Annotated in this window: 53 protein-coding genes and 2 pseudogenes (1 of these 55 running past the window's edge); 20 read left to right on the top strand and 35 right to left on the bottom strand. The window is 63.6% G+C overall.

Annotation, left to right across the window (positions count from 1 at the left end; genetic code table 11):
• Positions 1-16: 16 nt before the first annotated feature.
• The 4 genes from aztA (at position 17) to ACVILI_RS16465 (ending at position 3,189) form a co-directional block, all read left to right on the top strand.
• Complete coding sequence (aztA, locus tag ACVILI_RS16480) at positions 17-829, top strand: zinc ABC transporter ATP-binding protein AztA (RefSeq protein WP_019857528.1); 813 nt, start codon at positions 17-19, stop codon at positions 827-829.
• On the top strand, positions 829-1,704 hold the full coding sequence (gene aztB, locus ACVILI_RS16475; protein ID WP_019857527.1) for a zinc ABC transporter permease AztB: 876 nt from the start codon (positions 829-831) through the stop codon (positions 1,702-1,704). The genes aztA and aztB overlap by 1 nt, the downstream gene beginning before the upstream one ends.
• 30 nt (positions 1,705-1,734) lie before the next feature.
• Positions 1,735-2,676 (top strand): zinc ABC transporter substrate-binding protein AztC, encoded by a 942-nt coding sequence (aztC, locus tag ACVILI_RS16470; protein ID WP_038646167.1) that lies wholly within the window; start codon positions 1,735-1,737, stop codon positions 2,674-2,676.
• A gap of 174 nt (positions 2,677-2,850) precedes the next feature.
• The gene (locus ACVILI_RS16465; RefSeq protein WP_019857525.1) at positions 2,851-3,189 is read left to right on the top strand and encodes a TIGR01244 family sulfur transferase; all 339 of its coding nucleotides are present in this window, start codon (positions 2,851-2,853) and stop codon (positions 3,187-3,189) included.
• On the opposite strand, the gene ACVILI_RS16460 is transcribed toward ACVILI_RS16465, so the two are convergent.
• Positions 3,186-3,653 carry an Lrp/AsnC family transcriptional regulator gene (locus tag ACVILI_RS16460; RefSeq protein WP_027046722.1) on the bottom strand — a complete coding sequence of 156 codons (468 nt, stop codon included), beginning with the start codon at positions 3,651-3,653 and terminating at the stop codon, positions 3,186-3,188. The genes ACVILI_RS16465 and ACVILI_RS16460 overlap by 4 nt on opposite strands.
• Before the next feature lie 137 nt (positions 3,654-3,790).
• Here ACVILI_RS16460 and hppD point away from each other — a divergent pair.
• Positions 3,791-4,907, top strand: a pseudogene (gene hppD, locus ACVILI_RS16455) (4-hydroxyphenylpyruvate dioxygenase).
• A gap of 294 nt (positions 4,908-5,201) precedes the next feature.
• On the opposite strand, the gene ACVILI_RS16450 reads toward hppD, so the two are convergent.
• The 5 genes from ACVILI_RS16450 to hmgA are packed head-to-tail and all read right to left on the bottom strand — an operon-like array spanning position 5,202 to position 9,270.
• The gene (locus ACVILI_RS16450) at positions 5,202-5,738 is read right to left on the bottom strand and encodes a DinB family protein (RefSeq protein WP_038646160.1); all 537 of its coding nucleotides are present in this window, start codon (positions 5,736-5,738) and stop codon (positions 5,202-5,204) included.
• A gap of 4 nt (positions 5,739-5,742) precedes the next feature.
• On the bottom strand, positions 5,743-6,036 hold the full coding sequence (locus tag ACVILI_RS16445) for a hypothetical protein (RefSeq protein WP_019857520.1): 294 nt from the start codon (positions 6,034-6,036) through the stop codon (positions 5,743-5,745).
• Between the two features lie 11 nt (positions 6,037-6,047).
• Positions 6,048-7,061: a fumarylacetoacetate hydrolase family protein gene (locus ACVILI_RS16440; RefSeq protein WP_038646158.1), complete on the bottom strand. Its 1,014-nt coding sequence runs from the start codon at positions 7,059-7,061 to the stop codon at positions 6,048-6,050.
• On the bottom strand, positions 7,058-7,945 hold the full coding sequence (locus ACVILI_RS16435; protein ID WP_020628838.1) for an MBL fold metallo-hydrolase: 888 nt from the start codon (positions 7,943-7,945) through the stop codon (positions 7,058-7,060). The genes ACVILI_RS16440 and ACVILI_RS16435 overlap by 4 nt, the downstream gene beginning before the upstream one ends.
• A gap of 11 nt (positions 7,946-7,956) precedes the next feature.
• Positions 7,957-9,270 carry a homogentisate 1,2-dioxygenase gene (gene hmgA / locus ACVILI_RS16430; protein WP_038652518.1) on the bottom strand — a complete coding sequence of 438 codons (1,314 nt, stop codon included), beginning with the start codon at positions 9,268-9,270 and terminating at the stop codon, positions 7,957-7,959.
• Between the two features lie 119 nt (positions 9,271-9,389).
• On the opposite strand from hmgA, the gene ACVILI_RS16425 reads away from it, so the two are divergent.
• Positions 9,390-9,833 (top strand): MarR family winged helix-turn-helix transcriptional regulator, encoded by a 444-nt coding sequence (locus ACVILI_RS16425; protein WP_038646156.1) that lies wholly within the window; start codon positions 9,390-9,392, stop codon positions 9,831-9,833.
• A gap of 41 nt (positions 9,834-9,874) precedes the next feature.
• On the opposite strand, the gene tdh is transcribed toward ACVILI_RS16425, so the two are convergent.
• Both tdh and ACVILI_RS16415 read right to left on the bottom strand, forming a co-directional pair.
• Positions 9,875-10,909, bottom strand: coding sequence for an L-threonine 3-dehydrogenase (tdh, locus tag ACVILI_RS16420; protein ID WP_457102547.1), 1,035 nt, complete (start codon positions 10,907-10,909; stop codon positions 9,875-9,877).
• A 52-nt stretch (positions 10,910-10,961) separates the two neighbouring features.
• Complete coding sequence (locus tag ACVILI_RS16415) at positions 10,962-12,149, bottom strand: glycine C-acetyltransferase (RefSeq protein WP_019857514.1); 1,188 nt, start codon at positions 12,147-12,149, stop codon at positions 10,962-10,964.
• A gap of 309 nt (positions 12,150-12,458) precedes the next feature.
• On the opposite strand from ACVILI_RS16415, the gene ACVILI_RS16410 reads away from it, so the two are divergent.
• Together ACVILI_RS16410 and ACVILI_RS16405 are read left to right on the top strand one after the other, a co-directional pair.
• Entirely contained in the window at positions 12,459-14,528 is a 2,070-nt protein-coding gene (locus tag ACVILI_RS16410) for a putative bifunctional diguanylate cyclase/phosphodiesterase (protein WP_027046720.1), read from the top strand.
• Positions 14,529-14,632: 104 nt separating this feature from the next.
• Positions 14,633-15,337 carry a polysaccharide deacetylase family protein gene (locus ACVILI_RS16405; RefSeq protein WP_240564722.1) on the top strand — a complete coding sequence of 235 codons (705 nt, stop codon included), beginning with the start codon at positions 14,633-14,635 and terminating at the stop codon, positions 15,335-15,337.
• An 18-nt stretch (positions 15,338-15,355) separates the two neighbouring features.
• Here the strand turns inward: ACVILI_RS16405 and ACVILI_RS16400 are convergent, their stop codons facing one another.
• Positions 15,356-15,784 (bottom strand): MarR family winged helix-turn-helix transcriptional regulator, encoded by a 429-nt coding sequence (locus ACVILI_RS16400; protein ID WP_019857512.1) that lies wholly within the window; start codon positions 15,782-15,784, stop codon positions 15,356-15,358.
• Between the two features lie 115 nt (positions 15,785-15,899).
• Here ACVILI_RS16400 and ACVILI_RS16395 point away from each other — a divergent pair, with 115 nt between their 5' ends.
• Positions 15,900-16,307: a hypothetical protein gene (locus ACVILI_RS16395; protein ID WP_038646151.1), complete on the top strand. Its 408-nt coding sequence runs from the start codon at positions 15,900-15,902 to the stop codon at positions 16,305-16,307.
• Between the two features lie 158 nt (positions 16,308-16,465).
• On the opposite strand, the gene ACVILI_RS16390 is transcribed toward ACVILI_RS16395, so the two are convergent.
• Positions 16,466-18,511: an oxidoreductase gene (locus ACVILI_RS16390; RefSeq protein WP_038646149.1), complete on the bottom strand. Its 2,046-nt coding sequence runs from the start codon at positions 18,509-18,511 to the stop codon at positions 16,466-16,468.
• Positions 18,512-18,650: 139 nt separating this feature from the next.
• Between ACVILI_RS16390 and queF the strand changes: the two genes are divergently transcribed.
• A complete protein-coding gene (gene queF, locus ACVILI_RS16385; RefSeq protein ID WP_010915503.1) occupies positions 18,651-19,112 on the top strand; it encodes a preQ(1) synthase in 462 nt (153 codons plus the stop codon).
• Positions 19,113-19,118: 6 nt separating this feature from the next.
• On the opposite strand, the gene ACVILI_RS16380 is transcribed toward queF, so the two are convergent.
• Positions 19,119-19,703 (bottom strand): hypothetical protein, encoded by a 585-nt coding sequence (locus ACVILI_RS16380; protein ID WP_038646147.1) that lies wholly within the window; start codon positions 19,701-19,703, stop codon positions 19,119-19,121.
• 305 nt (positions 19,704-20,008) lie between these two features.
• Here ACVILI_RS16380 and ACVILI_RS16375 point away from each other — a divergent pair, with 305 nt between their 5' ends.
• Positions 20,009-21,601 (top strand): class I SAM-dependent methyltransferase, encoded by a 1,593-nt coding sequence (locus ACVILI_RS16375; RefSeq protein WP_240564723.1) that lies wholly within the window; start codon positions 20,009-20,011, stop codon positions 21,599-21,601.
• 343 nt (positions 21,602-21,944) lie between these two features.
• On the opposite strand, the gene ACVILI_RS16370 is transcribed toward ACVILI_RS16375, so the two are convergent.
• The 5 genes from ACVILI_RS16370 to ACVILI_RS16350 all read right to left on the bottom strand — a co-directional run bounded on the left by ACVILI_RS16370 (position 21,945) and on the right by ACVILI_RS16350 (position 27,035).
• Positions 21,945-22,292 (bottom strand): hypothetical protein, encoded by a 348-nt coding sequence (locus ACVILI_RS16370; protein ID WP_457102546.1) that lies wholly within the window; start codon positions 22,290-22,292, stop codon positions 21,945-21,947.
• The gene (locus ACVILI_RS16365; protein WP_457102545.1) at positions 22,283-22,921 is read right to left on the bottom strand and encodes a hypothetical protein; all 639 of its coding nucleotides are present in this window, start codon (positions 22,919-22,921) and stop codon (positions 22,283-22,285) included. Before ACVILI_RS16365 ends, ACVILI_RS16370 begins: the two co-directional genes overlap by 10 nt.
• Positions 22,922-23,215: 294 nt before the next feature.
• Positions 23,216-23,695 carry a DUF3828 domain-containing protein gene (locus ACVILI_RS16360; RefSeq protein WP_019857504.1) on the bottom strand — a complete coding sequence of 160 codons (480 nt, stop codon included), beginning with the start codon at positions 23,693-23,695 and terminating at the stop codon, positions 23,216-23,218.
• Positions 23,696-23,791: 96 nt separating this feature from the next.
• Positions 23,792-25,441 carry an ABC transporter substrate-binding protein gene (locus ACVILI_RS16355; RefSeq protein WP_038646142.1) on the bottom strand — a complete coding sequence of 550 codons (1,650 nt, stop codon included), beginning with the start codon at positions 25,439-25,441 and terminating at the stop codon, positions 23,792-23,794.
• A gap of 43 nt (positions 25,442-25,484) precedes the next feature.
• The gene (locus ACVILI_RS16350; protein WP_019857501.1) at positions 25,485-27,035 is read right to left on the bottom strand and encodes a trimethylamine methyltransferase family protein; all 1,551 of its coding nucleotides are present in this window, start codon (positions 27,033-27,035) and stop codon (positions 25,485-25,487) included.
• A gap of 88 nt (positions 27,036-27,123) precedes the next feature.
• Between ACVILI_RS16350 and ACVILI_RS16345 the strand changes: the two genes are divergently transcribed.
• From ACVILI_RS16345 to ACVILI_RS16335, 3 genes are all read left to right on the top strand, one after another.
• A complete protein-coding gene (locus ACVILI_RS16345) occupies positions 27,124-28,026 on the top strand; it encodes a LysR substrate-binding domain-containing protein (RefSeq protein WP_019857500.1) in 903 nt (300 codons plus the stop codon).
• Between the two features lie 66 nt (positions 28,027-28,092).
• Positions 28,093-29,982, top strand: coding sequence for a DNA mismatch repair endonuclease MutL (gene mutL / locus ACVILI_RS16340; RefSeq protein ID WP_038646140.1), 1,890 nt, complete (start codon positions 28,093-28,095; stop codon positions 29,980-29,982).
• Positions 29,983-29,986: 4 nt separating this feature from the next.
• Entirely contained in the window at positions 29,987-30,301 is a 315-nt protein-coding gene (locus ACVILI_RS16335) for a DUF1905 domain-containing protein (RefSeq protein WP_019857498.1), read from the top strand.
• 81 nt (positions 30,302-30,382) lie between these two features.
• On the opposite strand, the pseudogene ACVILI_RS16330 reads toward ACVILI_RS16335, so the two are convergent.
• Positions 30,383-31,272, bottom strand: a pseudogene (locus tag ACVILI_RS16330) (DMT family transporter).
• Positions 31,273-31,364: 92 nt separating this feature from the next.
• Here ACVILI_RS16330 and ACVILI_RS16325 point away from each other — a divergent pair.
• Positions 31,365-32,291: a LysR substrate-binding domain-containing protein gene (locus tag ACVILI_RS16325; RefSeq protein ID WP_038646136.1), complete on the top strand. Its 927-nt coding sequence runs from the start codon at positions 31,365-31,367 to the stop codon at positions 32,289-32,291.
• Between the two features lie 25 nt (positions 32,292-32,316).
• Here the strand turns inward: ACVILI_RS16325 and ACVILI_RS16320 are convergent, their stop codons facing one another.
• Entirely contained in the window at positions 32,317-32,874 is a 558-nt protein-coding gene (locus ACVILI_RS16320) for a hypothetical protein (RefSeq protein WP_457102544.1), read from the bottom strand.
• 156 nt (positions 32,875-33,030) lie between these two features.
• Here ACVILI_RS16320 and ACVILI_RS16315 point away from each other — a divergent pair, with 156 nt between their 5' ends.
• Positions 33,031-33,264 (top strand): DUF2093 domain-containing protein, encoded by a 234-nt coding sequence (locus ACVILI_RS16315; protein WP_010915490.1) that lies wholly within the window; start codon positions 33,031-33,033, stop codon positions 33,262-33,264.
• Here ACVILI_RS16315 and lpxK read toward each other — a convergent pair.
• The 6 genes from lpxK to ACVILI_RS16285 form a co-directional block, all read right to left on the bottom strand.
• Entirely contained in the window at positions 33,261-34,286 is a 1,026-nt protein-coding gene (gene lpxK, locus ACVILI_RS16310) for a tetraacyldisaccharide 4'-kinase (RefSeq protein WP_038646134.1), read from the bottom strand. The two genes, ACVILI_RS16315 and lpxK, sit on opposite strands and share 4 nt — an antisense overlap.
• A 1-nt stretch (position 34,287) precedes the next feature.
• Positions 34,288-35,604: a lipid IV(A) 3-deoxy-D-manno-octulosonic acid transferase gene (gene waaA / locus ACVILI_RS16305; protein ID WP_019857494.1), complete on the bottom strand. Its 1,317-nt coding sequence runs from the start codon at positions 35,602-35,604 to the stop codon at positions 34,288-34,290.
• The gene (locus ACVILI_RS16300; protein WP_019857493.1) at positions 35,601-36,392 is read right to left on the bottom strand and encodes a lysophospholipid acyltransferase family protein; all 792 of its coding nucleotides are present in this window, start codon (positions 36,390-36,392) and stop codon (positions 35,601-35,603) included. Before ACVILI_RS16300 ends, waaA begins: the two co-directional genes overlap by 4 nt.
• Positions 36,393-36,397: 5 nt before the next feature.
• Positions 36,398-36,643 carry a DUF4170 domain-containing protein gene (locus ACVILI_RS16295; protein ID WP_019857491.1) on the bottom strand — a complete coding sequence of 82 codons (246 nt, stop codon included), beginning with the start codon at positions 36,641-36,643 and terminating at the stop codon, positions 36,398-36,400.
• 76 nt (positions 36,644-36,719) lie between these two features.
• The gene (locus ACVILI_RS16290; protein WP_019857490.1) at positions 36,720-37,529 is read right to left on the bottom strand and encodes a 3'(2'),5'-bisphosphate nucleotidase CysQ; all 810 of its coding nucleotides are present in this window, start codon (positions 37,527-37,529) and stop codon (positions 36,720-36,722) included.
• A complete protein-coding gene (locus ACVILI_RS16285; protein WP_027046716.1) occupies positions 37,516-38,859 on the bottom strand; it encodes a TldD/PmbA family protein in 1,344 nt (447 codons plus the stop codon). Before ACVILI_RS16285 ends, ACVILI_RS16290 begins: the two co-directional genes overlap by 14 nt.
• A gap of 168 nt (positions 38,860-39,027) precedes the next feature.
• On the opposite strand from ACVILI_RS16285, the gene ACVILI_RS16280 reads away from it, so the two are divergent.
• Positions 39,028-39,444 (top strand): VOC family protein, encoded by a 417-nt coding sequence (locus ACVILI_RS16280; RefSeq protein WP_038646130.1) that lies wholly within the window; start codon positions 39,028-39,030, stop codon positions 39,442-39,444.
• A gap of 9 nt (positions 39,445-39,453) precedes the next feature.
• Here ACVILI_RS16280 and epmA read toward each other — a convergent pair whose 3' ends face one another.
• Complete coding sequence (gene epmA / locus ACVILI_RS16275) at positions 39,454-40,515, bottom strand: EF-P lysine aminoacylase EpmA (RefSeq protein ID WP_038646128.1); 1,062 nt, start codon at positions 40,513-40,515, stop codon at positions 39,454-39,456.
• A gap of 129 nt (positions 40,516-40,644) precedes the next feature.
• Here epmA and efp point away from each other — a divergent pair, with 129 nt between their 5' ends.
• Together efp and ACVILI_RS16265 are read left to right on the top strand one after the other, a co-directional pair.
• A complete protein-coding gene (efp, locus tag ACVILI_RS16270) occupies positions 40,645-41,214 on the top strand; it encodes an elongation factor P (protein ID WP_010915481.1) in 570 nt (189 codons plus the stop codon).
• A gap of 208 nt (positions 41,215-41,422) precedes the next feature.
• Positions 41,423-41,959 carry a dihydrofolate reductase family protein gene (locus ACVILI_RS16265; RefSeq protein ID WP_038652505.1) on the top strand — a complete coding sequence of 179 codons (537 nt, stop codon included), beginning with the start codon at positions 41,423-41,425 and terminating at the stop codon, positions 41,957-41,959.
• A 13-nt stretch (positions 41,960-41,972) separates the two neighbouring features.
• On the opposite strand, the gene ACVILI_RS16260 is transcribed toward ACVILI_RS16265, so the two are convergent.
• The 5 genes from ACVILI_RS16260 to ACVILI_RS16240 all read right to left on the bottom strand — a co-directional run bounded on the left by ACVILI_RS16260 (position 41,973) and on the right by ACVILI_RS16240 (position 48,524).
• A complete protein-coding gene (locus tag ACVILI_RS16260; RefSeq protein WP_038646126.1) occupies positions 41,973-42,845 on the bottom strand; it encodes a patatin-like phospholipase family protein in 873 nt (290 codons plus the stop codon).
• Complete coding sequence (locus tag ACVILI_RS16255) at positions 42,842-44,164, bottom strand: M16 family metallopeptidase (RefSeq protein WP_027046715.1); 1,323 nt, start codon at positions 44,162-44,164, stop codon at positions 42,842-42,844. Before ACVILI_RS16255 ends, ACVILI_RS16260 begins: the two co-directional genes overlap by 4 nt.
• Positions 44,165-44,364: 200 nt before the next feature.
• Positions 44,365-45,753 (bottom strand): M16 family metallopeptidase, encoded by a 1,389-nt coding sequence (locus ACVILI_RS16250; protein WP_038646121.1) that lies wholly within the window; start codon positions 45,751-45,753, stop codon positions 44,365-44,367.
• A 114-nt stretch (positions 45,754-45,867) separates the two neighbouring features.
• Positions 45,868-46,422 (bottom strand): 16S rRNA (guanine(966)-N(2))-methyltransferase RsmD, encoded by a 555-nt coding sequence (rsmD, locus tag ACVILI_RS16245; RefSeq protein ID WP_038646119.1) that lies wholly within the window; start codon positions 46,420-46,422, stop codon positions 45,868-45,870.
• The gene (locus tag ACVILI_RS16240) at positions 46,419-48,524 is read right to left on the bottom strand and encodes a pseudouridine synthase (RefSeq protein ID WP_064985075.1); all 2,106 of its coding nucleotides are present in this window, start codon (positions 48,522-48,524) and stop codon (positions 46,419-46,421) included. The genes rsmD and ACVILI_RS16240 overlap by 4 nt, the downstream gene beginning before the upstream one ends.
• A gap of 241 nt (positions 48,525-48,765) precedes the next feature.
• Here ACVILI_RS16240 and ACVILI_RS16235 point away from each other — a divergent pair, with 241 nt between their 5' ends.
• Positions 48,766-49,215, top strand: a complete 450-nt coding sequence (locus tag ACVILI_RS16235) for a nucleoside deaminase (RefSeq protein WP_019857481.1) — start codon at positions 48,766-48,768, stop codon at positions 49,213-49,215.
• A gap of 127 nt (positions 49,216-49,342) precedes the next feature.
• On the opposite strand, the gene ACVILI_RS16230 is transcribed toward ACVILI_RS16235, so the two are convergent.
• The 5 genes from ACVILI_RS16230 to ACVILI_RS16210 form a co-directional block, all read right to left on the bottom strand.
• Positions 49,343-50,020: a metal ABC transporter substrate-binding protein gene (locus ACVILI_RS16230; RefSeq protein WP_027046714.1), complete on the bottom strand. Its 678-nt coding sequence runs from the start codon at positions 50,018-50,020 to the stop codon at positions 49,343-49,345.
• Between the two features lie 223 nt (positions 50,021-50,243).
• A complete protein-coding gene (gene ileS / locus ACVILI_RS16225; protein ID WP_084791490.1) occupies positions 50,244-53,225 on the bottom strand; it encodes an isoleucine--tRNA ligase in 2,982 nt (993 codons plus the stop codon).
• A gap of 283 nt (positions 53,226-53,508) precedes the next feature.
• Positions 53,509-54,312: a MipA/OmpV family protein gene (locus ACVILI_RS16220; protein ID WP_027046712.1), complete on the bottom strand. Its 804-nt coding sequence runs from the start codon at positions 54,310-54,312 to the stop codon at positions 53,509-53,511.
• A gap of 130 nt (positions 54,313-54,442) precedes the next feature.
• Positions 54,443-54,655, bottom strand: a complete 213-nt coding sequence (locus tag ACVILI_RS16215; protein ID WP_038646115.1) for a hypothetical protein — start codon at positions 54,653-54,655, stop codon at positions 54,443-54,445.
• A 23-nt stretch (positions 54,656-54,678) separates the two neighbouring features.
• Positions 54,679-55,884: the 3' portion of an acid phosphatase gene (locus ACVILI_RS16210; protein ID WP_240564727.1), read on the bottom strand. 351 nt of this gene lie beyond the right edge of the window; 1,206 of the gene's 1,557 nt are visible here — the last part of the coding sequence; its start codon lies beyond the right edge, outside the window; its stop codon occupies positions 54,679-54,681.

Here is a 55,884-nt window from a genome sequence, read left to right as displayed (position 1 = left end):
TGCTCCACGGAACGACATGACCCAGACCTGCCTGACATTCCGTGACCTCACGCTGGGCTACAACAGCCACCCGGCGATCCACCATCTCGACGGCACGATCCGCAAGGGCTCGCTGACCGCCGTTGTCGGCGCCAACGGCTCCGGCAAGTCGACGCTGATGAAGGGCATTGTCGGCGTGCTGAAGCCTATGGCCGGTGAGGTTGCTCGCGCACCCGGCGTGCGCGCCGCCTACCTGCCGCAGCAATCGGAGCTCGATCGCTCCTTTCCCGCCCGCGTCGTCGACCTGGTCTCGCTCGGTCTCTGGCCGAAGCGCGGCATGCTCGGCCGCTACACATCAGAGGATCGCGCGGCGGTCAGCCAGGCGCTGATGGCGGTCGGCCTCGGCGGCTTCGAGAAGCGGCCGATCGACACGCTGTCGGGTGGCCAGCTGCAGCGCACGCTGTTTGCCCGCGTGCTGCTGCAGGACGCCGACCTGATCCTGCTCGACGAGCCATTCAACGCCGTCGATGCCAAGACGGTCGGCGATCTGATCGCCCTGATCAAGCGTTGGCACGGCGAGGAACGGACCATCATGGTCGTCGTCCATGATCTCGATCTGGTGCGGCAGAATTTTCCGGAGACGCTGCTTTTGGCCCGCCAGCCGATCGCCTGGGGCGAAACGCGCGAGACGCTGAAGCCGGAAAACCTTCTGCGCGCCCGTCGCTTCCATGAAGCCTGGGAGGAGAACGCGCCCTGGTGCGAGCCGGACGGGCACGGTCATGATCATGCCCATGGCCACGATCATCATGGCCACGATCACGACCATGACGCCGGGCCGAGGGCTGCCTGATGGACGCGCTCTACGGTCTGTTCATCGCACCGTTCGCCGATTTCGGCTTCATGCAGCGGGCGCTGTTCGGCTCGCTGATGCTGTCGTTGGGCGCCTGCCCGATCGGCGTCTTCCTGATGCTGCGGCGCATGAGCCTGTCGGGCGACGCCATGGCGCATGCCATCCTGCCGGGCGCGGCCGCCGGCTTCCTGTTCTATGGTTTGGAAATCCTGCCGATGACCATTGGCGGGCTGATCGCCGGTATTATCGTGGCGCTCGGCGCCGGTGCTGTCTCGCGTTTCACCATCCAGCGCGAGGACGCCTCGATGGCGGCCTTCTATCTGATTTCGCTGGCCATCGGCGTGCTGATGGTGTCGATCCGCGGCTCAAGCGTCGATCTCATGCATGTGCTGTTCGGCACGGTGCTGGCGCTCAACAATGAGGCGCTGACGCTGATCGGCGGCATCGTCGCGGTGACGCTGGTCAGCCTCGCCATCTTCTGGCGGGCTCTGGTCGCCGAATGCCTCGATCCGCTGTTCCTGCGTTCGGTCAGCCGCATGGGCAGCCCGGTGCACTTCATCTTCCTTGGTCTCGTCGTGCTCAACCTCGTCGGCGGATTTCAGGCGCTCGGCACGCTTCTGTCGGTCGGACTGATGATGCTGCCGGCGGCAGCCGCCCGCTTCTGGACGGTGCGCGTCGAGCCGATGTGCGTGCTGGCCGTGCTGATCGGCTTTGCCTCCTGCATCGCCGGGCTGCTGTTGTCCTATCACGCCTCGCTGCCGTCCGGACCTGCCATCATCCTGTCGGCCGGTGTCGTCTACTTCGCCTCGATCCTGTTCGGCACGCGCGGCATTCTGCGCGCCCGCATCATCCATCACCGTCACAGAACGGCCTGATCCCTCGCCCCTCGAAAGGAGACCCCGCCTATGCTGAGATCCATCCGTGCCGCTCTGGCGATGAGCGTTATAACATTAACTGCCTTTGGCGCATCGTCGACGTTCGCGGCGCCGCTGAAAGTCGTCGCCAGCTTCACCGTCATTGCCGATTTTGCCAAAAATGTCGGCGGCGATCGTGTCGACATCACCACCATCGTCGGCCCGGATGGCGATGCCCATGTCTATGAGCCGAGCCCGGCCGACGCGGTCGCCATGGCCAAGGCCGATATCGTGCTGGTCAATGGCCTGCATTTCGAAGGCTTTTTGCAGCGGCTGGTCGATGCCAGCGCCACCAAGGCCTCGATCGTCACCTTGACCAAAGGCGTGACGCCGATCGACTTCAAACCTGAATTCGCCGACGCCGACGCGGCCGAAGGTGCCGGCACCGGTGGCGGCAAGACCGTTACCGATCCGCACGCCTTCCAGTCGATCGCCAACGCCAAGATCTATGTGAAGAACATCGCCGAGGCTTTCTGCGCGGCCGACAGCGACGGCTGCGTCGGCTACCAGACCAATGCCGCCGCCTACACCAAGAAGCTCGATGCGCTGGAAGGCGAAGTGAAGGCCGCGATCCAGTCGATCCCCGAGGCCAAGCGCGTCGTCATCACCTCGCACGACGCCTTCGGCTATTTCGAACACGAATACGGCCTGACCTTCCTCGCCCCGCAGGGCATTTCTACCGATTCCGAACCGTCGGCCGCCGATGTCGCCAAGCTGGTCGAGCAGGTGAAGCAGGACAAGGCGGCGGCGATCTTCGTGGAAAACATCACCAACCCGCGCCTGATCGAACAGATCGCCAGCGAAACCGGCATCAAGGTGGGCGGCACGCTCTACTCGGATGCGCTGTCGCAGCCCGATGGCCCAGGATCGACCTATATCGACATGATGCACAACAACATCCGCCAGATCAAAGGCGCGATCCTCGGCAGCTGAGGAGCGCCGATCCCGGAAAAGGCGGAGGCCTTCCAGCCCGAACTGTGGCGATGCCTGACCGTTGGAATCCTCGCCGGAAACGTCTATCTCTGCAGAACGATTTCCGCTGGCGGATTGCCGGCCACGTCGGGGAGTGGCAAGACTCCCTGCAAATCAGATTGCGAGGATGCTGCGATGGAATACCGCGAAATCAGCGACGACTATTCGGTCTCTGGCCAGATCCAGCCCGAAGACGTCGCCGCCATCAAGGAAGCCGGTTTCAAGAGCGTCATCTGCAACCGGCCGGATGACGAGCAACCCGGCCAGCCTTCGGCCAAAAGCATCGGATCGGCGGTCGAAGCCGCCGGCCTCGCCTTCCGCTATATCCCCGTCATCAGCGGCCAGATCACCGCCGAGAATGTCGAGGACCAGGCCGAGGCGCTGGACGAAATGGAGGGTCCGGTGTTCGCCTATTGCCGCTCCGGCGCGCGCTGCACGAATCTGTACGGGCTGATCCAGCAGTCGAAGGGTTAGATCGGCAGCGCGCCGGTTTCCTTCAGCGTTTCCAGCACGATCGCCGTCTTCACATGCTGCACGGATTCGTGCGGCAGGAGCACGCCGTTGACGAACTCCGACAGCGACTTCAGGTCGGGCGTCACCACCTTCAGGATATAGTCCATCTCGCCGGTCAGCGCGTGCGCCTCCTGCACCTCGGGCAGCCGCGCCACCAGTTCGCCGAAGCGCTGGGCGTTGTCGCGATTGTGGGTGGCCAGGGTCACCGAGATGACGTTGACCAGCGAGAAGCCGAGCTTGTCGCGGTCGAGCACCGCCCGATAACCCTTGATGTAGCCGTCCTCTTCGAGCCGCTGGCGGCGGCGCGAGCATTGCGACGCCGACAGGTTCACCCGCTCCGAGAGATCGTTGTTGGTCAGCCGCGCATCGCCTTGCAAAAGCGCCATTATCTTGCGGTCAAATTGGTCAACGCGCGTCTCATCCATGGTTTTGTCTCTCAACATGCATGCTTCACGCATGACATCATCATTTCAAGCGTTTGAATGCAAGCACCATGCGCCTCCTCCGCGCTATGATGGCGTCAGATGGCCTTTTCGGGCCAAGCCAGCTTTGGAGGAATACCATGGGTCCCTTCCCACACGACGCCCCGCCCCGCCAAAATCAGCAAGGACAACCCGGCCGGTACCGATGGTTTCGAGTTCGTCGAATTCGCGCATCCGGAGCCGCAGAAGCTGGCCGAACTGTTCACCCGCATGGGCTATGTGGCGGTCGCCAAGCATCGCAGCAAGGACATCACCGTCTGGCGCCAGGGCGACATCAACTATGTCGTCAATGCCGAGCCGGGCTCGCATGCCATGGAGTTCGCCGACAAGCACGGCCCGTGTGCCGCCTCGATGGCATGGCGCGTGGTCGATGCCAAGCACGCGTTCGACCATGCCGTCTCTAAGGGCGCCACGCCTTACGAAGGCGACGACAAGGCGCTCGACGTGCCGGCCATTGTCGGTATCGGCGGTTCGCTGCTTTATTTCATCGATGCCTACGGCAAGAAGGGCTCGGCCTACGACGCCGAATTCGAATGGCTCGGCGCGCGCGATCCTCGGCCGCAAGGCGTCGGTTTCTATTATCTCGACCACCTCACCCACAATGTCTATCGCGGCCAGATGGACAAATGGTGGGATTTCTACCGCGAACTGTTCGGCTTCAAGCAGATCCATTTCTTCGACATCGACGGCAAGATCACCGGCCTGGTCAGCCGCGCCATCACCTCGCCCTGCGGCAAGATCCGCATTCCGCTCAATGAATCCAAGGACGAGACCAGCCAGATCGCCGAGTATCTGAAGAAGTACAATGGCGAGGGCATCCAGCACATCGCGGTCGGCACCGACGAGATCTATACCGCCACCGACAAGCTCGCCGCCAACGGGCTGAAATTCATGCCCGGTCCGCCGGAAACCTATTACGACATGTCCTATGACCGCGTGAACGGCCATGACGAGCCGATCGAGCGGATGAAGAAGCACGGCATCCTGATCGACGGCGAAGGCGTAGTCGACGGCGGCATGACCAAGATCCTTTTGCAGATCTTCTCGAAAACCGTGATCGGGCCGATATTCTTCGAGTTCATCCAGCGCAAGGGAGACGAAGGCTTTGGCGAAGGCAATTTCCGCGCGCTGTTCGAATCGATCGAGCAGGACCAGATCAAGCGCGGCGTGATCAAGGTGGATGGCAAGGCGGCCTGAAGCAAAACAAGACGCTTACGGCTCGACCGGTTATGACGTTTTTTTAGGTAATAACCGGTCCTAGCCACGAACGTATGCATCTCGGAAGCGAAAGCCAAACTATCGGAGCTCGTTAGGCGCGCGGAGGCGGTGAGGATATTGCGCTCACGCGCCATGGGAAAATTGTTGCAAGGCTCGTGTCACCGGCCACGAATGGCGTTTTGCCCCGCATTGGCGCCTTCAAAGGCAGCGTCAGTATCGCGGAAGATTTTGACGAACTAGGCCCCAGGTGGGCTGAGTATCAGAAATAATGGGTCACAATCCCAGCCACTCGATCTCCGCCTTCCTCAGCTTGATGTCGTAGTCGAGCAAAAACTCGTCCAGCTGCGGTGGCGCGACCGAAGTGCTGGAAAGCATGGCGTGCACCTGGCCGCGATGGTGGATGTCGTGCAGGAAGACATGGGCCAGGATGTCGCCGATGCGTTCGGGAATCATGCCGTCCTCGCGCCGGTCGGTGATGACGCGGCGGTCGAGATCGGCTTCCTTCAACCCATCGCAGAAGGCGATCAGCCGCCGGTCGGCCACGGTTTGCGCGGCAAACAGCGCGTGGGGTTCGTCGAAGGGCACGAACTCATCATGGGCAGCGGCGCCGACGCCGCCCTCTTCGAGAAAATCGAGATAGAGATGATCGACCGCGAGAATGTGGTTGAGCGTCGCCTTGATCGACGGGAAGAAACTGGTGCGCTCGGCCTCGAACTCACCCGGCTTGAGCGCGAGCACGGCGCGATAGAGCCGGGCGTTCGACCAGAGATTGTTGCCGGCCATGCGGCGCAGATGGTCAAGCAGGGTCATGGTTTCATCCTGCGGAGCGGGTCAGATGCAAGCCTGCCGCCATAATCGCGAAGCCGGCAAGAACGATTAGCAGCAACCCGTTCATGCGCCGACGCATGGCTAGCGTTTCCGGATCCCGTGCGACCTTCATATTGGTGATGGTGTGAAGCATCATCGCTTTGCGCGAGTAGCCACTGCGGTTGATCAGGTTCGGCGAGCGCGCCTCGATGCGATAGCTCAACCGGATCGCCAGGATAAAGACGACCAGAATGGCGATCGCGCAGACACCGGCCAGCAGATAGAACGCCTCCCCCGCCATTCTACATTCCCCTATCCCTGGTATTTCTCGACCTTCTGCTCGATGGCGCCGAAGATCGAATGGCCCGTACTGTCCTTCATCTCGATGCGCACCGTGTCGCCAAAGCGCAGGAACGGCGTGCTCGGCTCGCCTGACACAATGGTCTCGATCATGCGCAGTTCGGCGATGCAGGAATAGCCGGCGCCGCCAGCCGAGACCGGCTTGCCCGGGCCGCCGTCGAGCTTGTTGGAGACCGTGCCCGAGCCGATGATGGTGCCTGCCACCAGCGGCCTTGTGCGGGCGGCATGGACGATCAGCGCCGGAAAATCGAAGGTCATGTCGACGCCGGCATTGGCGCGGCCGAACGGCTTGCCGTTGAGGTCGGCAAGCAGCGGCAGGCTGACCTTGCCACCATCCCAGGCATCGCCCAGTTCGTCCGGCGTCACCGCCACCGGCGAAAAGGCCGAGGACGGTTTAGACTGGAAGAAGCCAAACCCCTTGGCCAGTTCCGGCCCGGTGAGCGCGCGCAGCGTCACATCGTTGACCAACATGACCAGCCGGATCGCGGCGCGCGCCTCTTCGAGGCTAGCGCCCATCGGCACGTCGTCGACGATGACGGCGACTTCCGCTTCCATGTCGATGCCGAAAGCTTCGTCGGCCACGCGGATCGGATCGCGCGGTGGAATGAAGGAGTCCGAGCCACCCTGGTAGATCAGCGGATCGGTCCAGAAACTTGCCGGCATCTCGACGCCACGCGCTTTGCGCACCAGTTCAACATGGTTCACATAGGCGGACCCATCAGCCCATTGATAGGCGCGCGGCAGCGGCGAATGCGCATCGTGCTCGTGAAAGCGGGCTGACGGCACCGCATTGTTCTCCAGCGATTCCGCTATTGTGCCGAGATGCGGCGAGACCCTGCGCCAGTCGTCGAGTGCCGCCTGCAGCGTGCGCGCCAGGAATGAGGCATCGGTGTACTGCGTCAGGTCGCGCGAGACGACGACGAGTTTCCCGTCGCGCGTCCCGTCCTTCAATGTGGCAAGCTTCATGCGGTTTCCTCTCCTTGCGCAGCTTTGGCGCCGCTTAATTCCACAACAAGGCCGTCGCGGGCGATCGTCAAGTCGCCGGCCCATGTTTTCCTGACAGCAGCAAGCCAGTCGACCTCGCCGATCTCCGCATCGTCAGCGGGAATGAGGTGGTTGAGCACCAGCCTCTTCACGCCGGCATCGCTGGCGATGCGTCCCGCGTCCTCGGCAAAGCTGTGGCTGGCGAGCAGATGTTCCCTGAGCCGTGCGCCGTTGCCGGTTCTGGCAACCAGCCGCTCGATGCCCTCTTCCAACATGGCTTCATGGACGAGAATGTCGGCATCCTTGGCGAAATCGGCGAGCGGTGGAAAGAAAGCCGTATCGGCGGAGAACACCACGCTTTTGCCGCCCCGCTCGAAGCGCAGGGCAAAACAGTCGGTCACCGGCGGATGATCGACGCGCAACGCCGTCACCTTGAGGCCGTGTTGATCGAGCACATGGCCCTCAGCGAATTCGCTGATCGAAACCAGTTCGCGAATGTCAGGCCGGCCCTCATCAACGATGCGGATTTCGATGTCGAACTCCATCGCCTGGCAGAAGCGCCGCCAGTAATGGCCGGTGCCGGGCGGGCCGAACACATTGACCGGTGTCGCCAGCCCCGCCGTCCAGGCGGTGTGGACCAGCGGCCCGAGTTCCAGCAAATGGTCGGAATGCAGATGGGTGATGAAGATCAGGTCGAGCGCCTTCAGGCTGATCCCGGCATCGACCAGACCGCGCGTCACGCCGAGCCCGCAATCGACGACGATGGTCCGCCCACCGATCTCAAGCAGCGAGGAACTCGGCCACGGTCCGCCTGGCCGCAGCGCCGGGCCGCCCTTGGAGCCCAGCAGCACCAGCCGGTCCGGCATTGGCTTGCCGCTCAAGACCAGTCGCCCTCGGGCGTGCCATTGAAGCGCTTCTTTAGGTCGGCCCAGCAGTCGATGTAATTGTCCTGCCGGGTTTCCAGTTCGGCGCCGTAGCGGGTCAGCATCTGCGGGAAACGGGTCTCGAACATGAAGGCCATGGTGTTGTCGAGCTTGACCGGTTTCAGCTCCGCGCGCGAGGCCTTTTCGAAGCCAGGCGCATCCGGGCCATGGGCCAGCATCAGATTGTGCAGGCTGATGCCGCCGGGAACGAAGCCTTCCTCCTTGGCATCGTACTGGCCGTGGATCAGCCCCATGAACTCGCTCATGATGTTGCGGTGATACCAGGGCGGACGGAACGTATCTTCGGCCACCAGCCAGCGCGGCGGGAAGATGACGAAGTCGATGTTGGCTGTGCCTTCCTCGCCGCTTGGCGCCGTCAGCACGGTGAAGATCGATGGATCGGGGTGATCGAACAGGATGGCGCCGACCGGCGAAAAGGTCGCCAGATCATATTTGTAGGGCGCGTAGTTGCCATGCCAGGCGACGACGTCGAGCGGCGAATGGCCGATCTCGGTGACGTGGAAATTGCCGCACCATTTTACGATCAGCCGGCACGGCGTCTCCTTTTCCTCGAACCAGGCGCAGGGCGTCTTGAAGTCGCGCGGGTTGGCCAGGCAATTGGCGCCGATCGGGCCGCGGTCAGGTAAGGTCAGCTTGGCGCCGTAGTTTTCGCAGACATAGCCGCGCACTTCAGCGTCGACGAGCTCGACCTTGAAGACGAGGCCGCGCGGCAGCACGGCGATCTCGCCGGGCCGCAGTTCAATGACGCCCATCTCGGTGACGAAGCGCAAGGCGCCGACCTGCGGCACGACCAGCAACTCGCCGTCAGCGTTGAAGAAATGATCGTCGACCATCGATGTGTTTGCGACATAGACATGGGCTGCCATGCCGGTCTGCCCGAGCACGTCGCCGGCCGTGGTGATGCTGCGCATGCCCTGAATGAAATCGGTCGGCTCCTTCGGCATCGGCACCGGGTTCCAGCGATACTGGCCAAGTGCCAGTTCGTGATCGCCGACATTCGGCGCCGTCTTCCACAAGGGATAGCTCGCTGCCTTGAAACGGCCGGTGTGCTTGACGCTCGGCCGGATGCGATAGAGCCAGGAGCGCTCATTGGTGCCGCGCGGGGCGGTGAAGGGCGAGCCGGAAAGCTGCTCGGCATAGAGGCCATAGGCCGGCCGCTGCGGTGAGTTCCGGCCTTGCGGCAGTGAGCCGGGGAGTGTCTCGGTCTCAAAATCGTTGCCGAAACCCGGCATGTAGGAAAAGGCCATCCGATCCTCCCTGATCCCGGCTCCAAGCTTCACAATGCCAAGTCTGCCGGTGATATTGACCAAACTGGTTTCGTTTGTAACCATCGAAAATGTAACTATCAACGGCCACGGCGCGCGTCATGGAACCCGACATTCTGGATCTGGAAAGCTTCCTGCCCTACCGCCTCTACCGGCTTGCCGATGCCGTCAGCCGCGAATTCTCCGGGATCTACCGGGATCGCCACGGCCTGACGCGACCGGAATGGCGCACGCTTTCAGGCCTCGGCCAGCGCGGCACGATGACGGCGACCGAGCTCGGCGAGCAATCGGCCATGCACAAGACCAAGGTCTCGCGCGCGGTGGCCGAGCTGGAACGGCGGCGCTGGCTGACGCGCACGCCCGATGAAAGCGACCGGCGCGTCGAGCACCTGGCGCTGACCAAAGCGGGGCTTGCCGCCTATCGCGAGATGGTGCCGCTGGCGAAGGCGTTTGAAAGGCAGTTGCTGGAGAGGTTGAGCCACCAGGAGCGGGCTGCGATTGTCAGCGGAGTAGCCGCGCTGGAGGGCGCCCTGGAAGGAAAGTAGCTGATAGGCTGGCGCGAGGCGCCCCCCTCTCCTATCGGCAACTACCAATCCATCACCACCTTGCCCGAGCTGCCGCTCCTCATCGCGTCAAACCCCTCCTGGAAATCGTCGATGCCAATCCGGTGCGTGATTAACCCGGTCACATCGAGCGGGCCCTGCACCAGCGCGATCATCTTGTACCAGGTCTCGAACATCTCGCGGCCATAGATGCCCTTGAGATGCAGCATCTTGAAGATGACCTTGTTCCAGTCGATCTCGAAGCCGGTGGGCGCGATGCCGAGGATGGCGATCTTGCCGCCATTGTTCATGGTGTCGATCATGTCGCGGAAGGCGGGTGCCGCGCCCGACATTTCGAGACCAACATCAAAACCCTCGGTCATGCCTAGCGCCGGCATGACGTCGCGCAGCTTTTCCTTGGAGGCGTCGACGACATGCTGGACGCCGAGCTTTTTCGCCAGCGCCAGCCGCACCGGGTTGATGTCGGTAATCACCACTTTGCGCGCACCGACGCATTGCGCCACCAGCGCACCCATGATGCCGATCGGCCCGGCGCCGGTGACCAGCACGTCCTCGCCGACAAGATCGAAGGACAGAGCGGTGTGGACCGCATTGCCGAGGGGATCGAAGATCGCGGCGATCTCGTCCGGCACGTCGTCCGGGATCGGCACGACATTGTGCTGCGGGATCGCCAGATATTCGCCGTAGGCGCCGGGCCGGTTGACGCCGACGCCGAGTGTGTTGCGGCACAGATGCCCTCGCCCCGCGCGGCAGTTGCGGCAGTGGCCGCAGACGATGTGGCCCTCGCCCGAGACACGTTGGCCGACCTTGTATTCGGTGACCGCGGCGCCGAAATCGGCCACCGTGCCGACAAACTCATGGCCGGTCACCATCGGCACCGGCACGGTCTTCTGCGCCCACTGGTCCCAATTGTAGATGTGCACGTCGGTGCCGCAGATCGCAGTCTTCCTGATCTTGATCAGCACGTCGTTGGGGCCGATCTCCGGCACCGGCACCTCTTCCATCCAGATGCCTGGCTCGGCCTTGGCCTTCACCAGCGCCTTCATCATGTTCGACATTCTTTTGTCCCTTGAATCTCTTGATCCGGAATCGCTTTTCGGCGCCAGCCGCTCAGGCAATCACGCCCAGCTCCCTGCCGACCGCGCCGAAGGCCTCGACCGCCCTGTCGATATCGGCGCTGGAATGCGCCGCCGACATCTGCGTGCGGATGCGCGCCTGGCCCTTCGGCACCACCGGGAAGGAAAAGCCGATGACATAGATGCCGCGCTTCAGCATGCGCGCCGCCATCTCCTGCGCCAGCGTCGCATCGCCCAGCATCACCGGAATGATCGGATGGTCGGCCCCGGCCAGCGTGAAGCCGAGTTTGCCCATCTGCGATCTGAATCGCGCCGCATTGGCATAGAGGCGCTCGCGCAAGGCGTCGCCATTGCGGATCAGTTCGAACACCTTGATCGAGGCGCCGGCGATCGCCGGCATCAGCGTGTTGGAGAACAGATAGGGCCGCGAGCGCTGGCGCAGCCAGTCGACCACTTGCCTCTTGCCCGATGTGTAGCCGCCCGAGGCGCCGCCGAGCGCCTTGCCGAGCGTGCCGGTGATGATGTCGACCCTGCCCTCGACGCCGCAATGCTCGGCCGAGCCACGGCCATGTCTGCCGACGAAGCCGACCGCATGGCTGTCGTCGACCATGACCATGGCATCGTATTTGTCGGCAAGGTCGCAGACGCCCTTCAGGTTGGCGATGATGCCGTCCATCGAAAACACGCCGTCGGTGGCGATCAGCCGGAAGCGGCAATCCCTGGCTTCCTTCAGCCGCGCCTCGAGATCGGCCATGTCGTTGTTGGCGTAGCGGAAGCGCTTGGCCTTCGACAGCCTGACGCCATCGATGATCGAGGCGTGGTTCAGCGCATCCGAGATGATCGCGTCTTCCTCGCCAAGCAGCGTCTCGAACAAGCCACCATTGGCGTCGAAGCAGGAGCCATAGAGGATGGTGTCTTCCATGCCAAGGAAGGATGAGATCGTCGCTTCGAGCTCCTTGTGTTCCTCCTGCGTGCCGCAGATGAAGCGCACCGACGCCATGCCGTAGCCATAGCGGTCCAGAGCCTGCGTGGCCGCCTTTCGCAGGTCGATGCTGTCGGCGAGGCCGAGATAGTTGTTGGCGCAGAAGTTCAGCACCTTCTCACCGCCGACTTCGATCTGTGCCGACTGCATTGAGGAAATTACCCGCTCTGACTTGTAGAGGCCAGCTGATTTGAGCCCGGCAAGCTCGCTGTCGATATGGGAGAGAAATGCTGCGGTCATGATCGGGCCTCGTTTGACGTGGCCAGACTGTCGTCCCGCCTGCGCAAAAAATCCATCGCAAAAGCGACCGGATGGGGTGGCCGGGCAGCATCAGATGAAACGCACGGTCACAGCCGAGGCCACCAGTTGGGAACACTCGCGCCAACCAATGTTCAAATGCAGACCGGCGCGCGAAAGGAGCCGATAACCATTTCGCGATCTTTCCGCGTCTTCTCCTTGCCGTCCGGCCGTCGGTTTCCGGTCCTGTTAACGTTTGCGGTTCAATGGTGCTCATACAGGAATCCGTTGGCGAGAGGGCCGCCCCCGAACATGTCGCAGCAGCCGGTGCAAACCGTTTCAGGCAAGCTCATATTGCTGATCAAGGCCGGCTATTGGCTGGCGCTGCTGATCATTGCCGCCATGGTGGCGGCCTCCTTCGTCCTGCTGCAGCAGACGATGGCCACGCAGCAGCACAACAACAACTTGCTCGACATTGTCGGCACGCAGAAGACCTTGTCGCAGCGTATCGTCTTCCTGGCCAGTGCAACGGGCGCCGCCTCGCGCGACAAGCGGCCGGCATTGGTCAGCGCGCTGAAGCAGGCCACCGCTGAATTCGAGACCAACTACGATCTGTTGCTCGAGCAGACCGGCGCGGATCCGCAATCGCCGGCCAAGCTCGATCCGAAGTCGATCGAGAGCGTGCTTTTCGCCAAACCCTTCCATCTCGATTATTTCTCGGTTGGGCTGATCGCCAATGGCGACCGTCTGATCTCAGCCCTTGAATCGCAACTCAATCTCGACAATGACGGCTACAAAGGCGGCGCCGAACGCGTCAACCTCGATGCCTCGGTCGCCAACGCCACCCTGTCGGGCTATGCCGCGCTTGGACAGCGCATCAGTGCCGATGCCGACGAGCGCTCCGAAAAGCTGCTCGCGCTTCACCGCACGCTGTTCTACGCCACCCTCGGCGTCATCCTGCTGGTGGCGCTGTTTATCTTCAGGCCGATGTCCAACGCGATCCTGCGCAAGACGCGTGAGCTGGTCGATGCGCGCAATTCGATGGCCTTCATCGCGGTTCATGACGGCCTGACCGGCCTGCACAACCGTACCTTCCTGACCGATCATTTCGACACGCTGATCAAGGGCGCACACCGCCGGCGCGAACGGCTGGCGGTGGTCCAGCTCGACCTCGACCGCTTCAAGCAGATCAACGATACGCTCGGCCACGCCGCCGGCGACTATGTCCTGGTCGTCACGGCCCAGCGCATGCGCGATTCCTGCCGGGCATCGGATCTGTGCGCGCGGCTCGGTGGCGACGAATTCGTGATGATCCTCAACGGAGCGGGCAGTACCGAGGACATCAACATGCTCGCGCGGCGCATCCTGGCGCAAATCAACGAGCCGATCGTCTTCCAGGGCACCACCATCCTTCCGGGCGCCAGCGGCGGCATCGCCGTCTATCCGATCGACGCCGACAACGCGCAGGACCTGCTCGTCCATGCCGATCTGGCGCTATACTCCGCCAAGAAAATGGGCGGCGGCAACTTCTCGTTCTTCTCGGAGGAGTTGCGCCGCGAGCTCGACTACCGCAAGCAGCTCGAACACGACATCAAGGTCGCCATCTCTGAGCGGGCATTCCAGGTCTATTTCCAGCCGCAGGTCTCCTTGACCGACGGCACGATCAGCGGCATCGAGGCCCTGGTGCGATGGAACCATCACGAGCGCGGCATGATCTCGCCGGGCGAGTTCATTCCGGTCGCCGAGAAATGCGGTTTCATGCCTGAGATCGGCCGCATCGTCATCAGCAAGGCGATCAACGAAGCCGCCGAATGGAACCGCGCCGGGATTGCCTTCGGACGGCTTGCCGTCAATGTCTCGGGAACCGAGTTGCGCGAGCACGATTTCGATGCGTTCCTGTTCGAGACGCTGGAAAAGGCCGGACTGCCGCCGCAGAAACTGTCGCTTGAAATCGTCGAATCCGTCATTCTCGACGATGAGAAGACAGGCATCGCGGCGAAGCTGCGTCACATCAGGGCCGCCGGCGTCCATCTGGAGCTCGATGATTTCGGCACCGGCTATGCGTCGCTCAGCCACGTCAATCCCAATGAGATCGATCGGCTCAAGATCGATCGCCGCTTCGTCCAGAACATCCATGAGAATGGCGACAACTCGAAGATCGTGCGCGCCATCACCGAGCTTGCCCGCGGCCTCGGCATATCCATCGTCGCCGAGGGTGCTGAAACCGAGGCCGAACTCGACTCGCTGATGGCGATCGGCTGCGACCAGGTACAGGGCTATTCCATCGCCTTCCCGATGCCGCAGGACAAGGCGCTGGAATGGCTGACCGCCCGCATGCCGAAGAAGGCCAAACTGCGGGTCTTGCAGGGCAGCCTGGCGTAACGGCCCGCCTTGACAACCAGCCGCTGAAATGGCGGCCTGTCGCAAGTGCAAGCGGATCGCTGGAGCTTATGACATTCTTTCGGTTTGTCCTGGCGGCCGTTCTGATGTCCGCGCTGCCGGCCCATGGGGCGGATCGCACCATCTATCTCACCTTCGACGACGGCCCGCTGAACGGCACCAGTAACATCCTCGATGTGCTGCAGGCAGAGCAGGTTCCGGCAACACTGTTCATGGTCGGCATGCATGCCGAGGCCAGTGCGTCCAACAAGGCGCTGGTGCGGCGCGCCAAGGCGATGCCGCTGGTGACGATCGGCAACCACAGCTACAGCCACGCCTATAATCATTACCGGCACTTCTATGGCGATACGGAAGGGGTGGTTGCCGACATGCTCATGGCGAATGCCGTGCTGGGCCTGAAGCCCGCGGTGCATGCACGACTGCCGGGGCGCGATGTATTCCGGTTGCCTTCCATGTCAAAGGACGACAACTCGCTCGGACCCGCGCAAGCCGGCCGCGAGGACCCCGATTACGAGTTCGTCGCCGCTTCCGGCTTCTATCTCTATGGCTGGGATCATGAATGGGTGCACAAGGACAGCGGCGAGCCGGTACAGAGCGTCGATCATCTGGTCAGCGAGATCGATCATCTGTTCGGCTATGGCCACTTCGCCAAGCCAGGCAAGCTGATCCTCTTGATGCATGACGAGATGTTCCAGGACGGTTTTGACGGCAAGACGAAGCTTACCGACCTGATCACCGCGCTGAAGCTGCGCCACTACGCCTTCGGAGCGATCCCGAATTATGACAACTGAGCCAATGGTTCGGTGTTCCTAGCTTTCGACATTGTCGCGCAGCGCCGCCAGTACCTGCGCAAACTCCGCCAGGCGCTCGTCGGGCAGCCCCGTGCGAAGCCGCTTGTCGAAGGCAAGCGCGGCCTGGCGCAACGTCTCGAACAGCGCTTCTCCCGCTTGCGTCAATTCGACCAGATGGACCCGGCGGTTGACGGGATCGCGGCGGCGCGTCAACAGGCCCTGTGCTTCCATCGCGTTGAGGTGGTGGGTCAGCGTCGCGCCCTGGATGCCGATCATGCCGGCGAGTTCGCGCTGATTGGCGAGTTCGCTCGACTTGACTGACAGCAGCGTGAGCCAGACAGGCAAGGTCCCGCCCGCTTCGACCAAAGCGGCGTCGAAGGCCTGGGCGACAAGCTTGGCGGTGCGGCCGAGATTCATGCCGACTGGCGGGCGTTCAAAGGGCGTCATTGCCGGACACTAGACGGTGTTTTTCCGAGATGGAACTGACTCTCGCTTTATACATTGACATCTAACTGTTAGATATCTAATTGTTAGATGCCCTGCAGATGAGAGGAGAGCCGTCATGCAATACATCTACATCGTCGTCATCGGTCTTCACGTCATGGCAGGCGTGTTCTGGGCCGGCACCACCGTCACGCTTGCCCGCGATCCCGAGATCAAGGCAGAACGCTTCATCCAGCCGCAGCTGGGCGCGGCCGGCATGGTTTTCCTGACCGGGGCGCTGCTGTGGTATTTCTTCCATGGCGCCTATTTCGGCTCGATGGAAATGGTGCTTGCACTCGGCATCCTCGCGGCTTTCGCCGCCGCCGGCGTGCTCGGCGCGATGGTCAGGGCGCCCAGCCGGCGGCTTGCCGGCGCCAATGCGGAAATCGAAACGCAACTGCGCGCCAGAATGGCCATGGGCGAACGCATCGCTGCCTGGCTGCTGGTGGTCACGGTGCTGTGCATGGCGATCGCCCGGATGGTCTGAGCATCGTCCGCGCCACAAAGCTTTGAGATCGCACGTTGCCGGCGGTGAGCCAATGACGTGCGGGCGCGCGGCCGGGCCGGCGTACATGGGCTCTCGTATGCAGGTCCGACCGCGCGCCACCGACGCCAACAATTGCGCCGGCCTGAGCAGGCCGTGCATCAAATCCGCAAGCCGAACCTGATGCCGTCATAGATGGCGGCATGGATGTTGCGCGAAGCGACCGCATCGCCGATGCGCAACAGCACGAAGCCTGCTTCGGGGTTGCGTGCCGGGAAAATGTCGCCGCCGCCGACCAGACTTTCATAGTCGATCGCGCCGCCATTCTTCGAAAGCGGCTTCAGGCTGAGGTAGAGATCGTCGAGCGGCGCCGTGCCGTGCTCGACCACCACCTGGTCGACCCTGCGTTCCCCGCGCCAGCCATCGGCAAAATCCGAAGCGAGTTCGGCGACCAGTTGATTGCCCTCGCGCCGCACCGAGCGCAGGCGCGTGTTGATGGTGATGGTGACGCCTTTCTCCTGGAAAGCGCGCATATACGGCACATGGTTCATGCCGCCCATTTCGGGGGCAAAGAAACGCTCCGGCGAAACCAGTTCCAGCCTCGCACCGCTGTTGGCGATCAGTTCGGCCGCCCCCATGCCCTGATGGCCGCCATTGTCGTCAAAGAGCAGCACGTTCTCGGCGGGCTTGACGCTACCGGCCATGATGTCCCAGCTCGACGTGACGAGATTGTCGCCGGCCGTCAACGGCGGGTTTTGCGGTAGGCCGCCGGTGGCGACGACCACCACATCGGGCGCCAGTGCCAGAACATCGTCCTTTTCCGCCCAGGTGTCGTAGCGGATCTCGACGCCGAGCCGGTCGAGTTCGGCCAGCCGCCAGTCGATGATGCCGATCAGCTCCTTGCGGCGCGGATTCTGCGTTGCCAGACGTACCTGGCCACCCGCTTGCGAGGATGCCTCCAGGATCGTGACTTGGTGGCCGCGCTCGGCTGCGACACGCGCCGCCTCCAGTCCGCCGGCCCCGGCACCGACGACGACGACTTTCCGCTTCGGCCCTTCGGTCTTGACGATGATATGCGGAATCTCAGCCTCGCGGCCGGTCGCCGCGTTGTGGACGCAGAGGGCCTCGCCGCCTTCATAGATGCGATCGAGACAATAGGTGGCGCCGACACAGGGGCGGATCTCGTGCTCGCGGCCCTCCATCACCTTCCTGATGATGTGCGGATCGGCAATATGCGCACGGGTCATGCCAACCATGTCGAGCTTGCCGGTGGCGATCGCATGGCGCGCGGTGGCGACATCGGAGATGCGCGCCGCATGAAAGGTCGGGAACTTCGTCGCCGCCCTCACCTCTCCGGCAAAATCGAGATGTGGCGAAGACCGCATGCCGGTAACCGGAATGACCTTGGTCAATGCCGCGTCGCTCTCGATCGAACCGCGGATGATGTTGAGGAAATCGACCTTGCCGGAGCCAGCCAGCCGCCTGGCGATCTCGATGCCTTCCTCCTTCGACAGGCCTTGCGAAAAGTCCTCGTCGGCGACCATGCGGATGCCGACGACGAATTTCTCGCCAACCGCTCCCCGCACCGCATCCAGCACCATGTTGGTGAAGCGCAGGCGATTTTCGAGCGAGCCGCCATACTCGTCGTCGCGATGATTGGTGGCCGGCGACCAGAAGCCATCCATCAAATGGCCGTAAGCCTCGAACTCGATGCCGTCGAGGCCGGCGGCCTGACAGCGCTGCGCGGCCGACGCATAGTCGGCAACGATGCGTTCGATGTCCCACTCCTCGATGGTTTTTGGGAAAGCGCGGTGCGCCGGTTCGCGCACCGGCGAGGCCGAGAGCACCGGCAGCCAGTCGGCCTTGTTCCAGCCGGTGCGGCGACCAAGATGGGTGATCTGGATCATCACCTTGCAGTCATGCTCGTGGCAGGCCTCGGCGAGTTCGGCCAGCCAAGGCACGATGCGGTCATCATAGACATGCAGATTGCCGAAGGCCGCGGGACTGTCGCGTGAAACGATCGCCGAGCCGGCGGTCATGGTCAGCGCCATGCCACCTTTGGCCTTCTCGGCATGGTAGAGCCGGTAGCGTTGTTTCGGCATGCCGTCCTCGGAATAGGCCGGCTCGTGGCTGGTCGACATCACCCGGTTCTTCAGCGTCAAATGCTTGAGCTGGTAGGGCTGGAGAAGCGGATCGTTGCTGGTCATCGTCTTCCTGCGGTTTCAAATTGCGCTGGAGCAGCAGGGAGCTGCCGCATTTCCTATTTAAGCATCGGATTCGTCTGAAAAACGCTGCGCACGTTTCGGTCCGATGCTAATGAGCGGCAAATTCGAAGGAACCCCGCCCATGATCGACACCAAAACCCTTACCCAGCTCGGCGCGCACGTCGAGACGCCACAGAGCCCCGAAGCAGCGGTCCTGGAAACCGTGCCGTTTTCGCGCGGCGACGGCCCGCCGGCGATCGTGCGCTTCACCTGCCCCGAGTTCACCTCGCTGTGCCCGGTGACCGGCCAGCCGGATTTCGCCCATATCGTCATCGACTACGCACCCGATGCGGCTTTGGTGGAATCGAAGTCGTTGAAGCTGTTCATGACCTCGTTTCGCAACCACGGCGCCTTCCATGAGGATTGTACCGTCATGATCGGCCGTCGCATCGTGGCAGCAACCAAGCCGCTGTGGTTGCGCATAGGCGGCTATTGGTATCCGCGCGGCGGCATTCCGATCGACGTTTTCTGGCAGACCGGCGCTCCACCTGAGGGCGCCTGGCTGCCGGACACCGGCGTCGCCCCCTATCGCGGGCGCGGCTGAGCCCCCTCATTCGCACTGATACTGGCTGAGCGCCCATTCGCCGGTCACCGACAGAAGATCAGAAATCTTCCAGTCACCGCCAACCTTCTTGAGCTTCCATTCGAGACGGTGCTGGTGACCTTCGACAACGAACGCCACGACCACCTTGGCCTCGTCGTCGTTGACGGCCTCGACCGTGCGCAGGCTCCGGTCGATGGCGAGCTTGTCGTAGTCGGCGTTGTCGAGTGCCATGTTGGGGTCGAGGCATTCGCCCTCACCCGAAGCGCGCAGCGCGTCACTCTTGTCGAGCACGGTTTTCGCTGGATCGATGAAGTTCTTGCGTTCGGCTGGATCGAGTTCCAGCCCGGGATGTTCGTAAAAGGGCTTCACCACCGCCGTCGGCGATCCCGGCAGAACGGGCGCCGCCGGCGGCAACTCGACCGGCTTTTCCTGCGGCGCCGGCGTTGCGGCAGGAGGCGTAGCGTTGTTGTCTGGAGGCTGGCCGCCGGCGGACGGCGCGTTCGGCGGTGGTGAGCCGAACAGACCTTGAGCGGCGGCGGCGCAGGACCCAGTCAAAACGCACACGATCACCAGGGCCATAAGACGGGCCATCGCATCACTCCAGGCTTCGAACGGTCATGCGTTCAGGCCGGCGGAATGTCCAGCCTTTGGTCGTCGAAACCTGGTCACAAAGATGCAGAATTTGAGGAAGCCAACAAGCACGTCGAGGCGCACGCTCGCGCGAAGCGTTCAAAAACAATCATTTCAGCGGAGCCATCGGCGAATCAGGATCATCGGCAACGCAAACGACCCCAAAGCCTGCCGGCACCAAGAAACTTACAGCCATGTCTGGCTGGCGGGTTTGCGTATATTGTGCCAGTACCCTGGCAGGTTCCGTCAACAAGGAAGACCGTCTCTTGAACTATCTAGACGCCTTGGGGCTAACCCATGAAACGCTTCGGCCGGCCAACTATTGCGAGATCGGCTGCAGACTGGGCTATAGCCTGGCTCTGTCAAGAGTCCCGGCCATCGGCATCGATCCCGACTACGAGATCAAGGTCGCGTTGACCGCCCCCACGCGGTTGTTCAACACCACGAGCGACAGTTTCTTCGCACGCGACGACGTGGCGCAAATTCTGGGGGCACCCATCGATTTGGCGTTCATCGACGGGTTGCATCTTGTCGAATTCGCGCTGCGCGATTTCATGAATCTGGAGAAGCATGCCAGCCCAGACAGCGTCATTGTCATTGATGACCTGCTGCCACAGCACATGGATTACGCATCACGGCAACGCAATACAACTATCTGGACTGGTGATGTCTATCGCCTGATACCTATTCTTCGCCATTACCGGCCCGATCTGGACATTCGAGTTTATGATGTCGACATGAAGGGTTTCGGCCTGGTGACCCGGCTCGATCCGTCGTCGAACGTGCTCACCGCCAACTATGGCGCCATCGAAGCCGACATACTGGCTGGGAAGTGGTCATTTCCAACCGTCGCAGCCATCCGCGACCACATGCAACCACGCGCCACGGATCTGTTGGCTAACGATCTTGGGATCGTCGCCGCACAGCGCGCGGCTAAGGGTTCGATGCAATCGGACCGGCGCGCGGCGCCGGCATTGTCGCAGCGCAGGCCTCGCCTCTCGGTCATCATCTGTGCCTACGAGATGGCGCGCGAGGCCCCCCGCACGATCCTGTCCGCGACCGCTCCCTATCAGAAGGGACTGAGGTCGGATGAATACGAAGTCATCGTTGTCGACAACGGTTCAAGCACGCCGCTCACATACGACAATCTGCCGCCAAATGTGCAAATCGTAAGAGCACCAGACCCCAGGCAATCCCCGGTGTTTGCTCTGAATTGGGCTGCCCGCGAAATCGCCAAAGGGGAGATTTTGTTGTTTGCCATCGATGGCGCCCGCATATTCTCCGAACGGCTGATCGATGAGACTGTAAAAGCTCATGACCGGATGGAGGATGCCTTTGTGTTCTCTCTGGCCTGGCACATTGGTCCTAAGGTGCAAATGGAGTCGGTGCCGGAAGGATATGGGGCAGAGATCGAAGACGGATTGATCCGTGCGGCGCGCTGGCCTGACGAGGCGGACGGGCTGTTCGGGATTTCGGTACTCGCCGGATCCTCAAGCAATGGTTTCTTCGGCGACATCACGGAAAGCAATTCTTTCTCGATAAGCCGCACGTCGTTCGACCGACATGGTGGCTTCGACGAACGTTTCACTTCCCCAGGCGGCGGCTTGGCAAATCTCGAGATATTTCGTCGCTACGTGACGCGCCCTGACGCGCGCAATGTCTGCCTGCTCAGCGAGGGGACGTTTCACCAGGTCCATGATTCGGTGGCGACCTCGGGCAAAAACAGGTGGGAGGCTTTTGCCGGCGAATACGAGGCAATCTTTGGCGGTCCCTATCTCAGACCTTCATATCATTGCTTTTATCAGGGAAAGCCCCGCGCCGGTATGGTTCCATTTATCCTGCAATCGCTTCAGGGTTGATCGCCGGTCGCCTGCGAACGCGATCGATCGGGTTTCAAGATGTTCCGTGCGGCTAAGCAGCCTGAAGGCTGCCAGCGCGGCGCCATGCAGCACCGAAACAAAGTGGCTAGATCTTTTCACCGTTTCACGGAAACGGCGAACTGCTCTAACTCTTTGTTTTGACGCAGTTCCCAGGGGAAAGCGCTACGCGCTTTTCCCAGGAAAACCGCACACACCTTTCCTGGAAACTGTTCTCGCTGACGCACGCCCAAAGTCCGTGGAAAGCTTGGTCTTCAGGTCTTACTGCATTCCACCGGACAGCGAGCACGGCCCGGTGGAATGATCTGTCATGCAACAAGAACGCTTATTGCAGCGGCGCGCCTCCAGGTCCAGGGAATGCCGTCAGCGGCGTGCCATCCGAGACATTTCCGGAAATCATGTTGTTCTTGAACGACTGCACCACACCCGATCCGCTAGCGCCGACACCGGTTAAGTTGGCGAACACGGTCGATCCGCCAAGAGTGACGATCGAACTGCCGGCGCCGCTGGCAGCCGCACCATTGGCATTCACGCCCACGCCGGCATTGGATGACACCGTCGTATTTGTTACCGTGGCGCGGACCGGGGAGGCTGCGGCAACCGTCTTCACGGTCACGCCGTTGCCGCCGTTCCCGCTGACCAGGCTAGCCGTCAACGCCATATTTATGGCCAAGGTGTTACCCGTCCCATCGACAGTGATACCGGTGCCGTTGTTTGTGACCTCCGTTCGTGTGCGTTTATCCCAACGGCGCCAGTCGTCTTGATCAGAATGCCATTCGTGGCTGCCTCGGATATCCGGGTATTGCTGATATAGACTTCGGTAGGTCCGTTCGGCGCGACTTCCACGCCCTGGCCGGTGACCCGCTGGATGATCGAATCCTCGATATGCAGTTGGCCCTGACCAAGAAAGCGCACGCCATTTACGCCCGTGCCCACGCCATCGATATCCAGCCCCCTGAGATGCACAACGCTTCCAGCCGGAGCGTTGACAACGACACCATTGGTTCCGGCGGAGAGAACCCCGCCTTCCGTATATACACAGTCGATCGTAATCGACTTGGTGATTGTCACCACACCGAAGCCACCTGGATCGAGGCAGTTGATCTCCCCGCTGAGAGCCGTCTTCGAGATCGCGCCGGCAAAGGTCTTGCAAGGCGCCGTGCGGCTGCACGGATTGGCGTCGTCGCCGACGCCGGAAACCCAGGTCCGGGTCGCTTGAGCGGAAGCCGGCGTGGCGATCACCGCCATCGCCAAAGCGAGAAACAGCGATGATAATAGGTAGCCTAGAATTTTCGTGATCATTCCCCCTAAATTGAACAAGAGATTCATCCACAACCAAGCGGAGGAAGTCTAGCGCTTCGCCTTGTCAAAAGCAACGTGACGTCAAAACCGGATCGCTGATTTGAATTTCTCGTGTGCGTGGCAATCCGCCAAGCTACGCAACCGCCATCATGCCATTGTTACATCGCCTTCACACTACATTCGAAGCGCTTGGCATTCCATGAAATTTAGAAACTTCACGCGTCGGAGATGCCGAGCGCGACATGATTCCGCCGTTTCGACGCCCCCCGGCCGGAACGGCCAAGGCTCATGGCATCACTCCGGATCTTGGCCCGCCATGCATTCGAGCTGGCTCAGCGTCCAGCCGCTGGTCTTCGAAGCAATGTCCGATACCTTCCATTTGCCGTCGACCTGCTTCAGCGACCAGCGCATTTCGCGTTGCGAATCGTCTCCGTCCGAAAACAGCTTGAAGCTTGCCACCACTTGTGCCGCGTCGCCATCCACCGTCTCGGACAATTTCAGGGTTTTGGAGACGGTCTTCTGGTCGAAATCCTGCGCATCAAGACCGGGATCGAAGTCGATGCAGGCGACCTGGTCGGGATTCTTCTTGGTCGCCTGGTCGTTGAGATCGAACAGTTTCGTCACCGGCTCGACGAAACGATCCCGGTATTGTGCGTCGGCCTCGAATTTGACCGCCGGAACATAGAAGAACTTCACGGCGTCGGACGCCGGTCCGGCGAAGGCGGCCGCGGGCAAGGCTGTCGCGAGGGCGGCAAGGAGCACTGTCCGTCTCATGCAGGATCTCCGGCTTTTGATGGCTTGAAGCAATCAACACCACGCATCCTGCATACCGGCTTTTTTGCCGCTCATGAAGCCCCTGCCCGGCTCCTTTCAGCCGTCGAGCCAGACGTTCTGGAGGTCCATCTCGAAGGTCTGGTGGACGCCGTAGTTCTTCACCTTCTTGCTGGTGTGGCTATACAGCTTCTGCCAGAACGGCTGGATGATGACTCCGGAGTCCTGCAGGATCTGCTCGACGTCCTTCATCACCTCCTTGCGCTTGGCGACGTCGATCAGCGAGAGCGCCTGTTTGAGCTTGGCGTCGAAATCGGGATTGGAATAGGCTGACTCATTCCACGCCTCGCCGCTGCGATAACCCAGCGCCAGCACCTGGACGCCAAGCGGACGCATGTACCAGATGGTCATCGAATAAGGATATTTCGTCCAGTCGTTCCAGAAGGTCGACCCCGGCAGCACCGTGCGCTTCACCTTGATGCCGGCATCGCGCAATTGACCGGCGATCGCGTCGCCGGTGTTCTTCTGCCAATCGTCCTCGATGGTGATCAGTTCGTGCTCGAAGTCGGCCTGACCGGCTTCCGCCATCAGTTTCTTGGCGCCGGCGGCGTCACGCTCCTTCTTGGGCAGGGGATAATATTCCGGATGGATCGGGCTGACATGATGGTTCTCGCCGACCGTGCCGCGCCCGGCATAGCCGAGCTGCAAGACGGCATTGTTGTCGACGGCCATCTGCAGCGCGTTGCGCACCCGCTTGTCGTCATAGGGCTTGTGCGTGATGTTGGTGCGGGCAACCAGTGTCGTTGCCGTCGCGACCTCGGATTTCTGCAGGCCCATCTTGTCGAGAATGTCGATGAAGTCGGCCGGGCTCTCGAAATTGAGGTCGATCTCGCCGGAATCAAAAGCGTTCACCGTGGCATTGAAGTCGGTGCCGTAGTCGACGAATTCGACGCCGTCGAGCGGCGTCTCGCCACCCCACCATTTGCCGTTCTCGCGGCGCTTCACCACCGCCTTCTGGCCGACATCGTAAGAGACGAGTTCGAACGGACCCGTCCCGATCGGCTTCTTGACCGGATCGGCGCCGTCGGCATCGAAGTTGCGGTGGACGACGAGCGCGGGATAATCGGTGAAGTTCGGGATCAGCGAAATGTCGGGTTCGCTGAGCTTCAGCTTGACGGTGTGGTCGTCGACCTTGGTGATCACGCCGTCCCGCGCCTTGCCGGTTTTTGCGTCGATCAGCGCGCCGACGCGTGCGGCCATCGAATTGCCGGCGACGCCTTTTTCGCACCAGCGCGCCAGATTGTAGGCGACGTCATCGGCATTGAAGGCATCGCCATTGTTCCAGGTGATGCCCTTGCGCACATGCAGGACATATTCGGTGGCGTCGTCGTTGATATCCCAGCTTTCGAGCAGCACCGGCTCGAAGGTGAATTGCCTGGTGTAGCGCACCAGCGGCTCCAGCCAGCTGCGCGAAATGTTGGCCAGTTCCACCCAGTCGTAGGTGCGCGGGTCCTTCTGCGCCTTGACCGACATCGAAACGCGCAGCGTGCCGCCCTTCTTCGGCTCCTCGGCCAGGGCCTGTCGCGGCGCGGCAAGGCCGATCATGCCATAGGCAAGAGCCGTCGATGCACCGAAGGCGCTCGCCAGCGCCAGGAACTCACGCCGGTCCATGCGGCCGGCGCGTGCCTCTTGCGCCATGGCCTCGATAGCGCTCGGGACGCGGTCGCCATTGCTTGTGAAAAATGTCATTTTCTTCCTCCCTTATGGTTCCCGTCGGGTCTTCGCCCTTTGGTCAACTCACCGTATCCGGCAGCTTCTCCTCGCGCCGCGCTATCAAATCCCTGAGACCTTCGGCAATACCCACGTCGAGCTTCGGTTCCTCGTAATCGGCAAGCATGTTGCGTGCTTTCTCGCGGCCGCGCGTGTCATGGTCCTTCGCCCCTTCGGCATTCCACTGTTCGTAGGAGTTGAAATCCATGATCGAGGGCATGAAGAAGGCGGACTCGAAATGTTCGAGCGTGTGCTGGGTGCCGAGGAAATGGCCCTGCGGTCCGACCTCGCGGATCGCCGCCATGGCCTCCTTGAAATCGTCGAAGGACACCCCGCCGGCGTATTTGTACCAGCCGACAAGCTGCTCGCAGTCCGTCGCGAATTTCGAATAGCCGCAAGTCAGGCCGGCCTCCAACCAGCCGGCGGAATGCCAGATGTAATTGGCGCCGGACAGGATGGCGGCATGCATGAGCATGTTCGATTCGTATCCCGCCTGGGCGTCATTCAGCTTCGAGCCGACATGGAAGCCGGACGTGCGCCAGGGCAGCCGGTATTTCCGCGCCAGCGCGCCCATCAGATACATCATCTGGGCGGCCTCCGGTGTGCCGCCCATCGGCGCGCCGGTCTTCATGTCGACCGTGACCATGAACTGGCCGTAGATTTGCGGCGAGCCTGGGCGGATAAGCTGGGTCAGCGCCACGCCGGCAAGCGCCTCGGCGTTGACCTGCGCCACCGCGCCGACGGCGGAAGCCGAGGTCGAAGCGCCGCACAGCGCGAAAGGCGCCAGGATCAGCGGCTGGTTGTGGCTCGCGTAGACCCGCATGGCGTCGATCATGGTGGCGTCCCATACCAGCGGCGAATTGCAGTTGGTGATTGCCACCAGCACAGGGTTGTCGCGGACGAACGCCTCGCCGAAGACGATGCCGGCCATTGCCATCGTGTCCTCGGCGCGCTCCTTCGACGTCACGATACCCATGAACGGCTTGTCGGAATGCTTGAGCGCCGAGTGGATGATGTGCAGATGCCGTTTCGGCACCGCGATTTCCATCGGCTCGCAGATGACCGAACTCGAGGAATGCAGCGCCGGCGCCATATAGGCCATTTTGTGGAAATTGTTGAGGTCGGCGAGCGTGCCGTAGCGCCTGACATTGTCGAGGTCGCGGACGTAGGGTGCGCCATACATCGGCACGAAAATCGAGTTCTTGCCGCCGACGCGCACCGTGCGCTCGGGGTTGCGCGCATTGAGCGTGAACTCCGACGGAACCTTCGAGACGAGTTCCATCAGCAGCGCGCGATCGATGCGGACGCGCGTCTCCCTGACATCGGCACCGGCCGCCTTCCAGAGCTCGATCGCGCCGTCGTCGCGGAATTCGCAGCCCACCTCCTCGAGGATCTTGAGCGATTCCTCGTGGATCAGTTCCACCGCCTCGTCAGGCACGATCTCGTAGACGGGGATGTTGCGCACCAAGGTCGGAAAGGAAGCGATCGGCGCGCTTCTGAGCGCCTTGCGGCCAAGACGGCCACCGCCGCGGCGGTGGGTCTGTTCGGTCAATTCGACGGCCGGTACGTTCATGGAGCCTCCTTCTTCCCGCCACCACGTTAGCGACCCGAAATATGGCTGTGACGCTGGAAAATCCTGATCTTCTGTATAAGCTGTGCTTATGCGAAGCCTGCGCCACCTTCTGCCCTCCGCCGGCAGCCTGATCGTCTTCGAGGCGGCCGGCCGGCTGTCGAGCTTCACCGCCGCCGGGCGCGAGCTCGGCATGACGCAGGCCGCCGTCTCCTACGCGGTGCGCGGGCTGGAGGAGCAGCTCGGCGCCAAGCTGTTCCAGCGCCGCCATCGGCAGGTCAGCCTGACCGAAGCCGGCGAACGCTTCCACGCCGATGTCTCGCTGGGGCTATCGCATATCCGCAAGTCGGCCGAGGATCTCCGCCTGCAGGCGACCGGTGGCCATGTGACGCTTGCCGCGTCGACCGCCTTCGGCTCGTTCTGGATGATGCCGCGCCTGCAGCAGTTCCGTGACGAATTGCCGGGCATCGATCTGCGCATCCAGACCGCCGACCGCGACCTCGACATCATCGCCGAAGGCATCCCGCTGGCGGTGCGCGGCGGCGAGCCCCGGGACTGGCCGGACTACCATTCGCTGCCGCTTGCCGATGAGGAGATTTTCCCCGTCGCCGGCACCAGCTACCTGGCCAAGTTCGGCATGCCGAAGACCGTGGGGGAATTGGCGACGCACCGTCTCATCCATCTCGAGGAGCCGTATCGCGAGGCGGCGAGCTGGGACGAATGGTTCCAGTCGGCCGGCGGCAGCCTCGGCGACACCGCACGCGGCCTGCGCATCAATGATTATGGCCTGGTCATCCAGGGCGTGATGGAGGGGCAAGGAATCGCGCTCGGCTGGCGGCACCTTGCCGAGCGGCTGCTGGCGACGGGACTTCTGGTGCAGGTGACGGACCACGTGCTCAAGACCGGCAAAGCCTTCTATATCGTCTGGCCGAAGAACCGGGAACTCAGCGACAATGCCCGCAAGGTCAGGGATTGGCTGGCCGCGCAGGCATAAAACCGTTTCACGGTCCCACGCAGTTCGCCCTCGCCCGCACCACACGAATCCGCCTATACTGTCGCCATGCCCATTCGCCAGCTTTCCGAAACGATGATCAACCAGATCGCCGCCGGCGAAGTCATCGAGCGTCCGGCGAGCGTGGTCAAGGAACTGGTCGAGAATGCACTTGATGCTGGCGCCTCGCGCGTCGAAATCGTCACCTCAGGTGGCGGGCTGAACCTGATCCGCGTCACCGATGACGGCTCCGGCATCCCCCAACAGGAGTTGGCGCTGGCGATTGCGCGCCACTGCACCTCCAAGCTCGCCGAGGATATCAACGACATCCGCTCGCTCGGCTTTCGCGGCGAAGCGTTGCCCTCGATCGGCTCGGTGTCGCGGCTGTCGATTCGGTCGCGCACGGCGTTAGGCGACAGCGCCGCCGAAATCGGCATCGAGGGCGGCCGCGTCCTGCCCGTAAGGCCTGCGGCGGCCAATCGCGGGACCACGGTCGAGGTGCGCGACCTGTTCTTCGCCACGCCGGCGCGGCTCAAATTCATGAAGGGCGAGCGGGCTGAAAGCTCGGCGACCAGCGATGTCGTCAGACGCATCGCCATCGCCTTTCCGGCCGTGCGGTTCACGCTCGCCGGCTCTGACCGCTCGACCCTGGAATTGCCGGCGACCCATGACAGTCCGGAAGGCAGCCTGCGCCGCGTTGCCCAGGTGATGGGGGCGGAATTTCCCGATAATTCCATCGCCATCGACGCGATGCGCGAAGGCGTGCATCTGACCGGCCATGTGTCGATCCCGTCCTTCACCCGCGCCAACGCGCTGCAGCAATATGCCTATGTCAATGGCAGGCCGGTGCGCGACAAGCTGATCGCCGGCGCCATCCGCGGCGCCTTCGCCGATGTGCTGCCGCGCGACCGCCACGCGGTGACGGTGCTGTTTCTTTCGCTCGATCCGGCCATCGTCGACGTCAATGTCCACCCGGCCAAGGCCGATGTGCGCTTCCGCGATCCGGGCCTGGTGCGCGGGCTGATCGTCGGCGCCATACGCCAGGCATTGGCCGATGCCGGCATTCGCTCGGCCACGACGGGAGCCGCAGGCATGATGGCGGCATTCCGGCCGGGTGCCGCACCCTACAGTCATGGCGGCCCGGCCAATGGCCATCGCAGCTACGAAGCAGCATTCCATGCATCCGGCTCCACCGGTTTCGATCCCTCACGCTCACCGCAGCGGCCGCTCGACATGCAATTCGAGGGTGCGGGCTTCGAACGCGCCAGCGCAAAGAATGGCGGTTTTGGCGAACCCGACCAGGCGGCTTTCGATACCGGTCCGCTTGCCAGCGCCGATGCGCGCGCCGGGCAGAGCGAGGCGGCGGAGACGCTGCTCGACACGGTGCTCGGTGCGGCCCGCGCCCAGGTGCATGAGAACTACATCGTTGCCCAGACCAGGGATTCGCTCGTTATCGTCGACCAGCACGCCGCGCATGAGCGGCTGGTGTACGAAGCGCTGAAGAACGCGCTGCATTCGCGCCCCGTGCCCTCGCAGATGCTGCTTCTGCCTGAGATTATCGACCTGCCGGAAGAGGATGCCGAGCGGCTCGCCATGCATTCCGAAACGCTCGCCCGCTTCGGCCTCGGCATCGAGCGTTTCGGCCTGGGCGCCGTTGCCGTGCGCGAGACGCCGTCGATGCTGGGCGAAACCAATGTCCAGCAATTGGTGCGCGACCTCGCCGACGAGATCGCCGACAACGACACGGTAGAGACGCTCAAGGAGAGGCTGGACAAGATCGCCGCCACCATGGCCTGCCACGGCTCGGTTCGTTCCGGCCGGCTGCTCAAGGCCGAGGAGATGAACGCGCTGCTGCGCCAGATGGAGGCGACGCCCGGTTCCGGCACCTGCAACCACGGGCGGCCGACCTATATCGAGCTGAAGCTCGCCGATATCGAGCGGCTGTTCGGGCGGCGGTGAGCCTGTGGGCGGCGAACAGACGGTCCGGTTCCGGTTCGAAGCCGAGGTGATCCACTGGAGGGGCCCTTCGCCATACTTCTTCGCGCCGATACCCGAGCAGCATGGCGACGAGATCAAGAAAGTCGCGAAGTTCGCGACCTATGGCTGGGGGGTGATACCTGTCGAGGCGACTATTGATGGCTTTATGTTCGCCACATCCCTGTTTCCCAAGGGCGGAAGCTACCTTTTGCCCCTGAAGGACGACGTCCGGCGCCAGTGCAATCTAACGGCAGGCGATTCGATTTCCGCTTCCATCGCGATACACCTTCGCGGCCGATAACGAGGCCCGCGGGCGATCCTCTTGATCGATGGTCTGGCGCGGCTCTTGTCTTGATTCGGGAAAGGCAGCCAACCCTTTGGTCTAACGCTTCAAATTCACTACGATGACGCCGCCGAGTGCCAGCGCGCCGCCGAGGATGCCGAGTAGCGTCGGCACTTCGCCCAGCCAGAAGAAGCCGATCAGGGCAGACATAGGCGAAACCAGATAGAGGAAGTTGGAGGCACGGGCGGCCGGCAGACGCGACAGCGCGGTTGCCCAGGCGGCATAAGCGATCAGGCTGGGCACGATGCCAAGAAAGATGACGGCGCCGAGACCGGTGGTGTTGGCCACGGCTGCCTGCGCGAAACCGCTCGGCAGAAAGGGGGACAGGCAAAGTGCGCCAAGAATCATATTCGAGGCCGAGATGGTCAGCGGGTGATGGCGGGCAAACAGGGGCTTCTGGACGATAGTGTTGACGGCCGAACAGAGCGCGGAGCCAAGCACGAGCAGTGCACCAGCATTGAAATGTAAGCCTTGTCCGTCTGACATTGCTATGACGCCGATGCCGGCGAAGGATATCGCCGTGCCAGCCCAGGCCCACCTTGAAAAGCGCTCGCCGAGCAGCGCCATCGCCATGATGGCGGTGAAGATCGGGCTGACATTGATGATGAAGCCGGCGGCTCCCGCCGAGACGGTCAGCTCGCCGAAAGCATGACAGTGTAGAGCGCGACGAAAATTGCCCCGCCAAAGACGAGGCGCCACACCTCGTCGAGCCTGGGCAGTGCCGGGCGCTTGACGGCAAGGAAGAGCGCCGCCGGCACCGCGGCGATGGCAAAGCGCAGGGAGCCCAGTTCCAGCGGCCCGAAGGCGGCAAGGCCGGCGCGGATGGCCGGAAAAGCGGAGGCCCAGCCGACCACCGTCAGCGCCACGGCGATGGCGGCCGTGGTGTCCATCCGCTGTGTCTGATTCAACGTGCCCGTCATCGCGCTCATCTCACCGTCCTCATGCTGTTCCCGTCCTGGAGGCCACAAAACGCCTTTTTCCGCCTGTTGACAAACGACCAAATCGAGGATCACCTGTGACTATGGATCACAGCTCAGACACAATGGTGCCGCTCGAAACCCTGCGTGCCTTCGACGCGGCGGCGCGAACCGGCAGTTTTTCGGCGGCTGCTGAAAAGCTCAACATCACCCATGGAGCCATCAGCCGGCAGATTGCCAAGCTCGAGGACTGGCTGGGCCTGAAAGTGTTCGATCGCGGTGCGCGCGGCGTAACGCTGACGATCGAAGGCAACCGGCTGCATCTGCGCACGTCGGAGGCTTTCGCGCTGATTTCGAGCCATTCCGACCGCTGGGTCGAGCCGCGCGGCACGGCGGTGGTGCGGCTGACCTCGATCCCCTCGGTGAGCGGGCTGTGGCTGATGCCGCGCATGGCGGCACTGGAAAACAATCCCACCAAGCTGCGCATCGTGCTCGATGTCGACATCCGCCAGGCCGACCTTGCCGATGAAGGCATCGATCTGTCGATCCGCTGCGGCCGCGGCGGCATTCCCGGCCGCGTCTCGGTGCAGCTGTTCGAGGAGCATGTCTTTCCTGTCGCGTCACCGGAACTGGCTCGCGAGATAGGTCGCGGCGACCCGGCCCGGTTGCTCAAATTCCCGCTGATCAACGATTCCGACGCCTCCGGCTGGCGCGCCTGGTTCGCCGCGCAAGGCATGGATTATCGCCCACGTCCGCAAGATCGCCGCTTCGAGGACTACAATCTGGTGCTAGACGCTGCCGCCTACGGGCTCGGCATTGCGCTGGCGCGTCCGCCGCTGACCGGGCATCAGTTGCAGTCAGGCCGAATCACCGCGGTCGACGAGCGCACCGCGCTCAATCCAGTGTCCTATTGGCTCGACCGGCCGCTGGGGCGGCCACGCACCGCAGCGGCCGACCTTGCCCGCCGTATCGCGCAGCAGGCCGGATTGGCGCCGGACAAGATCGAGGCGTTCATCGAAGCCGAGCGATAGGTCTGCCGGCCTATCTCCGATTCGTTCAGCGAAGCAGCAGCAGAACGAATCCGAACATCATTGCCAACAAACCGGTTATGATCGAAACAAAGCCGATCCTCACCAGCAGGCCCTCGGGATTGGGTGCCGCGGCGGCGTGAGATTGATTGGCTGGCCTTCGCCGTCCCGACGGCATCCCCATGGCGGCGGCGTTTTGCGGCACCGGAACCTGCTGCGGGATAAACGACAGCAAGGACACCCCGGCGGCCCTGGCGGGTGCGTTGTCATTGGCCGTTACCGAAGGCGGCACGGCGCCGCGCTGCGTTTCGGCTTCGGGCGCTGTTCTCCTCGCCACGGTCGTTGCCAACACCGCCTCGTCGCGTGTGTCGAGCTGGGCCTGATAGGCCTCCACGATGCCGGGAGAAGCAATCTGCTGCGATTTGACGGCCATCGGCGCCGCCGGCATCGCCAACAAAGCGGGCGCCGTGCGTTGGGCGAACAAAGAGGGCGCGGCGGGCTGGACCAGTTCCCTGACCAGCGCCGTCCTGACCGGATCGGCTTTCGCCGACGGCACGGGTTGCGGCGTCATCGCCTCCTTGAGCAAGGAAGCCAGGCGGGCGGAAGAAATATCCATCATGCCCCCGATAAAAGCGCTTTTCGCACCTGTCCTAGCGCCTCAGCATTGTCCGAGGCTTGTCGCAAGCTTGACCTTGGCGGCGATTTGTGGCGATGAAATCTGTATGAACCTCGGCACCACCGCATGATGAACCGTTTCGAAGGCCCGGGCGGCAAGGAAGCCCGCATCCGCTACCTGGATGGCGATTTCCAGGTCACCAGCCCCGGCTCGTTCGTGCGTTGCGCGGTGACCGGGGAAAACATTCCCTTGGATGAGCTGAAATACTGGAGCGTCGCCAGGCAGGAGCCCTACGTCAACGCCACCGCTTCGCTGCGCCGCGAGATCGAGGTGCATCCTGAGCTGCGCAAGCGCAGCTAACCCCTCAGCTTGCGCTGCCGCCAGGCATCGAGCGTTTCCTCGATGATGCGTTCGGGCACATGGTCGAGCTCGAAAACCGTGTCGATTTCCAGCACATCGAGCCTGTCGAGAAAGTCCTGTGAGGCGCCGTGGCGCAACCGGGCGGCGTCCTTGGCCGTGGTGATGAGAACCAAGCCTTCGGCGCGCGCCGTCACCGCCAGTTCGGCGAGTTCGTCCTCGGCGTAGAAATGATGGTCCGGAAAGGGTTTTGAGAGGACCACCTCGCCGCCGGCCTCGCGCACCGTGTCGAAGAATTTGTCGGGATGGCCGATGCCGGCGAAGGCGAGGAACCGTTTGCCGGCAAGCCCGGCCTTGCTGCTGGGCTCGGTATGCGCCTCGAAGATCGGCCGGCCGGCGCGCGCCGCCTGGCGCACCACGGCGTCTGCGGCGGTGCCCTCGCCCATCTTCAACAGCCCGCTGGTGAAGACCAGCTGGTCAACGATCTTTGCCCTCAACGGACCGCCCGGAATGACGCGGCCATTGCCGATGCCGTAGCGGGCGTCGACCACGATCAGCGCGTAGTCGATATGGATGCGCGCGCTCTGAAAGCCGTCATCCATGATCAGGAAATCGCAGCCGTGCTTCGCCATGAGCAGCCTGGCGCCGGCGGCGCGGTTCGGCGTCACCGCGACCGGCGCGTGTTCGGCCAGAAGCAGCGGCTCGTCGCCGACATGCTTGGCGGCATCGTGATGGGCATCGACGACATGCGGCTCGGCGAAGGAGCCGCCATGGCCGCGCGACAGGAAACCGGGCTTCAGCCGCATGCGCTTGGCCTGTTGGGCGAGCGCGATAGCGACCGGCGTCTTGCCGGTGCCGCCGACGGTGAAATTGCCGACGCACAGGACCGGCGCCTCGATCTTCTCGCGCCTGGCCCGCCGCATGCCGCGCCCGGCGACGAGCGCATAGACGGCCGACAGCGGCGACAGCGCCAGGACTTTCCAGTCCGGCTCTTCCCACCAGAATGGTGGTGCTTCGGAGGCCACGCTAGCGCCCGTTGGCGCCCTTCAGGCGCGACTTGACGACCAGCGGCTGGATGTAGGGTTCGAGCGATTTCAGCGTGCGTGCCAGCGCGCCGCGCATCTCGTCGACGGTCGCCACCCCTGCCGCCATCATCTCGTGGCGCGCCACTTCGTTGGTCAAAAGGAAGTTGACGGCGCCGGCCAGCATGTCGCGATCACGCACCAGCTTGGCGCCGCCGCTGTCGATCAGCCGCTGATAGGCCTCGCGGAAATTCTGCACATTGCGGCCAGCCAGAACCGCTGTGTCGAGCATGGCCGGTTCGAGCGGATTCTGCCCGCCCTCGGAGGTCAGCGAGCGGCCGACGAAGGCGATTTCGGTCAACCGCAGATAGAGCCCCATCTCGCCGATCGTGTCGCCGAGCAGGATATCGGTGTCGGGCCCGATACGGTCGCCCTTGCTGCGCCGCGCGACCTTCAGCCCCATGCCGGAAATCTGCGCGGCAAGGCTTTCCGCGCGATCGGGATGGCGCGGAACGACGATCGTCAGCAGGCCGTGGTGACGCTTGTGCAGCGTCGCATGGACTTCCGCCGCGACCACTTCCTCGCCGTCATGGGTCGAGATTGCAGCCCAGGTCGGGCGGCCGCCGATCTGCCGCTGCAAGGAGGCCAATACCCGTTCGTCGACCGGCGGCGGGTTGGTGTCGACCTTGAGGTTGCCGGAAACGGTGACCGGCCGGGCGCCAAGCGCGCGAAAACGCTCGCCGTCGACATCGGACTGGGCAACGACATGGGCGAGATTCTCGAACAGCGCCTCGGCGATGTTGGCGCGTTTCTTCCACGAGGTGAACGAGCGGTCGGACAGCCTGCCATTGACCAGCACCTGCGGCACGTGACGCGCGCCAAGCTCCAGGATGGTCATCGGCCAGATCTCGGATTCAGCGATAATCGCCAGGTCCGGCTGCCAGTGATCGAGAAACCGGCTGACCGCCGGCTTAAGATCCAGCGGCACATATTGGTGGATGATGCGGTCGCCGAGCCGTTCGTCGGCGACCTGGGCCGATGTCACCGTGCCGGTTGTCAGCACGATGTTGACGCCGTAGTCGAGAATGCTTTCGACCAGCGGCACCACGGCTATGGTCTCGCCGACGCTCGCGGCATGGATCCAGATCACGGGCCCTTCGGGACGCGGGCGGCCGGCGACGCCGTAGCGCTCGCGGCGACGGTGGCGGTCTTCCTTGCCACGCGAGGTGCGCCAGGCGACATAGGGCCCGACCAGCGGATAGGCTGCGGCACCGGCGAAACGGTATGCCGTCAGCATGGCGCGCGCCCAGCGACCGCTCATCGCCGGCCATCCACGAGACGGTAGGCCTCGGCCGTCGCGGCATTGAGAGCGGTGGTGATTTCCTGGCGCTTGCGCTCCATTTCGGCGTCATCGGCGTCGGCCGCGACAAAGATCGGCGCGCCGATGGTCACGGCGGAACGGCCGAAAGGCAGGTTGATGGTCGTCTTGTCCCAGCTCTTTTCCAGCACCTTGCGACGGCTGGTGGCGATGGCGACAGGCAGTAGTGGCCGGCCAGAGAGGCGCGCCAGGAGAACGATACCGAGCCCTGCGTCGCGCGGCGTGCCATGCGGAATGTCTGCGATCATGGCGACGTTCTTGCCGGCGGTGAGCGACTTTTTGAGGGCAATCAAGGCCTTGGCCCCACCCTTGTCGAGATGCCGGGCATTGTCGCGCCCACCGGAACCGCGCACCGCCTCGATGCCGAATTTCTCCAGCATCAGCGCATTGAGCTCGGCATCGGCGCTGCGCGACACCATGGCGACCAGCGGCTTGCGCTTGGGGTAATAGGCCGGCGTCAAAAGATGCTGGCCGTGCCACAGGGCGATGATGCCTGGCTCGAATTCGGCATAGGCGCCGCCCGAAAAGCGCGCCGAGCCGGCGACCAGGGGACTGGTCAGGCGAACCAGGCGGACGAACTGTGCGAGCAGGCTGGCAATGGCGTTCTTGACGAATCGCGACTGCGCGAGCGGCTCGCGCACCTTGCGCCAGAACGTCTTGGTCGCGCGGCTGCCGCCCCTGCCAGTCGGCGCGGCGTCGCTGGCTGGCCCTTTCGCCAGGTCATGCTCCATCGAAGTCAACCGGCAGCCTTGTTGTCGGGGTCCAGCAGACGGTGCAGATGAACGACGAAATAACGCATATGGGCATTGTCCACGCTGGCTTGCGCCTTGGCCTTCCACGCCGTGTGCGCGGATTGATAATCGGGATAGATACCGACAATGTCGAGCCCGTCGAGATCGCGGAACTCGGTGGTCCCAAGCTTCTTCAGTTCGCCGCCGAACACCAGATGCAAAAGCTGTTTCTTCCCGTCTTCCGCGGTCATGTCGGTCCTTCACATATTGTGAGTTTGTGACAGGTCTAGACCAAAGCCGCCGACTTTGGAACCTGCGAATGTGCTTTCACGCGTCCAGCCCGGCGATCACATCGACGAGCACCGCCAGCAACTCACCGCTGCCGGCCGCGAGCGCGCCGTGGCGGGTCACCTCGCCGGCATAGAGCGGCGCGCGGCCATGCGGGTCGAGCAACTGGCCGCCGGCCTCGCGCAGGATCAGATCGGCGGCGGCGATGTCCCAGTCATGCGCATTCGGCTTGACGAAGGTGGCGTCGAGCGTGCCGTTGGCGATCATCGCCAGGCGATAGGCAAGCGAGGGGCTGTAGGGCGCCCGTACCAGCCGCTTCTGCCAGCCGGCCGGCATCAGGTCGATCAGCTGCTTCAACCCTGAAATCTCGGCCTTGTCGCCAAGCGTACGCACGCCGATGCGCTTGCCGTTGCGGAATGCGCCCTGGCCGGGCAGCGCCCAGTAGGTCTCGTCCATTGCCGGGCATTCGAGCACGCCGGCAAGCGTGCGGCCCTCTTCGACCACGGCAACGCTGACGCACCAGGTGCGCTGTCCCTCGAGGAAGCCGCGCGTGCCGTCGATCGGATCGACGACGAAGGTGCGGCGTGCTGAAAGCCGCGCCGGATCGTCGACTGTCTCTTCCGACAGCCAGCCATAATCCGGCCGCGCCGCCAGCAGCGTGCCGCGCAGATAGGCGTCCGCTGCATGATCGGCTTCGCTGACCGGCGAGGTGCCGCCCTTCATCCAGACCTGTGGGCTGTTGCCGAAGTACTGCATGGCGATCAGGCCCGCCTCGCGGGCGGCATCGCGCAACAGCGGCAGATCCCCAATGGTGCCGGAGGGGGCAGCGGTCAGTTCAGGCTCCGGCAAGGGTCATGCCTTCGATCAGGAGCGTCGGCGCGGCGGTGCCGAAATTGCGGTCGAGGTCATTGGCCGGCACCATGTTGAGGAACATCGTCTTCAGGTTCGAGGCAATGGTGACTTCGGCGACCGGATAGGCCAGTTCACCGTTCTCGATCCAGAAACCGGAAGCGCCACGGCTGTATTCGCCGGTCACCATGTCGACGCCCTGGCCGAACACTTCGGTGACGTAGAAGCCGCTCTTGAGCGACTTGATCAAATCCTCCGGCGAGCGTTCGCCCGGCTCGATGGCGAGATTGGTGGAGGACGGCGAGACGGAAGAGCCGCTGCGTGAGCCGCGGCCGTTGGTGATCAATCCCAGTTCCCGCGCCGCCGAGGTCGACAGGAACCAGTGGTTGAGCACGCCCTTTTCGACCATGAGAAGCTTCTCGCCCTCGACGCCCTCGCCATCGAACGGGCGCGAGGCCTGGCCACGCGGCCTGAGCGGCTCGTCGGTGACGGTGATGGCCGATGCGGCCACCTGCTTGCCCATCATGTCGCGCAGGAACGAGGTCTTGCGCGCAACGGACGCGCCGTTGATGGCGCCGGCAAGATGGCCGGCGATGCCACGCGCCACGCGCGGGTCGAACACCACGTCGACCGGCCCGGTCGTCGCCTTGCGCGCGCCGATGCGGCGCACGGCGCGTTCCCCGGCCTTGCGGCCGATATCTTCCGGCGCGTCGAGATCGGCAAAATGCTGGCGCGAGGAAAATTCATAGTCGCGCTCCATGCCGGTGCCCTCGCCGGCGATGACGCTGGCCGAGCGCGAGAAGCGCGAGCCGACATAGTGGCCGATGAAGCCGTGCGAGGTGGCCAGCACGATACCGCCCAGCCCGGCACTGGCGCCGCTGCCGGCCGAATTGGTCACGCCCTTGACGGCAAGTGCCGCCGCTTCGGCCGCAAGGGCTGCTTCCTTCAACTGGTCGGCCGACACTTCGGTGGCGTCGAACAGGTCGAGATCGCGCATTTGCCTCGCCAGCAGCGCCGGATCGGCCAGACCCTGATAGGGATCCTCGGGCGAGACCTTCGCCATGGCAACGGCGCGCTCGGCCAGTGCGCGCGGGTCGGATGCGGCAGTGGCCGAGACGCTCGCCACTTTCTGGCCGACGAAGACGCGCAGCGAGACATCCTCGGCCTCCGACGATTCGGTGGCCTCGACCTTGCCGAGCCGTACCGACACGCCGGTGGAGCGGCCGCGCACGGCAACCGCATCGGCGGCATCGGCGCCGGCCTTCTTGGCGGCCTCGACCAGCGACGCGACGCGGTCGGTCAGTTTTTTAGCGTCTGATGTATCGGCCATGCCTGTGATCCTGCTTGTCGCGGCCAGCTTGCGGCCGCGCCCACCCATCTATTGTTCCGGTCCGGCTTGTGCAATGGCACAGGCTTCAATCAAAATGCGTCGCCACATGGTTCCCGTCGCGAACCCTGTGACGCAAAATCAGCCCGCAGCCCGCACGGAGCATCCTTCATGACGCCTTTCCATCTCGCCTTCCCGGTCCGTGATCTCGATGAAACCCGCGCTTTCTATGGCGAAGTGCTGGGCTGCGCGATCGGCCGCTCGTCGGCGACCTGGGTGGACTTCGATCTTTACGGCCATCAGATGTCGGCGCATCTGCGGCCGCAGGTCGCGCAAGCCGCCAGCGACGGCAAGGTCGACGGCATTCTGGTGCCGATCCCGCATTTCGGCGCCGTGCTGCTGATGGACGACTGGCGGCGCCTGGCGACCGGGCTGGAAGCGCGCGACGACATAGACTGGCTGGAACGGCCAATGGTCCGCTTCAAGGGCGAGCCCGGCGAACAGGCGACCCTGTTCATCCGCGACCCCTCCGGCAACGCCCTGGAATTCAAGGGTTTTCGCTCGCTGGAGCAGGTTTTCGCGCACTGAGGTTGGGCACTACGCTGCCTGTGGCTCAAGAGCGGCGACCGGCGTCCAGATCACGTCCTCTACTTTCTGGGCGCCGGTGGCCAGCATCGCCAGGCGGTCGAAGCCGAGGGCGATGCCGCTGGCCTGCGGCATGATGGCAAGGGCGGCGAGAAAATCCTCGTCCAGCGGATAACGCTCGCCATAGATGCGCTCTTTCTCGTCCATTTCGAGGATGAAGCGACGTCGCTGCTCCTCGGCATCGGTCAGTTCGCCGAAGCCGTTGGCGAGTTCGACGCCGCAGCAATAGAGCTCGAAGCGCTCGGCGACGCGCGGGTCGCGCGGGCTCGGCCGGGCAAGCGCCGCCTCGGCGACCGGGTATTCGCACAGGATGGTGGCGCGGCCGAGGCCGAGATTAGGCTCGATCTTTTCCACCATCACGCGGCTGAACAGGTCGGCCCAGCTGTCGTCGGGCGCCGTGCGCAGGCCGGCCTTGGTCAAGGCGGCGTACAGCGCGTCCCGGTCGGTGCCGACATCGGCGGCGACAGTGGCCAGGAGATCGATGCCGGCGTGGCGAGAAAAGGCGTCCGCCACCGTCAGCCGTTCCGGCTCGGCGAACGGATCGCAGTCGCGGCCCCGGAAGGAAAAGCGCGCCGCCCCTGCCCGCGTCGCGGCCAGCGCCAGCAGATCGGCGCAATCGCGCATCAGGCTCTCATAGGTCTCGCCCACCCGGTACCATTCGAGCATGGTGAATTCGGGATGATGCAAGGGGCCGCGCTCGCGGTTGCGGTAGACCGGACCGAGGCTGAAAATGCGCTGTTCACCTGCGGCGAGCAGCTTCTTGCAGGCGAATTCCGGCGAGGTGTGGAGATAAAGCGGCGCACGCGCGCCGTCCGGCCCGACCGCTTCCGTGGCGAAAGCCGCCAGATGCGCCTCATTGCCGGGCGAGACCTGCAGCGCCGCCGTTTCCACCTCGATGAAATCGTTGCGGGCAAACCAGTCGCGCAGAGCGGCCGTGAGGCCGTTGCGCAGCATCAGGCGCGGGCGCCGGTCGGCGTGAACGTCAGGCGTCCACCAGGGCGAAGCGGCGGTCATGGGCGATTTGAAGGCGAGCAGGCGCGCGCCATGTCAGTTTGCAGTGAGGGCTGGCGGTTCGCGCCAAGATGCGCTACCAGCGCCGCACAAGCCGGCAAACGCCCACTAACTCTCGCAGGATTTAAAACCGTGGTGAAAGTCATCGCCAGTTCGCTCCGCAAAGGCAATGTCGTCGACAAGGACGGCAAGCTTTATGTGATCCTCTTTGCCGAAAACATCCACCCAGGCAAGGGCACGCCCGTGACACAGCTCGACATGCGCCGCATCGGCGACGGGGTGAAAGTTTCGGAGCGCTACCGCACCACCGAGCAGGTGGAGCGCGCCTATGTCGAGGAGCGCGAGCACACCTTCCTCTACGCCGACGGCGAAGGCTTCCACTTCATGAACCCGGAAACCTACGACCAGGTGGCGGTGAGCGAAGCCGTGGTCGGCGACGCAGCACCCTATCTGCAGGAAGGCATGCCTGTGCAGGTCTCGCAGTTCAACGGCATCGCGATTTCCCTGGTCCTGCCGCAGCGCGCCACCTTCGAAGTGGTCGAAACCGAGCCGACGACCAAGGGCCAGACGGCATCGTCCTCCTACAAGCCCGCCGTGCTTTCGAATGGCGTGCGCACCGCAGTGCCGCCGCATATCGCGCCGGGTACCCGCGTGGTGGTGATGACGGCGGATGGGTCCTATGTGGAGCGAGCGAAGGACTGAGGGTTACTCGGCATCACGAAACCTCGGCAGCGCCTGTTTCGGCCTGTTGACCGACCACACATCATCGATTGGCGCCGAGCATCAAGGTCGGCTGAGGTCGGCGCTTGCCTCTGACGTCTGCTAAAACAACACAGCACAGCGCTATTTCTCGCGGAGCCTGTAGCAAACGCCCCATGTGGTTCGTCCTTTGGGCGAAGAGGAGAACGCCATGAGAAAACTCATCGTCACCGAATTCATCAGCGTCGACGGCATTGCCGAGGTCGAGAAATTGCCTGGCGTTACCTGGAATGACGAGATGAACAGGTTCAAGGAGGATGAACTTGCCGACAGCGGCGCCATGCTTCTGGGGCGCACGACCTATGAGATCTTTGCCGGTTCATGGCCCAAGGAAACCGGGGATTTTGCCGACCGGTTCAACGCGCTGCCGAAATACGTCGCCTCCACGAGTTTGAAGGCGCTCGACTGGAAACCGGCCGAATTGCTCACAGGCTCGCTGCCGGTAGCGGTGAGGACGCTGAAGCAAGGCAGCGGCGGCAACATCTATGTGCATGGCAGCCTCAGCGTCGCGCAGGAATTGCTGCGCCACGGGCTGGTCGACCGCGTCAGGCTGCTCAGCTATCCCGGCGCCGTCGGCCAGGGCAAGCCGCTGTTCCCGCCGGGCGAACAAGTGCCGCTCGAGCTGATCTTGGCCGCGCCGTTCAGCAACGGCGTTGTTGCGTTGGAGTATGCGCCGGCGAAGTCTTAGCCGGCCTCACCACTCACCCGGCCTTCTTCCCTCGCCTCCCCTTGATGGCGGCGGCGCCATTGCGCGCCTCCACCACCCGCTCCACCTCGCGCTTCAGCTGATCCTTGATGTCAGCCGTCTCGTTCATCAGCGCATCGATCTTCAGGAAATCCAGCACGCGGTATTTCGACACCGCCGGGCGGACCAGAATGTCGGGGCGGCACTGTTTCAGCTTGTTGGCGATAATCGACTGCATCATCAGCTGCGTGGCGCCGAACATCAGGTCGACGGAGGTGGGGTGCTTGCGGTCGGCCTCTTCCGGCGCACCGACCACGTCGACGCCGATGATGATGTCGGCGTCGTTCTCGATGAGATCGAAGGGCACGGGGTTGTAGATGCCGCCGTCGATCAGCAGCCTGCCGTCGCGCGTCACCGGGCGGAACACGGCGGGAATGGCGGCAGAGGCTGCAAGCGCGGAATGCAGGTCGCCTTCGTCGAACACGGCGAGCTTGTGGCCGAAATAGTCGGTCGCGGTCACCTTCAGCGGGATTTTCAGTTCGGCGAAAGTTTCGGGAATGGCCTCGGGCAGGAATGCCTTGAGGATACGCTCGACATTGAACTGGCTGACCCGGATGCCATTCTGCATGGCCTCCGCGATGGTGCCTGGCCGCGCGCGCCACATGCGGCTCGCCACTTCGGCGCGGCGGCCGAGTATCGAGCGGGCATAGTCGTGGATCTCTTTGCCGGTCATGCCCGCGGCCATGCCGGCGCCCATGATGGCGCCGATCGACGAGCCGGCGATCGCCACCGGCTTGATGCCGAGCTCGTCCAGCGCCTCGATGACATGGATATGCGCCAGGCCGCGCGCGCCGCCGCCGCCGAAGGCTATGCCGAATGTCGGGCTCATCCCTTGCCGGCTCCGGCCAGCGGCGGCCCGACCACCATGATGGTCGGGTCGGCCGTCAGCAGCTTTTTCGCCGCCGCCTTGACCTGGTCGAGGGTCACCGCGTTGATGTAGCCGGCGCGACGCTGCATGTAGTCGATGCCGAGATCGTCGAGCTGCAATTCGACCAGCGTCGCGGCGATGGAACTCGAAGAGTCCAGATTGGTGATGGCATAGGCGCCGATGAGATATTTCTTGGTCGCCGCCAGTTCAGCTTCGGTCGGGCCTTCCTCAGCCAACTGCCTGGCGACGTCGCGCACGATGCCGAGCGTCTCGGACGCGCGGTCCGAACGCGTGCCGGTGGTGACGATCAGCGCGTTGGCATGGTCCTGGTTGACCAGCGAGGAATTGACGCTGTAGGCCAGCCCGCGCTTTTCGCGCACCTCCTCGAACAGGCGCGAGGTGAAGGTGCCGCCGCCCAGGATCTCGTTCATCAGCACGGCGGGGAAGAAATCGGCCGACTTGCGCTTCACGCCCGGCCAGGCGAGCTGCAGCGAGGTCTGCGGCAGGTCGTAATTGACCTCGACGCGCTGCGCCAGCTTCGGCTCGACATCGGAGACCGGGGCGAGCGCCTGGTCCTTCGGCAGATCGCCGAACACCATGTCCAGCTTCTTCTTCAGCGTCTCGGCATCGATGGCGCCGACCACGGCGACATGCAGGCCGCCGCGCGCGAACACCGCCTTGTGCAGGGCCTTCAGATCGTCCTTGGTGATGGCGGCGATGCTCTGCCTGGTGCCTTGGTCGGAGCGCGAATAGGGATGGTCGCCATAGACGGCGCGCGCCCATTTGTTCTGCGCCACCGTGTCGGGATCATTCTCGTTGGCGATGATGCCGGACAGGATCTGGGCGCGGATGCGGTCGATCGGCGCTTGGTCGAAGCGCGGCTCGTTGACCGCCAGCCGCAACAGGTCGAAGGCCTCGTCGCGCTGCTCGGCCAGCATGCGCATGGAGCCATAGACGCCGTCGCGGGTCTCCTCGAAGCTCATCTCGGCGCCGGCATCGTCGAGCCTGACCTGGAAGGCTTCCGAATCGAGGGATCCGGCGCCCTCGTCGAACAGGCCGGTCATCAGATTGGCCAAGCCCTCCTTGCCCACCGGATCCTGCGTCGAGCCGCCGCCGAAGACGAAACGGACGGCGACGATCGGTACGGAATAGTCCTCAACCAGCCATGCGGTGATGCCTTTTGGGGAGGTGACCTGCTGGATATCCATCGCGCGCGCGGCAAGCGCGGGCAGGATCAGGAAGAGGATGGAAAGGAAGAGGGTTGCGAGGGCGGTGGCCACGCGCGGTCTTCCCTTCTCCCCTTGTGGGAGAAGGTGGCCTCGCGAAGCGAGGTCAGATGAGGGGTGTTCCAGCTTGGCAAGGACGGCGATCCGGCACGCACCCCTCATCCGTCTCGGCGCTGCGCGCCGATCCACCTTCTCCCACAAGGGGAGAAGGGAAGGCGCCGTCACCGCCTCGCGCATATGTGTCGAGTTCATCATCAATTCCCCGCCTGTTGCTGCGGCAAGAGATAGCCTGATGTCGAGCGGGCCAGCACCAGATAGCGCGCGGCGACGGCCTTGACCTCGTCCGCAGTGACCTTGCGGATGCGGTCCGGCCATTGCTGAACATCCTGCACGTTGCCGCCGGTGGCCAGCGTCGAGCCATAGATTTCGGCCATGGAGTCCTGCTTGTCGCGGGCAAAGACCATCGACCTGATATAGCGGTCCTTGGCCTTTTCCAGCTCATCCGGCGTGACGCCGCCGCTGGCGATGCGCGCCACCTCCGCATCGACCGCGGCCTCGACGTCGGCCAGCTTGGCGTCGCCGCGCGGCGCGCCATAGACGGTGAAATTGGTGTCGTCGAGCATGGTGCCCTGGAAATACGCGCCGGCATTGGAAGCGATGCCTTGCTTGACCACCAGCGCCTGGTAGAGCCGGCTGCGGTTGCCGCCGCCGAGGATCTCGGCCAAGAGGTCGAGCGCCTCGGCCTCGCCCGGCTTGGCGGTGTGGTAGGACGGCACCACCCATTGCGTCGAGAAACTCGGCACGCTGACGCGGGCGTCGGTGAGCGTGACCGTGCGCTTGGTGTTCTGCTCCGGCTCGACCGGGCGGATGCGCGGCGGCAGGTCCGGCCCGCGCGCCACCTTGCCATAGGTCTTTTCGGCCAACGCCTTGACCGTCTCCGGCTCGACATCGCCGGCCACGATCAGGACGGCGTTGTTGGGCCGGTAGTATTTGTCATAGAAAGCGACGGCGTCGGTGCGGTTGAGCTGCTCCATCTCCTGCATCCAGCCGATGACCGGAATGCGATAGGGCTGGTTCTGCCACAGAGTGGCATCGACTTCCTCGTCGAGCACCGCCTGCGGATTGTTGTCGATGCGCGAGCGGCGCTCTTCCAGGATGACGTCGCGCTCGGTCTTGATGACGTCGTCGGTGAGGATGAGGTTGCGCATGCGGTCGGCCTCGAAACCCATCATCTGCTCAAGCGCCGAGGGCGCCACCGTCTCGTGGAAAGCGGTGTAGTCGTAGGAGGTGAAGGCGTTGTTGGAGCCGCCAATGTCGGAGACGGCGCGGTCGAACTCGCCGGAGGCGTGATTTGTCGTCGCCTTGAACATCAGATGCTCGAAGAAATGGGCGATGCCGGATTTGCCGGGCGGCTCGTCGGCGCTGCCGATCTTATACCAGACCATATGGGTGACGATCGGCGCGCGATGGTCGGGAATGACGACCACCTCCATGCCGTTATCGAGCAGGAAATCCGTCACCTTGAATTCGGCCGGCGTCTTGTCGGGCGACGCGCTGCTGTCGGCCAGCACGGGGCCGGTGAGCGTGAAGGCCAGCGAGGTTGCCAGCAGTGTCGTCCGCAGCCATTCAGCCCTGGATGTCATCAATGGCTCCGGTTTTCTCTTCAAGACGATAGGCAAGGTGCTGGCGACAAGCAAAGTGATTTGTTGTTGCCGGCAAAGGCGGCGGCAAAGAGGCCACCGCTCGATGCAGGCGTGTCACGCAGCCTCGATGAAGCGGATGATGGTCTCGCCATAGTTGCGCTCGTCCAGCACCGAAAAGCCGGGACCCGGCTCGAAGGGAGCCGCCGCCGTCTCCTCGACCACGCAGAGCGCGCCGGGGCGCAGCCAGCCGCCGGCACTGGCAGACTGCAGCGCGCGCTCGCCCAGCCCCTTGCCGTAGGGCGGGTCGGCGAAGACCAGGCCGAACGGCGCCAGCGTGCCCGCCTCGCCAAGGCCGGTGGCGTCGCGGCGAAAGATCTTGGTGCGTCCGGTCAGGCCGAAGGCCTCGACATTGTCGCGGATCAGGCCGCGGCCTTCGGCCGATTCCTCGATGAAGACGCCATAGGATGCGCCGCGCGACAGCGCTTCCAGACCAAGCGCCCCGGTGCCGGCGAACAGGTCCAGGACGCGCGCGCCGTCCAGCTGTTCGGCAAAGCGATGCGCCAGCACGTTGAAGACGGCCTCGCGGGTGCGGTCGGTCGTCGGACGGATGGCGCTGCCGCGGGGCGTCGCCAGCGGACGCCCACGAAACTCACCGCCGACGATCCTCATCTTGTGCGGGGACCCTTGGGACCGCCACGCGGCCGTTCACCGCCAGCCGGACGCTCGCCACGCGGCTTGCCGAACGGCTTTGCGCCGCCTGGTTTGCCAGCGGGCTTGCCATAGGACGGCTTGAACGAGGCCTTGCGCGCCTTGGCCTCCGCCGCCTTGGCGGCGTCGGCTTCCGCCCTGCCCTTGCCGATCGGCCGGGCCCCTGGCGCCATCCAGACATTGGCCTTGCGCTGGCCGGGCGGCTCTATCGGCCGCTGCTCGCGCTCGGATTTCTTGCCGCCAAAACCGCCACGAGGCTTGTCGCCGAAGCCACCGCGCGGTTTGTCGCCGAAACTGCCACGTGGCTTGTCGCCAAAGCCGCCGCGTTCGGGCCGGGACCCGCGTTCGCCAAAGCTCTTTTCCGGCCTCTCGCCTCTGTCGGGACTGGTCGACAGCTTGCCGAGCGCCTCGTCGCGGCTGCCTTCGCGGCGCTTGCGGTTCTTGATCAACCCGCCCTCGCCGATCGGCCGGCGCTCGCCGTCGCGCGTGAATTTCGGCCGCTCGGGTTCCGGCTCGCGAACTTCAGTGCGCCGCACCGGCTTGTTGGAGAACGGTTTTGCTATCTCTGCGTCGAAATTGGCGCCGGACTCCTCCACCAGGCGCTCGCCAAGCTGGTCGCGCAGCACGCGGCCCTTGATCTCCAGCACATGGCCCTCGGGAAGATCCTCGAGCTGGAACGGCCCATAGGAAATGCGGATCAGCCGAGTCACGTCGAGACCGAGCGCGCCGAGGATGTTCTTCACTTCGCGGTTCTTGCCTTCGCGCAGGCCGATCGTCAGCCAGGCATTGGAGCCCTGCTCGCGGTCGAGGCTGGCTTCGATGGCACCGTAGAAGACGCCATCGACGGCAATGCCTTCGCGCAGACCGGCAAGCGCGCTTTCCTCGACCTTGCCGTGGACGCGCACGCGGTAGCGGCGCAGCCAGCCTGTGGCCGGCAGTTCGAGCACGCGCGACAGGCCGCCATCATTGGTCAGCAGCAGCAGGCCTTCGGTGTTGATGTCGAGGCGGCCAATGGTCATCAGCCGCGGCAATTCGGCCGGCAGCACGTCGAAAACGGTCTTGCGGCCTTCGGGGTCACGGTTGGTGGTGACGACGCCGGCCGGCTTGTGGAACAGGAACAGGCGCGTGCGTTCGATCGGCGGGATCTCCATGCCGTCGAGATGGATGATATCGCCAGGCATCACATTGAAGGCCGGCGAAGTCAGAGCGCGGCCGTTGACCTTGACGCGGCCGGCGGCGATCAATTCCTCGGCGTCGCGGCGCGAAGCAAGTCCAGCGCGTGCCAGCCGCTTGGCGATGCGCTCGCCGGCCTCTTCCGTGGCCTCCGCGGGACGCGGGCGCGGCTTGAAGCCGGCCGATGCCCCTTGGGGCCGATCGCTGAAATCACGCTTGGGGCGGTCACCGCCAAAGTCGCGCTTGGGGCGGTCGGCAAAGTCACGCTTCGGGCGATCGCCGAAATCACGCTTGGGACGGTCGAAACGCTTTTCGCCGCCCTCCGCCGATGCGGCAACCGGACGATCGCCGCGCGGCGCATATGGCTTGCGCGGCCCTTCGCGCTTCTCGTAGGGCTTGCGCTCGCCTTCAGCCGCCATGGGACGGTCGCCGCGCGGCGCATAGGGTTTGCGCGGCCCTTCGCGCTTCTCGTAGGGCTTGCGCTCGCCTTCAGCCGCCATGGGACGGTCGCCGCGCGGCGCATAGGGTTTGCGCGATCCTTCGCGCTTTTCATAGGGCTTGCGTTCGCCTTCGGCCGCCGTCGGACGGTCGCCGCGCGGCGCATAGGGTTTGCGCGGTCCTTCGCGCTTCTCGTAGGGCTTGCGCTCGCCCTCAGCCGCCGTCGGTCGATCGCCACGCGGTGCGTAAGGCTTACGTGGGCCTTTGCTGAATGGCTTGTCGCCGCCCTTGAAGTCGCGCTTCGGCCGTTCGCCCTCGGCGGCCATCGGCCGATCGCCGCGCGGCGCATAGGGTTTCTTGGCGCCGAAGGATGGCTTCCTGTCGCCTCGCGGAGCCGCAGGTTTCTTGCCCGGGCCTTTTTGGCGCGGAGATTTCTTGTCGTTGTCGTCCATGTGGCCTTTGTCCGTTTGCGCTGCTACAGCGTGGCGCATCCTTTCGGGCGCGCAACGAACGCTGTAGCACTTTGATTTGGCGCATGATCTTTTCCGAAAATCGAGTCCGATTTTCGGGTTGATGCGCTCCATAACAGGATCGCGGGAGTTTGTCAGGGAAAAGTGGGAACCGGTTTTCCCGGGAAGACAAACGAAAACCAAAAGCCAGGAGTGGCGAGGAGATAATCGGAATGGAAACCGCGTGAAGCGGCCGGATTTCATGGCGCTGGCGCTTGAGGAGGCCGAAGCGGCAGCCTTGCGCGGCGAAGTGCCGGTCGGCGCCGTCGTCGCCAACGGCAGCACCGTCGTTGCAAAAGCCGGCAACCGCACCCGCGAGCTTGCCGACCCGACTGCGCATGCCGAGATGCTGGTCATCCGCGAAGCCTGCGGCAAACTCTCAAGCGAGCGGCTCACCGGCCACGATCTCTATGTGACGCTGGAACCTTGTGCCATGTGCGCCGGCGCCATCGCCTTCGCCAGGCTACGCCGTCTCTACTTCGGCGCCGCCGACGAAAAGGGCGGTGCGGTGGTCAATGGCGTGCGCTTCTTCGCCTCGCCGACCTGCCACCACACGCCCGACATCTATCCGGGTATGGGCGAGACCGAGGCTGCCCTGCTGCTGAAGGATTTTTTCAAGGAACGTCGCGACTGAACCGCGCCGTTCCGCCCGAAAGGGCAGCGTGGCCGTTCTCAGGCTCTTTGTCTTGACGCAACTCCGTAGTGAAAGCGCTACGCGCTTTTCCCGGGAAAACCGCTTCACACTTTTCCTGGAATTGCTCTTACAGGGACGGCAACCAGTCGAACCAGCCGGACTTCTTGCCTTCCGCCTCTTTCTTCAGGCGGCGTTCCTTCTTGTATTCGTCCTCGCCGAGTTCGTTCTGCGGCGCGGTGCCGGCCGCGACACGATAGGCCAATGGCGGCTCGCTCAGATATCTGCGGGTATTGGGGTCGCCCTGCTTGCTCGCGGCAAGACGACGCTGGATCTCGGCGGCGCGGCCCTTGTCGGAATCAGCGGGTGTCCAGGCCGGCGGGTGGCTGGAGCCTGAATCCGCCATCGCCTTCTTGACCGAGGCCGGATCGGTCTGCACATCGTCGACGATCTCAGCCTGATAGTTCGGATCATTCTGGTGGGCGGTGGCGTCGGCGCGCAGGCGCGCGCGGCGCTGCTCGGGCGATTCGGGCCATTCGGCGCTTGCCGTCTCGATGCTTTCCTGAGGCGCAGGCAGCGCTTCCTTCTGTCCGGGAGCGGGCTTCACCAAGGTGGGGCGTGGCTTGTAGTCGATCGGATCCTTGCGCTTCGGCGCGAAGGAAACGGCGCCGGTGAGATCGCCGGCCAGCTGTTCGGCAGCGGTCTTGTCGGTGCCATAGGTCGGAGAACCCATGCAGCCGGATAGAGCGAGGCCCGATGCGACAAGCGGCGCCAGCAGCGCAAGGCGCGCCTTATATCTCTCGGTCATGCCAAAAAGTCCCACTCTAGACAGCCTCTCGATCGCCACCAGTCTTGTGACCGGTCCCCATCGTCCAAGCACTTGCGACGGAAATCCGGCGACAATTTGTCTTCCGGAGTTTCGCGTGTTTACCTCAACCGCTCGTTAAGGGCAACGCACGGGCGGATTTGCACCGCCCGGCGTGGCATTTGTGCACTATTGATCGCGCGGCAAAGTTTCGGGCGACATGCACCTAGAGCCGGCCGAGCGCCTTCAGCTCATGCAGCACGGCGGCATCACGCGCGGAGATATCGGGAAAGGCAGGATCCTGCCCGACATCGGCCGTGTAGCGCCAGGAACGCGCGCATTTGACCAGGCCGCGGTCCTCGGCTTTCTCGACCACCACGGCGACGCCCTTGACATCGTCGAGGGTGAAGGCGCCTTCCGGCGCCTGGCCATGGGCAATGACGAGATCGCTGGTGATCGCCATCTCGGCCATGTCGACGTCCGATATCGCCGCTTCGAGCGCTGCGTCGTTGATGGTGACGACCGGCACCGCTTCCAGTGAGGAGCCGATCACCTTCTGGGCACGCGCGATCTCGAGCGCGCCGGTGACGACGCGGCGCACCTGCCGCACCTTGCGCCACTTTTCCGCCAGCGCCTCATTCTTCCAATCTGCCGGAATTTCAGGGAACTGGTCGAGATGCACCGAAACGGCATCGGGATGACGGTCGAGCCAGGCCTCTTCCATGGTGAAGGGCAGCATCGGCGCCAGCCATTTCACCAGGCAGTCGAAAAGATTGCGCACTACCTGCACCGAGGCCTTGCGCTTCACGCTTGACGGTCCGTCGCAGTAGAGCGCGTCCTTGCGGATGTCGAAATACAAGGCCGACAGCTCGACCACCATGAAATCGATGAGCGCGCGGGTGATGCGCTTGAACTCGAAGGCGTCGTAGCCCTGGCGCACCACCTCGTCGAGTTCGGCCAGCCGATGCAGCATCAGCCGCTCAAGCTCCGGCATCGCTTCCAGCGGCACGGTCTCGCCATCGTCATGGGCGAGCGTGCCCAGCATCCAGCGAATGGTGTTGCGCAGCTTGCGGTAGGCGTCGATATTGGTCTGCAGCACGTTCTTGCCGAGCCGCTGGTCTTCCCAATAATCCGTCGTCACCACCCATAGGCGCAATATGTCGGCGCCCGACTGCTTGATGACGTCCTGCGGCACCACCGTGTTGCCGAGCGATTTCGACATCTTGCGTCCGTCCTCGTCCATGGTGAAGCCATGGGTGACGACGGTGTCATAAGGCGCCCTGCCCCTGGTGCCGCAGCTTTCGAGCAGCGAAGAGTGGAACCAGCCGCGATGCTGGTCGGACCCTTCGAGATAGACGTCGGCCGGCCATTTCAGGTCAGGGCGATCCTCCAGCGTGAAAACATGCGTCGAGCCCGAATCGAACCAGACGTCGAGGATGTCCATCACCTGCTTCCATTTGGACGCATCGTCATTACCGAGGAAGCGTTCCTTGGCGCCGGCGGCGAACCAGGCGTCGGCGCCCTCTTCCTCGAAGGCGTCCATGATGCGCTGGTTGACCGCCGCGTCCTTCAGAACGTTGCCGTCCTCATCGGCGAAGACGGCGATCGGCACGCCCCAGGCGCGCTGGCGCGACAGCACCCAGTCGGGGCGCTCCTCGATCATGGCGCGGATGCGGTTCTGGCCCGCAGCCGGCACGAAGCGCGTGTCGTCGATGGCCTTCAAGGCGCGGCTGCGCAGTGTCGTGCCGTCGCCGAGGTCCTTGTCCATGTAGACGAACCATTGCGGCGTGTTGCGGAAAATCACCGGCTTCTTCGACCGCCAGGAATGCGGGTAGCTGTGCTTCAGGCGGCCGCGCGCGAAGAGCGCGTTGCGCTTGATCAGCTCGTCGATCACGGCCTGGTTGGCGTTGCCCTTCTTGCCATTGTCGTCGATGACACGCGCGGCCCCGCCCTCGCGATCCGGGCCGAAGCCTGGCGCGTCCCTGGTGAAGAAGCCGGCATCGTCGACAGTAAAGGGGATCACGGTGTCGATGCCACGCGTGCGCAGCTGGGGTGCGGCGTCCATCCAGGCGTCAAAATCCTCGCGCCCATGGCCAGGCGCGGTGTGGACGAAGCCGGTGCCGGCATCGTCAGTCACATGATCGCCCGCAACCATCGGCACCGGGAACTCGTAACCGCCGCCGAGACCCTTGAACGGGTGTGAAAGCACAAGATTTCCAAGCTGTTCGGCGCTGACATCGTGAAGGCGCTTCAAGGTGACCTTGGCCTTGGCCTGGCTTTCCTCGGCCAGCGCGTCGGCGAAGATCAGCTTCTCACCCGGCTGCGGGCCAAAGGCATTCTCGGCCGCCGTCACCTCATAGAGCCCGTAGGCGACGCGCGGCGAATAGCTGACGGCGCGGTTGCCGGGGATGGTCCAGGGCGTCGTGGTCCAGATGACGACATGGGCGTCCAGCAGATCCAGCGACCGTCCGCTCAGGTCTGGATTGAGCTCCGCCGGCTGCCCGTCCACGACATTGGCGACGACAAGATTGGCCACCGGAAACTTCGCCCAGATCGTGTCTGACTCATAGTCCTGATACTCGATCTCGGCTTCGGCCAATGCGGTGCGCTCGACGACGCTCCACATCACCGGCTTCGAGCCGCGATAGAGCTGGCCCGACAGGGCGAATTTCAACAGTTCGCCGGCGATGCGCGCCTCGGCATGGAAAGCCATCGTCGTATAGGGATTCTTGAAGTCGCCGATGACTCCAAGCCGCTGGAACTCGCCACCCTGCACCGTGATCCAGTGCGCGGCGAACTCACGGCATTCCTTGCGGAATTCGTTGACCGGCACCTCGTCCTTGTTCTTGCCCTTGGCGCGGTACTGCTCCTCTATCTTCCACTCGATCGGCAGGCCGTGGCAGTCCCAGCCAGGCACGTAGTTCGAATCATAGCCGCGCATCTGGAAAGAGCGGGTGATGACGTCCTTTAGGATCTTGTTCAGCGCATGGCCGATGTGGATATTGCCGTTGGCGTAGGGCGGGCCGTCATGCAGCACATATTTCGTGCGGCCGGCGGCACTCTCACGCAGCTTGGCGTAGAGGTCCATGTCCTGCCAGCGCTTGACCAGCACCGGCTCCTTCTCAGGCAGGCCGGCGCGCATCGGGAAATCCGTCTGCGGCAAATAAAGCGTCTTGGAATAGTCGATCGTTTCAACAGTGTCGGTCATTGATCTGCCATCTGCGTAGCCCGTCGGCACAAAGCCGGGCGTTGAAGTCTTTGATTGACGCACATCGTTCCCAAAACCGGACCCACTTTTGGGCGATATGCGTCGATGTTCTGAAAAAGCGCGAGGGCGCGCGCGAAACTCCCGGCGGTTCCGGCGGCGCTCAGGCCACCTGGAACACCGGGCCAGTAATTCGTATCGCGATCGCGAAAAGGCGCGAAAAGCTCATCATGGCGTGGCTTTTAGCGGAGATGGACGCAGGAATAAAGCGTCTCGTTCGATTCGCCTACATCTTGAAGTCGAAGCGATAGGTGGTCGACACACCGACCATGAACTGGTTGCGGTCGCCGCGCTCCCTGACCAGGCTGGAATCGGCTGCCGGCCCCTCCAGGCGCGAATATTCGCCGAACAGGCTGGCTGTCATCGGATCGGTTACCTTCCAGGTCACCGCGCCGCCCAGGCCGACGGATTTCAGGCCGCCACCGGGATTATACTGGCTCAGGCCCGAGGCCACGGCTTCCTGCGCGTTGACGCCATAATAGGCGTCGAAATAGTTCGCCGAAGCAAAGGACACGCGCGGGCCGCCCGAAATCCTGACCGTTGGCGTCACATCGTAGAAGGCGTCGGCGGCGATATCGGCGACAAAGCCGTTATGGGCACGGATGCCATGACGCAATTCGGCGCGCGCGCGCATCCAGTCCGTCGGATAGAATTCGAAGAAGCCGCCGACTTCGCCGCCCCAGCGCACCGGATCGAGTCCCTCGAGTTCGTCGTCGCTGCTGCGCGAAAACAGGAACTTGCCGGTCAGGCCGGCGCGGACTCCGCCATCATCGACCAGCGCCAGCGAAATATTGTCATTGCGCGAGGTGAAGCGAGCCTGGGGACCGGCCTTGCCCAGGGAGATGATGGGCTGGGCGCTGAGCATGTATTTCTTGCCGCCCTCGAAATTCGGCGCGACCATGCCCGTGGCGCCAAGCGTCAGGTACCAGTCGCCGGACAGCCAGCCGAAGGGGCCGTCGCCGGCCTCGGCCGCGGAAGCGCCCAGCAAGGAGGCCGTCAGAAGCAGCGGAATCGCTCGGACAATACGCATCGATACCCCATACGCGAAACACGCCGGAACAAACACCCGGCATCGCTCAAGCCATGGCGCCAGTTCGGTAAAATTTGACTTAACATCCGTAACAGTTGCGTCGGCCAACCGTGTGTCCGGCCGCACCGGATCAGACGCGGCGCGGCGCGGTCGGCAGGTCCAGCAGCCCTCTCACGGCCTTGCTGCCCTTGCCGGCAATGCGGGCCGATCCGTCGTCACCCACCTCCACCGTTGCACCGTTGGCAAAGCTTAGCGACCAGCCGTCGCCCTTGGGGTTACGGCGGCGGTCGGTAAGCTCGATGCCGGCAGCGGTGACAAGGGCGACGATTCCGTCAGCGTTCATCGTTTTCCTACGGACACGGGCCTTCACTTGAGGTCGAGCCCGGCGGTAAGATCGCCGAGCGGCGGTTCGCCATGCGCGGCGACGGCCCTGTCGCGAACCACGATGCCGTGCAGCACCGGCAGTTCGAAGCGCTCGGTGATGAAGCGCAGGATCGAAGTCGTGTCATAGGGCGACTGATCGACATAGCCGTGCTTGGCAAAGGGCGAAACGATGATGGCGGGGACGCGTGTGCCCGGCCCCCAGCGGTCGCCCTTGGGCGGAGGGACGTGATCCCAGATGCCGCCATTCTCGTCATAGGTGACGACGACCAGCATATGCGGCCATTGCGGGCTTTTCTCAAGATGGGCGACGACGTCGGCGATATGGCGATCTCCGGCCTCGATGTCGGCATAGCCGGAATGCTCGTTGAGATTGCCCTGCGGCTTGTAGAAGGAGACCTGTGGCAGGGCGCCGTCGTCGATCGCTTGGATGAAGCTAACGCCGCCCAGCCCACCGTCGCGCAAATGTTCGCGCCTGGCTTCGGTACCCGGCGCGTAATTGGCATAATAGTTGAACGGTTGGTGGTGGTACTGGAAATTCGGAACCGGCGACTTGTTGCCATGGTCGAGCGTGTACTGCCAGGCGCCCGAATACCATGCCCAGGTGATGTGCTTTAGGCTAAGCATGTCGCCGATGGTCGGCTCCGTCTGGGGCGGCAGCATGGTGGGCTTGGCCGGATCCGCAAGGAGCGGATCGCCGCCAGGCGCCGGATCGGTGCCGCTCGGCTGGTAAGGCGGCTGCATCGTGTTCACCGCATGGAAGTCCGGCGTCAGATTGCCATCGGAGACAAATTTCGGAATGCCGTCGCGCGCCGATTTCGGCGAATTGTCGGCGATCTTCAGCGCTGTGCCGCTATCATCCGTCACCGAAATCGACGGTTTGGCCGGGCTTTTGTCGGCATCGGCGTAGTAAGGCGCGCAAGCGCAGATCAGCCATTGGTGGTTGAAAAACGAGCCGCCGAACCCACCCATGAAGAAATGATCGGCCAGCACGTATTTCTGCGCAACCGCCCACATGTCGGTCTTGGAGGCGTCCCAGTTGCTCATCGGCATGGCGCCTGAATCGGCCCAGGCAACGAACATGTCGTTCTTGCCGCCGTTGATCTGCATCTGGTTCTGGTAGTAGCGATGCCAGAGATCGTGCGTTGTGACGCTGAGCGGAACGTTGAAACCCTTTGCGTCGTTCACGGT

Source organism: Mesorhizobium sp. USDA 4775 (assembly GCF_054062655.1).
This window is presented reverse-complemented; position numbering and strand designations above follow the sequence as displayed.

Excerpts from the sequence above, each read along its gene's own strand:
- aztA (WP_019857528.1), top strand. The coding sequence starts at position 17 with ATGACCCAGACCTGCCTGACATTCCGTGACCTCACGCTGGGCTACAAC.
- aztB (WP_019857527.1), top strand. The coding sequence starts at position 829 with ATGGACGCGCTCTACGGTCTGTTCATCGCACCGTTCGCCGATTTCGGC.
- aztC (WP_038646167.1), top strand. The coding sequence starts at position 1,735 with ATGCTGAGATCCATCCGTGCCGCTCTGGCGATGAGCGTTATAACATTA.
- ACVILI_RS16465 (WP_019857525.1), top strand. The coding sequence starts at position 2,851 with ATGGAATACCGCGAAATCAGCGACGACTATTCGGTCTCTGGCCAGATC.
- ACVILI_RS16460 (WP_027046722.1), bottom strand. The coding sequence starts at position 3,653 with ATGGATGAGACGCGCGTTGACCAATTTGACCGCAAGATAATGGCGCTT.
- ACVILI_RS16450 (WP_038646160.1), bottom strand. The coding sequence starts at position 5,738 with ATGACCCTGCTTGACCATCTGCGCCGCATGGCCGGCAACAATCTCTGG.
- ACVILI_RS16445 (WP_019857520.1), bottom strand. The coding sequence starts at position 6,036 with ATGGCGGGGGAGGCGTTCTATCTGCTGGCCGGTGTCTGCGCGATCGCC.
- ACVILI_RS16440 (WP_038646158.1), bottom strand. The coding sequence starts at position 7,061 with ATGAAGCTTGCCACATTGAAGGACGGGACGCGCGACGGGAAACTCGTC.
- ACVILI_RS16435 (WP_020628838.1), bottom strand. The coding sequence starts at position 7,945 with ATGCCGGACCGGCTGGTGCTGCTGGGCTCCAAGGGCGGCCCGGCGCTG.
- hmgA (WP_038652518.1), bottom strand. The coding sequence starts at position 9,270 with ATGGCCTTTTCCTACATGCCGGGTTTCGGCAACGATTTTGAGACCGAG.
- ACVILI_RS16425 (WP_038646156.1), top strand. The coding sequence starts at position 9,390 with ATGGAACCCGACATTCTGGATCTGGAAAGCTTCCTGCCCTACCGCCTC.
- tdh (WP_457102547.1), bottom strand. The coding sequence starts at position 10,909 with ATGTCGAACATGATGAAGGCGCTGGTGAAGGCCAAGGCCGAGCCAGGC.
- ACVILI_RS16415 (WP_019857514.1), bottom strand. The coding sequence starts at position 12,149 with ATGACCGCAGCATTTCTCTCCCATATCGACAGCGAGCTTGCCGGGCTC.
- ACVILI_RS16410 (WP_027046720.1), top strand. The coding sequence starts at position 12,459 with ATGTCGCAGCAGCCGGTGCAAACCGTTTCAGGCAAGCTCATATTGCTG.
- ACVILI_RS16405 (WP_240564722.1), top strand. The coding sequence starts at position 14,633 with ATGTCCGCGCTGCCGGCCCATGGGGCGGATCGCACCATCTATCTCACC.
- ACVILI_RS16400 (WP_019857512.1), bottom strand. The coding sequence starts at position 15,784 with ATGACGCCCTTTGAACGCCCGCCAGTCGGCATGAATCTCGGCCGCACC.
- ACVILI_RS16395 (WP_038646151.1), top strand. The coding sequence starts at position 15,900 with ATGCAATACATCTACATCGTCGTCATCGGTCTTCACGTCATGGCAGGC.
- ACVILI_RS16390 (WP_038646149.1), bottom strand. The coding sequence starts at position 18,511 with ATGACCAGCAACGATCCGCTTCTCCAGCCCTACCAGCTCAAGCATTTG.
- queF (WP_010915503.1), top strand. The coding sequence starts at position 18,651 with ATGATCGACACCAAAACCCTTACCCAGCTCGGCGCGCACGTCGAGACG.
- ACVILI_RS16380 (WP_038646147.1), bottom strand. The coding sequence starts at position 19,703 with ATGGCCCGTCTTATGGCCCTGGTGATCGTGTGCGTTTTGACTGGGTCC.
- ACVILI_RS16365 (WP_457102545.1), bottom strand. The coding sequence starts at position 22,921 with ATGATCACGAAAATTCTAGGCTACCTATTATCATCGCTGTTTCTCGCT.
- ACVILI_RS16360 (WP_019857504.1), bottom strand. The coding sequence starts at position 23,695 with ATGAGACGGACAGTGCTCCTTGCCGCCCTCGCGACAGCCTTGCCCGCG.
- ACVILI_RS16355 (WP_038646142.1), bottom strand. The coding sequence starts at position 25,441 with ATGACATTTTTCACAAGCAATGGCGACCGCGTCCCGAGCGCTATCGAG.
- ACVILI_RS16350 (WP_019857501.1), bottom strand. The coding sequence starts at position 27,035 with ATGAACGTACCGGCCGTCGAATTGACCGAACAGACCCACCGCCGCGGC.
- ACVILI_RS16345 (WP_019857500.1), top strand. The coding sequence starts at position 27,124 with ATGCGAAGCCTGCGCCACCTTCTGCCCTCCGCCGGCAGCCTGATCGTC.
- mutL (WP_038646140.1), top strand. The coding sequence starts at position 28,093 with ATGCCCATTCGCCAGCTTTCCGAAACGATGATCAACCAGATCGCCGCC.
- ACVILI_RS16325 (WP_038646136.1), top strand. The coding sequence starts at position 31,365 with ATGGATCACAGCTCAGACACAATGGTGCCGCTCGAAACCCTGCGTGCC.
- ACVILI_RS16315 (WP_010915490.1), top strand. The coding sequence starts at position 33,031 with ATGATGAACCGTTTCGAAGGCCCGGGCGGCAAGGAAGCCCGCATCCGC.
- waaA (WP_019857494.1), bottom strand. The coding sequence starts at position 35,604 with ATGAGCGGTCGCTGGGCGCGCGCCATGCTGACGGCATACCGTTTCGCC.
- ACVILI_RS16300 (WP_019857493.1), bottom strand. The coding sequence starts at position 36,392 with ATGGAGCATGACCTGGCGAAAGGGCCAGCCAGCGACGCCGCGCCGACT.
- ACVILI_RS16295 (WP_019857491.1), bottom strand. The coding sequence starts at position 36,643 with ATGACCGCGGAAGACGGGAAGAAACAGCTTTTGCATCTGGTGTTCGGC.
- ACVILI_RS16285 (WP_027046716.1), bottom strand. The coding sequence starts at position 38,859 with ATGGCCGATACATCAGACGCTAAAAAACTGACCGACCGCGTCGCGTCG.
- ACVILI_RS16280 (WP_038646130.1), top strand. The coding sequence starts at position 39,028 with ATGACGCCTTTCCATCTCGCCTTCCCGGTCCGTGATCTCGATGAAACC.
- epmA (WP_038646128.1), bottom strand. The coding sequence starts at position 40,515 with ATGACCGCCGCTTCGCCCTGGTGGACGCCTGACGTTCACGCCGACCGG.
- ACVILI_RS16265 (WP_038652505.1), top strand. The coding sequence starts at position 41,423 with ATGAGAAAACTCATCGTCACCGAATTCATCAGCGTCGACGGCATTGCC.
- ACVILI_RS16260 (WP_038646126.1), bottom strand. The coding sequence starts at position 42,845 with ATGAGCCCGACATTCGGCATAGCCTTCGGCGGCGGCGGCGCGCGCGGC.
- ACVILI_RS16250 (WP_038646121.1), bottom strand. The coding sequence starts at position 45,753 with ATGACATCCAGGGCTGAATGGCTGCGGACGACACTGCTGGCAACCTCG.
- rsmD (WP_038646119.1), bottom strand. The coding sequence starts at position 46,422 with ATGAGGATCGTCGGCGGTGAGTTTCGTGGGCGTCCGCTGGCGACGCCC.
- ACVILI_RS16240 (WP_064985075.1), bottom strand. The coding sequence starts at position 48,524 with ATGGACGACAACGACAAGAAATCTCCGCGCCAAAAAGGCCCGGGCAAG.
- ACVILI_RS16230 (WP_027046714.1), bottom strand. The coding sequence starts at position 50,020 with ATGACCGAGAGATATAAGGCGCGCCTTGCGCTGCTGGCGCCGCTTGTC.
- ileS (WP_084791490.1), bottom strand. The coding sequence starts at position 53,225 with ATGACCGACACTGTTGAAACGATCGACTATTCCAAGACGCTTTATTTG.
- ACVILI_RS16220 (WP_027046712.1), bottom strand. The coding sequence starts at position 54,312 with ATGCGTATTGTCCGAGCGATTCCGCTGCTTCTGACGGCCTCCTTGCTG.
- ACVILI_RS16215 (WP_038646115.1), bottom strand. The coding sequence starts at position 54,655 with ATGAACGCTGACGGAATCGTCGCCCTTGTCACCGCTGCCGGCATCGAG.